The following is a 57,671-nucleotide window of genomic DNA, read 5'->3' on the forward strand; positions in this document are numbered from 1 at the left end:
ACTAAAAATTTTCAAGAAATTTATTTTATCTTGACTTCCTTTAAAAAATATTCTTGGGATATACAAATATTTCATGAATCTTATAACCCTTCTATTTAGACTCATTCTTATTATACTTACAGCTCCTGAAAAACTACCAATAATTTGAAATTCCTCAATATGTTTTAATCCAATTTTTAAAGCAGCATAACCTCCCATAGAAAATCCTGCTATCCCTATTTTCCCATTAGATATTTTTTTAGCTTCTTTATATAATTCATCCATTATATAATTTTCATATTTATGTTTTTCATCTTTATAAAAATTACTATACCAACTTTCTCCATTAAATCCTGCTGCTGGGATAATAAACATCATTGGCTTAATCAATTTTTTTTCTAATAATTCAAAATAATTTTCTAATAACATCCCTCTAGTTATCCAATCTTCTGGATAATCTCTTATTCCATGAAATAAAAATACCAAAGGTAAATTTTTTGTCTCTTGATTTTTAGGAGTAATTAAAAGATATCTCATCCTTTCATTTACATGCTTTGAGGTTATAAATTTTTCTTGAATATTGACTTTTTCATCAATCTCTTCTAACGAATATTTTTTTATTATTTTTTCATAGTCATCTAAACTTATAACTTCTTTGTAAGATTTAACTCTTTCTAATTTTCTCTTTAAGGTTTTTTCTTTTTTCTTATCCATTTTATCTAAATAAAAAAGGAGAAAAATCACTATTATAACTACTAACAGTTTAATCATAATTTTATCTCCTTTCACAATTATTTTTAATTTTTATTAGAATTCTGCATTTCCTGTTGTTCTTGGGAATGGTAATACATCACGAATATTTGTCATACCTGTAATATACATTAACATTCTTTCAAATCCCAATCCATATCCTGAGTGAGGGAAGCTTCCATATCTTCTTAAATCAAGATAGAATTTATAATCTTCTTTACTTAATCCACATTCATCCATTTTCTTTTCTAAAACTTCTAAATTGTCTTCTCTTTGTGAACCACCAATAATCTCTCCAATTCCTGGTGCTAATAAATCCATAGCTCTAACTGTTTTTCCATCTGCATTTAGTTTCATGTAAAATGCTTTTATTTCTTTTGGATAATCTACTAAGAAAACAGGTTTTCCAAAATGTTTCTCTGCTAAAAATCTCTCATGTTCACTTTGTAAATCTATTCCCCATCTAACTGGATAAGCAAATTTTTCTCCAGAAGCAAGTAAAATATCTATAGCTTCTGTATAAGTTACTCTTGCAAATTCGTTATTTAATACATTATTTAATTTATCAACTAATCCTTTTTCTATAAATTTATTAAAGAATTCTATTTCTTCAGGACAGTTGTCCATTACATATTTTATTACATATTTTACCATTGCTTCTGCTAAATCCATATTAGCTGTTAAATCTCCAAAAGCAATTTCTGGCTCTATCATCCAAAATTCAGCAGCATGTCTTGAAGTATTAGAATTCTCTGCTCTAAAAGTTGGTCCAAATGTATAAACATTTCTAAATGCTGAACAATAAGTTTCTACATTTAATTGTCCACTAACTGTTAAACTAGTAGTTTTTCCAAAGAAGTCTTTTGTTTCATCAACTGTTCCATCTTCTTTTTTAGGAAGATTATTTAAATCTAGAGTTGTTACTCTAAACATTTCTCCAGCTCCTTCACAGTCTGAAGATGTAATTATTGGAGTATGAACATATACGAAATTTTGTTCTTGGAAGAATTTATGTATAGCATAAGCTAATACTGACCTTACTCTAAAAACAGCTGAAAAAGTATTTGTTCTTGGTCTCAAATGAGCAATATCTCTTAAATATTCAAATGTTTGTCTTTTATTTTGTAACGGATAATCTAAACTTGCTTTTTGAATTACTTCTATGGAATTTGCAACAATTTCAGAAGATTGTCCTTTTCCTTCTGATTCTTTAAATATTCCTTTTACTATTATTGATGAAGATATAGATAAGTGAGATATTTCTTCAAAGTTTTCTAATTCAGCTCCATATACAACTTGAATTCCTTTGAAAAAAGACCCATCATTAACTTCTATAAACCCAAAATTCTTTTGGTCTCTTAATTTTCTAACCCATCCTGAAATTTCTACTTCTTTTCCTAATAATTCTTTTTCGCTTCTATAAAGCTCTCTAACTGTTACTTTACTCATTGCTCCCCCTAATTTAATTTTTCATTAGCATCTACTATTTTTATATTTTCTAAGTGCCCTCTTACTTGAGCTCTAAATTTTTCTAAATAAAGTTTTCTATATTTTTCTCTCTCTTCTTTTTCTTCAAATGTAAGTTCTCTTTCTTTTGAAAGCTTTGAAAAATAATTTACTTTAGTTATTATATCTTTCATTTCCATTATATTTTATTCCTCCATATACTCAATGAAATAATTATACAGTTTATTTTATATTTTGTCAAACCTAATAGAAGTATAATTATTTATACTTAAAACTATTCCTATCGAAGTCATTATAGTTAAAATTGAACTTCCTCCATAACTAAATAAAGGCATTGGAATTCCAAATACAGGAAGTAATCCTACTGCTACAAAAAGATTTATCAATACTTGACTCATTATCATACCACCAATTCCAATAGCCAAATATTTTCCAAAAAAATCTTTTGAATTTACCCCTATATCTATCATAATATTATACAATAAAAAGAAAAATAAAACAATAATACATACACCTAAAAATCCCATCTCTTCTCCTAATAATGCCATTATAAAATCTGTATGTATTTCTGGTAAATAGCTATATTTTTGAACTCCATTTCCATACCCTACTCCTAAAACTCCACCATTTCCAAAAGCTAAAAGAGATTGAGCTACTTGATAACCTATATCAATATTTCCTATGTATCCATCATTAAATAATCCATCAATATACATGGTTATTCTTCTTATTTTATATCCACCATCTCCATATTTATAGATTCCAAATAATCCTATTATTCCTAAAGTTCCAAAACCACTTACAACTTTTATTATAATTTTTTTATCTATCCCACTCATAAATAGCATGACCAAATATATAGCAAAATAATGAATAACCGTTCCCATATCATTTTGTAAAATTATAAATCCTGCAAAACTTATAAAAATTCCAAAACTTATTCCTATTAATTTTCCAATAGACTCTTTTTCCATTTTATAAAAAACATATGCTTCTATTATTACAAAGGGAACTTTTAATATTTCTGCTGGTTGAAGATTTATTGGTCCTAACCGAATCCATCCTGTTGCTCCATTAATAGTTTTTACAACACTTGGTAAAAATCTTCCACCAATAAATACAAAAATTAATAGAAAAAGTGAGACTATATATATAAATTTTATTACTTTATCCTTTTTAAAAATTTTATAATTAAATACATTAAAAAACATTAAGCTGAAAATACCAATAAATACAAAAAAAAGATATTTTCCTAATGTAAAACTATTTTCTTCATAATAAGCTACACTATATAAATTAAGAGTTGAAATAACTAACAATAAAAAAATTATTGTAAATATTGTTCTTCTTTTTCTTTTAGTTTCTATTGAAACTCTATCTTTTTTTATCTTTTTTTCAATTTGATTTTTTTCAAAATAAATACTTTTATTTTCTATTTTCACAGTTTTCACCTATTTTTTTCTTTAAATTATATCACAAAGAATATATTTTTTATAATAATTATTTAATTTTTTTTACTTTATACTATTCTATGATATAATAAAAGAAATTTAAAAAAAGGAGATGGCTTATTTATATGATAAAATTAATTGTTCTTGATGTTGATGGAACTTTAACTGATGGGAAAATATACCTTGATAATATGGGAAATGAGATGAAAGCTTTTAGTGCTAAAGATGGTCTTGCTATTTCTCAAAGTATAAAGCAAGGATTAATAGTAGCTATTATTACAGGAAGAACTTCTATCTTAGTTGAAAGAAGAGGAAAAGAATTAGGAATTACAGATATTATTCAAGGTTCCCATAATAAAATTACAGCTTTAAAAGAACTTTTAAATAAATATAATTTAACTTTAGAAGAAACTGCCTATATTGGTGATGACTTAAATGATTTAGAAGTTATGTCTCTTTGTAAATTTTCTGCTTGTCCTAAAAATTCTGCTTCTGAAATAATTAAAATTTCTCATTTTGTTTCATCTAAAAATGGTGGAGATGGAGCTGTTAGAGAAATTTTAGAAAAAATTTTAAAAGAACAAGATTTATGGAAAAATATTATAAATAATTTTTCTTCTACAGCACAATAGTTTTTGATTAATAACAATACATTCTTTTCAAAAAAAGCTTTATTTTATTATCTTTTTATAGTATAATATTTATAGAAATTTTTTATAAAGGAGTGATTTAATGATTAATCAAGAAAGGCTAATTAATACTTTTATAAATTACGTAAAAATAGACAGTGAAAGTTTAGAAGAAAAAGCTTTTGCTGAAAAAGTAGCTTCTGATTTTAAAGAAATTGGAGCAGAAATTTCTTTTGATGAAGCTTATAAAGTGGTTGGAGGAAGTGTTGGAAATCTTTACTGTAAAATAGAAGGAGATAAATCTTTAGAACCTATTTTAATGTCAGCTCATATGGATACAGTTAAACCTGGAAAAGGAATTATTCCTGTGATTGAAGGAAATATTATAAAATCTGATGGAACTACTGTATTAGGTTCTGATGACAAAGCAGGAATTACTTGTATTTTAGAAGCTATTCGTTTTGCTAAAGAAAATAATATAAATCATCCTACTATAGAAGCAGTATTCACTATTTGCGAAGAGGTTGGACTTAAAGGTTCTAAAAATTTAGACTATTCAAAAATAACTGCTAAAAAAGGAGTTGTTCTTGATAGTGGTGGAGATGCTGGAAAAATAATAACAGCTGCTCCTGGTCAATTAAAATTAACTGGAGAGTTTATAGGTAAAAGTGCTCATGCTGGAGTTGCTCCTGAAAAAGGAATAAGTGCTATTCAAATGGCTGCTTATGCTATTTCTAATATGAAACTTCTTCGTATAGATGAAGAAACTACAGCTAATATTGGTACAATAGAAGCTTCTTATGCTACTAACATTGTTCCTGAAAAAGTTAAAGTTTTAGGGGAAGCTCGTAGTAGAGATAATGACAAATTAAAAGCTCAAGGAGAACATATGATGAAATGTATCCAAGAAGCTTGTGAAAAATTTGGTGGAACTTTTGAAGGTGGATTAACTCACTCTTATTCTGGATATAAATATACAGAAGATGATAGTTTCATAAAAGAAATTAAAGAAGCTTGTGAAAAAGCTGGTCTTACTCCTGAACTTGCTGTTAGTGGTGGAGGAAGTGATGTTAATAACATGGTAGAAAAAGGTATCCAAGCTGTTAACTTGGGTTGTGGAATGGATAAAGTTCATACAACTTCTGAGCAAATCACTATTGATAATTTAGTAAATACTACAAAACTACTTATTGAATTAATTAGAAAATAATAAATTTAAAACTGCCAATTATAACAATTGGCAGTTTTTTTATTTTATTCTATTGACATTAATTTACAATTTATAACATTACACAATCTTTTTATTCCCTCTATTGTTTCTTCAATAGATATAGTTAAATGAAGAACTTCCATTAGAATAATTACAGTTGCTGCATCATTCATTGGCATATTTTGATTTATTGTAAGAATATTTCCATTTACTGAACTAATATAATTTAAAACATTTGATAAACTTCCTTGAGTATGTTCCAAAGTTATTGAAATAAGTGCTCTTCTCCCATGAGATTCATCAGAAGGTAGAAATACAAAATCTTTATATTTATAATAAGTACTCCTACTTATTCCCACTATTTTTACAGCCTCACTAATATTTTTGACTTTTCCTTGTTCTAATAATTCTCTTGCTTCTATAACTTTATCAAAATAATCTGGTAATATCTCCTTACTAACTATTAGATATTTATTCTTCATTTACTCTCATCTCCAAAACTCATTATTTTTTAGGAGTTTCTATTAACTTAAATATAAGTTTTTCTCCTTTATCAGTTGTCAATATAAGTCCCTCTTTAGAAATTTCATAAGAAACTGCTTTTTCTATTTTAGATAAAAAATCATCTTCCACTTTCATTATTTCCTGAGGTCCTGCCATCATTGTTCTTCCAATAGCTCCAAAAGTTATTTTTTTGTCTTGAATTTCATATTTACCAAAATAATTATTTACCCCTGCAAATCCAAAGAAATTGTTTTCAGCAAAATTAAGAGTTATTTGATAATCTTTTGCTTCTACTTGTTGAACTAGTGCATATTGTTTACCCACAAGATTTTCATTTTTTCCTATCATTGAATTTGTACATCCCATTAAAGATAATAAAAATAATAATCCTAAAAATATTTTTTTCATTTTTCCTCCTAAAAGTTTTTATTTTTTACTTTTACTTATTTGACTTATTTTTTTAAACTTTGGTTATTTTTCTTTAAAAAACCAATGAAAATACTTGCTATTATTATCATTATTAAACTTACAACATGAGGGGCTCTAAATCCTAAAAGCATCAAATCTTCTGCTCTGAAAAAACTTACAAATATTCTTATAACACTATAAATTATAATATATGAGCACCAAACTACTCCAACAGGATACTCTTTTTTTCTTAAGAAAAACCATATAAATATAAATCCTAAAAAATTAAGGACAAGTTCATATAACATTGCTGGATGTAATGGCAAATTTGGAAATTCTTGCCCTGCTGGACTTGAAAGAGGAAAAACTAGTCCCCAAGGTACCTTTTCCTGAAATTGAGCTTTTTCAAAAATTGATAAACTATTATATTGATTAAACCATTGATAAAAATTAGGTTTTAATGAAAATATATATTTTAATGGGGTAAAAGTAGGCACTCCATAAATTTCTCCATTCATAAGATTTCCTATTCTTCCTATTCCTTGCCCTAATAATAGTGGTCCTGCTGCAAAGTCTCCTAATTGTAGTGGATTTATTTTTTTTATATATCCATATATACAAGTTCCTATTATTCCACCTATTATTCCACCATGAATAGCCATTCCACCTTTCCATACAGCTATTATATCTTCTGGATATTGTAAATAATAATCTAAGTTAAAAAGTACATAATAAATTCTTCCACCTAATAAACCTGAAATCATAGCTACAAAAGCATAATTCTCTATAATTTCCGGGTTAAATCCTTTTTCTTTAGCTGCTCTTTTTCCTAATTCAATCCCTAATAAAAAAGATATAGCATACATAAGTCCATAATAAGTTATTTTTATTTTTCCTATTGATATAAATATTGGATTCATATTCATCACCTTTAATCAAGTAATATTTTTTTGTTTCTACTTAGTTTATCATGGAAAAAAATATTTTGCAATAAATAAAAATAGTCTTCTCCTCAAATTTAAGGAAAAGACTATTTTTTGCCTTTATCTAGCCATTAAATAAATATTTTTCATATCTTCTTTATTTAATTTCTTAAAACTTCCTATTGTTCTTTGTCCATTGTTACTACATTTTTCAGCTAATTTTATAATATCTTCATCTGATAACTCAAGTCCTAATTCTTTTAATGAAGTTGGCATTTCAATACTTCTGTAAAATTCTTCCATAGCTTCAATAGCTTTCATTACATCTGCTTCTATATTTTCAGTTCTTTTAATTCCAAAAACTTTTTCTCCAAATCTTACAAATCTTTCTGGATTTTCTTTATAAACATATCTAGCCCATGAACCCCAAACAGCAGCTAAACCAGCTCCATGAGCCACATCATAAATTCCTCCTAAGTCATGTTCCAATTGATGTGTTGCCCAATCACCAATTCCTCCACAACCTGTAAGTCCATTGTGAGCTAATGAACCACACCACATTATTTCAGCTCTAGCTTCATAATCATTTGGATTTTCTAAAGAAAGTTTAGAATATTTTATCATATTTCTTAAAAGTCCTTCTGATATTTCATCTGTAATTTCTAAATTTGGCTCTGGGGTAAAATATCTTTCCATTGTGTGCATCATAATATCTACAGCTCCACTTGAAATTTGATATTTAGGTAATGTATAAGTTAGCTCTGGATTCATTACAGCAAATTTAGGTCTTGATGAATCTGAGTTATATGACCTTTTTAATTGTTCATCTTCTTTTGTTACAACACTTCCTCCACTCATTTCACTTCCAGCAGCTGCTATTGTTAAAACAACTCCTATTGGAAGACATTTTTTTGTAACTTTTTTTCCTATATATAAATCCCATATATCTTCTATATCAGGATTTGCTACTCCATAACCTATCCCTTTAGCTGAATCTATTACGCTTCCTCCACCAACAGCTAATATAAAATCAACACCATTTTCTCTTGATAATTTTATTCCTTCATATATTAATGACAATCTTGGATTTGGTTTTACCCCTCCTAATTCTATATACTCTATTCCTGTCTCTTCTAAAGATTTTTTTACTCTATCTATCAATCCACTTTTAACAGCACTTCCACCACCATAGTGAATTAAAACTTTTTTTCCTCCAAATTCTTCAACAAATTTTCCTACATTTTTCTCTTCATCTTTACCAAAAATAACTTTAGTTGGTGTATAATAATTAAAATTCATCACTCCATACCCCTCCTTAAACTTTTTTATTATAAGAGTTACTAATAGTATATATTTTCTAAAATAATTCGTCAAGTTTTATTACTTTCCTTTTTTTCTTATATGAAAATTTTTGAATTTTATATATAATTTATTCTAATTCATTTCATAAGTGATTTACTCTAAAAAGTTTCATATATAAAATTTTTTTAATACATATTACTTGATTTTTAATTCTGTCCATTATTTAATATAAAAAAAATAAAACAGAGAGGGGCTAACAATCTGTTTTATTTTTTATAATATAAGTTTAAGGAAACAAGATGGTAAATACTTAATACTTTTAATACCTATCTTTTGATAAAATCATTATAACAATAAATTTGCTTTTTTTGAAATATTAATTTATAATACTACTATAAGAAAAACTTATAGCAAATTTTAAGGAGTTATTATGACTTTAAAAGATATGGAGTATGTTTTTTATATAGCTCAATTTAAAAATTTTTCTAAAGCAGCAGAACATCTTTTTATTAGTCAATCAGCTTTAAGTCAATCTATTAATAAATTAGAAGAAGAATTAGGACTTCAACTTTTCAGAAGAACTAGTAAAGGAGTTTCTCTTACTTATGCTGGAGAATTTTTCTTAAAAGAAAGTGAAAAAATAATATCTGAAGTTAAAATTCTAAAAGAAAAATTAGAAGGATTATCTAGTTGTAAAAAAAGAACTTTAGGTATAGGAGTTTTTCAATTTTATGGAAGATATTTTTTACCAAAAATTATTCCTGAATTTAGAAAACTTTTTCCAGATGTTCAGATAAAAATAATAGAAGATTCTCCTTATAATCTTGAAAAAATTTTACTAGAAGATGAAGTTGATTTAGTAATCTCTGCTTTTGTTGATTTTAATCCAAAACTTATTTATAAAAAAATTGTTACTGAGCATATATTATTAGCTGTTCCTAAAATTAATCCACTTACATCAAATATAAAAGATAAGTTTATAGATTTATCCTCCTTTAAAAACGAAAATTTTATTTTGCTTATGAAAGGAATAAAAGCTAGAAAAAATATTGATAAAATTTGTGAATCTTTAAACTTTAATCCAAATTGCATCTTAGAAACAAAAGATTTTGAAACAGTTAACTCCCTAGTATCAAAAAATTTAGGAGTAGGATTTGTTCCTGGGTCTGTTGAAAAATTAGATGGAGTTGTTTACTATAAAATAAAAAATTCTTATAGTCAGAGAGAATTCTTTATTGCGTATAAAAAAAATACTCAAAAACCTTATATTATTTCTGAATTTACAAAATTAACTTTATTATCTATAAATAAAGAAAATAAAAAAATTTAATTTCTATAAAGGAGTGAAATTTATGTATAAAATTTTAAAAAAAGAATGGCTTAGTGAAAAAATTTGTCTTATGAATATAGAAGCAAAAGATTTAGCTTTAGCTGCTAAACCTGGACAATTTTTAATTGTTAAAAAAGATGAATTTGGTGAAAGAATACCTCTTACTATATGTGATTATGATAGAGAAAAAGGTACTGTTACTATAGTATTTTTTGTTTTAGGAAAAAGTACAAAAGATATTGGAACTTTAGAAGAAGGAGATTTCTTCCAAGATGTAGTTGGACCATTAGGAGTAGAAAGTGAGTTTCTTCATGAAGATTTAGAAAGTTTAAAAAATAAGAAAGTTCTTTTTGTAGCTGGTGGAGTAGGAACTGCTCCTGTTTATCCTCAAGTTAAATGGTTTCATGAAAATGGACTTAAAGCTGATGTTATAATTGGAGCAAAAACTAAAAATCTTTTAATTCTTGAAAAAGAAATGAAAGCTGTAGCAGAAAATCTTTATATTACTACTGATGATGGAAGTTATGGATATCATGGTTTAGTAACTGATATTATTGATGATTTAATAAAAAATCAGGGTAAAAAATATGATTGTGTTGTTGCTATTGGTCCTATGATTATGATGAAGTTTGTTTGTTTAAAAACAAAAGAATATAATATAAAAACTACAGTAAGTCTTAATCCTCTAATGGTTGATGGAACAGGAATGTGTGGAGCTTGTCGTGTAAGAATTGGAGATAAAATAAAATTTGCTTGTGTAGATGGACCTGAATTTGATGGACATTTAGTTGATTTTGATGAAGCAATGAGAAGACAAATGATGTATAAAACAGAAGAAGGAAGAGCTTTACTTAAAGAAAATGATGGAGATACTCATTCAGCTAAAGATTGTCCAATTGATAATCATAAAGAAGAGTATACTTCTCTTGAAAATCTTCCAAAAAATAAAAGAGTTCCTGTGAGAGAACAAAATCCTTTAATTAGAGCTACAAACTTTAAAGAAGTTACTTTTGGATATACTTTAGAAGAAGCTCAAAAAGAAGCTAGTAGATGCTTGAATTGTAAAAATCCTCTTTGTATACAAGGATGTCCTGTTAACATAGATATTCCTGCTTTTATTCAAGAGATTAAAAAAGGAAATATTGATGAAGCTGGAAAAATTCTAATGAAATACACTTCTCTTCCTGCTGTTTGTGGTAGAGTTTGTCCTCAAGAAACTCAATGTGAAGGAAAATGTATTTTAGGTATAAAAGGTGAAGCTGTAGCTATTGGAAAACTTGAAAAATTTATTGGAGATTACTTATTAAAAAATAGTTTTGAAATTCAAATTCCTGAAAAAAATAACCATAAAGTAGCTGTTATTGGAAGTGGTCCAGCTGGACTTACTGTAGCTGGAGATTTAGCAAAAATGGGATATAATGTAATTATTTTTGAAGCTTTACATAAAACTGGAGGAGTTTTAACTTATGGTATCCCAGAATTTAGATTACCTAAAGATGAAGTTGTTCAAAAAGAAATAGATAATATCAAAAAATTAGGTGTTACTTTTAAAACAAATGAAATTATAGGAAAAACTAAACTTATTGATAAATTATTAGATGAAGAGGGATTTGAAGCTGTATTTATTGGAAGTGGGGCTGGACTTCCTAAATTTATGAATATTCCTGGAGAAAATTTAAATGGTGTTCTTTCAGCTAATGAATTTTTAACAAGAGTAAATCTTATGAAAGGATATCTTGATGAATATGAAACTCCTATTAAAGTAGGAAAAAAAGTTGCTGTTATTGGTGGAGGAAATGTAGCTATGGATGCTGTTAGAACAGCCAAAAGATTAGGAGCTGAAGCTCATATTGTTTATAGAAGAAGTGAAAAAGATTTTCCAGCTAGATTAGAAGAAGTGCATCATGCTAAAGAAGAGGGAATTATAATTGATGCTCTTACTCTTCCAAAAGAAATTTTAGGAAATGAAAAAGGAGAAGTCATTGGTATGAGATGTATCAAAACTACTCTTGGTGAAAAAGATTCATCTGGTAGAGCTTCTTTTATTGAATTAGAAAATTCTGATTTTATAATGGATGTTGATACTGTTATAATGGCTCTTGGAACTTCTCCTAATCCATTAATTTCATCTACTACAAAAAATCTTGATATTAATAAATGGAAATGTATTGTAGCTGATGATAATGGACAAACTAGTAGAGAAGGTGTATTTGCTGGTGGAGATGCTGTATCTGGAGCTGCTACCGTAATTCTTGCTATGGGAGCTGGAAAAAAAGCTGCCAAAGCTATTGATGAATATATAAAATCTAAAAACAATTAATTTATAATTTAAAATACAGGCCTTTTTAAAAATAAAAAGTCCTGTATTTTTTATTTTTTCCATTCTAATAAAAATTCTTTTTCTTTAAATTCATTATCTTTTATCTCTTTTAATATTTTAAAATCATTAGAAAAATAAAATTTCTTAGCTCTAATATTTTTGTCATAAACATTTAAAAACAAATTTTCTTTTTTACTTTTTATAAAATCAATTAATTTTTTTCCTATTCCTTGATTTTGGAATTCCTCTTTTACAAAAATTCCTACAATATAATTCTCTTCAACTATTCCAAGAAATCCCTTTATTTTATTATTTCCTTCAAAAATATATACTTTGCTCTTAGGAATTATTTCTTTCACTAAAAAATAATTATTTTCCCAATATTTTTTACTTATAAAATTATGCGTTTTTATATTTGTTTCTAACCAAATTTGCATAATCTCATCTAAGTCAATTTTTCTAAATTCTCTTATCATTATTTTCCTTTATATCTCAATCTATAATAAATAATTCCAAAATATTCCCATAAAGTAGAATTAAAATTTTTTAAATTTAAATAATTTGGTATATAACTTTGAATCCCTCTATTCTTAGTAATTCCATAAAAATTACAAGGAAATGGATAAAATATAATTTCACCATCTTTAAAAACTTCCATACTTCTTTTCATATGAATAGCTGAAGTTACAAGTATTCCTCTTTTATGTTCATTTTTTTTCATAAGTTTTTTAGTATAAATTGCATTTTCTTTAGTATTTCTACTTTTTTCTTCTAATATAATATCCTTTTCTGGTATTCCCAAATCAATTAATTCTTTCTTATATACAGAACTTTCACTCACTACTTTTTCTAATACTTTCCCACCTGTAATATATATTGGTTTAGGATTTTTGTTATAAAGTTTAGCTACTGTAATAATTCTTTCTACTGCTTCTTGTCCTGGTATTATTCCCATTAAAGTATTACTTCTTATTCCACCACAAAGAAGTATATAACTATCCATATCTTCAATTTTATATTCCAAATTTACATTTGTTTTTTCAAGAGAAATTATAGGTTTAGATATGAAGAAATCACAAGAAAATAAATATAAAACAGTTCCTAATAAAAAAGAAAAAATTCCTAATTTTATTTTTTTATTTTTTAAAAATAAAATTCCAAACATTATAAATCCTAAAATAAATATTAAAGGTGAAAATATTAAAAGTGATATTATTTTTACAATATAAAACATTTCTTTCTCCATAATAATTTTTTATAAATTATATTATAAATTTTTATATAAAAAATAGGTCAGAATCATCTGACCTATCAATTATTTAATTTAGTGTTTATTACACACCCCAAGTATTAGGTGATTTATTCCATTTTAAAGCTATTTCTTGTTCTTCTTCAGTTAAGTATTTTTGTTCTGTTGCTAATCCAATTAAAGTTGTAAAATCAGATATATTTGTTAATTTTACTCCAGCATTAGCAAAATTTTCTTCAGCTTTTGTAAATTGATATGAGAATATTGCTACAACTTCAACTTCAGTAGCTCCAGCTTCTTTAGCAGCTTGAACAGCTTTTATAGAACTTCCTCCAGTAGAAATTAAATCTTCTATAACAATTACTTTTTTCCCTTCAAAATCTGCCCCTTCAATTTGTCTTCCAGCTCCATGGTCTTTTTTCTCAGAACGAATATATGCCATTGGAACATTTAATCTTTCAGCTATAAAAGCAGCCCAAGGAATTCCAGCTGTTGCTGTACCAGCTATTACATCAAACTCTTTTTCTTTTAAAACTTCGATAAATCCATCAACTACAACCTTTCTTTCTTCTGGATATCCTATCATTTTTCTATTATCACAATATATTGGACTTTTTATTCCAGATACAAAAGTAAATGGTTGTCCTACATTTAATTTTACAGCTCCTACAGATAATAATGAATGTGCTACTCCTCTTGCTCTATCCATCTTTTACATCACTTCCTTACCAATTTTTTTATTAATAAATTTTTTATTATTATATACTATATTTCCTCTTACAATTGTTGTAAGAACTTCTCCACCTTTTAAGAATCCCTCATAAGGTGTCCATCCACATTTAGATACGACATCTTCTTTTTTTATTCTTTCTGTTGTTTCTAAATTAATAATTACTAAATCTGCATCATATCCAATTTCTAGTTTACCTTTATTTTTTATATTAAATATTTTCGCAGTATTTTCACTCATTATTCTTGTTAAATCAGTTAAAGTTATTCTTCCACCAGCTACACCTTTTAACATCATTTCTAAAGAATGTTCAACCCCTGGTATTCCAAAAGTTAATTTTTCTAATTTTTCTTCTAATTTATGGGGAGCATGGTCTGTTCCTATTGTATCAATAGTCCCATCTATTATCCCTTCCCATAAAGCTTCATTGTCTTCTTTTGTTTTTAACTCAGGTTTCATTCTTAGAAGAGAATTCTTTAAAACATCTTTTTCATTTAAAAATAAATGGTGTGGTGTAACCTCTCCATATATCTTTAAACCTTTTTTCTTTCCAATTCTTACCATTTCAACTTCTTCTTTTGTAGATAAATGACAAAGATATACTGGAGTTCCTGTTTTTTCAGAAAGTTCTATAGCCTTTTGTACCATCTCTCCTTCTGCATGTACTCCTACTAATTTAGAAGCTCTAAAAATATTTTCTAATATTTTTTCATCTTCAACTAACATATTTCCTGTTGAAACATTCATAAAAACTTTTGTAGCTACTACTAAATCTTTAACTTTTTCTACTTCTGTGCTATTATCTAGTTTACTTCCACCAAAATAAAATCCATAGTTCACATAACTTCTTCCAACAGCATCTTTTTTCTTTTTTAGAAGTTCCTCTTCAGTTATTGTATTTGGAATTGTATTTGGCATATCAAAAAAAGTTGTAACTCCACCTTTAGCACATGCTTTACTTCCTGTTTCAAAATCTTCTTTATGAGTAAGTCCTGGGTCTCTCATATGTACATGAGGGTCTATTATCCCTGGAATTATATAATGACCTTTTGCATCTAAAATTTCCTCTTCCTCTTTTATGATTTCATCAGAAATTTCAACAATTTTTTCATTTTCTATTAATATATCTTTAAATTTTATTTCTCCATCAATAACTACTAATCCATTTTTTATTAGCATAGATTTCCCTCTTTTAATCCTTCTTCTATCTCAGCTATTACCATTTTTGTAGCATTTACTGGGTCTTCGTTTTTAGTTATAGGTCTTCCAACTACTAAGAAATCACAACCATTTAACATAGCATCTTTTGGAGTCATTATTCTTGTTTGGTCATTAGTAGCTGACCAAGCTGGTCTTACTCCTGGACATACAGTTTTAAATTCTTTTCCTAAAGCTTCTTTTATATATTTAGCTTCCCATGGAGAACAAACTACTCCATCCATTCCAGCTTCTTTTGTAAGTCTTGCTAGATTCATAGCTAATTCTTTTATACTTACTTCAGTCATAAATGTTTCTTTTACTTCTTCTTCTGATAAACTTGTAAGAATAGTTACAGCTATTAATAAAGATTTATCATTTATTTTTTTAGCTTCTTCAACTACTTTAGACATCATTTTTTTTCCACCAGAAGCATGTACATTAAACATAAATACATTTTCTTTAGCAGCAAATACAGAAGCCATAGCTGTAGTATTAGGAATATCATGGAATTTTAAATCTAAAAATATTTTTTTCCCTTTTTCAGCTAAATACTCTACCATTTTTCCTTTAGAATTTAAAAATAATTCAAGACCAACTTTATAAAAAGAAGCTGTGTCTCCTAATTTTTCTACTAATTCAACTGCTTTATCCATTGTTGGAAAATCTAAAGCTATTATTAATCTATCTTTTGCATTTATCATTTTTATCTCTCCTTAAACTTTATTTTTAATTTTATTATTTTTTAAAAGCCATTCCTCTTATATCTTGTAAATTTTCTAAATTATTTTCTTCTACATATCTTTCTAATCCTTCTTTTACCTCAACAGGTAACATTGGATTAGGGAATATTCCTGTTCCTATTGATACCATAGTTGCTCCAGCCATAATAAATTCTATAGCATCTTCATAAGAATTTATTCCTCCCATTCCAACTATAGGAATATTTACATTTTGAGCTACTTGATATACCATTCTTACAGCTACTGGTTTTACAGCTGGTCCTGAAAGTCCTCCCATAGTATTTCCTAATATTGGTTTTCCTGTTTTTATATCTATTCTCATACCTAAAAGAGTATTTATCATAGATATAGCATCAGCTCCGTTGGCTTCTACTATTTTTGCTATTTCTACTATATTAGTTACATTTGGAGAAAGTTTTACTATTAATGGTTTTTTAGTTAAAACTTTTTTAACCTCTCTAGTTGTTCTTCCAGCCACTTCTGGATTAGCTCCAAAAGCCATTCCTCCATCTTTTACATTAGGACAAGAGATATTTAATTCAACTAAAGCTATTTCTTCTATCTCATTTACCCTTTTTGCTATTTCAACATATTGTTCTACTGTACTTCCATTTATATTAACAATTAAATTTGTTGTAACCCCCTCTTTTTTTAATTTTGGGATTATTTCTTTTTCAAATACATCTATTCCAGGATTTTCAAGTCCAACACAATTTAATATTCCACTGGGAGTTTCAGCAATTCTTGGTCCCATATTTCCTGTTCTTGGCTCTAGTGTAAGTCCTTTTAATACAATTCCACCTAATTCATTAGGATTAAAATAATCTTTATATTCTAATCCAAAACCAAAACATCCAGAAGATGTAAGAATTGGATTATCAAATTCAACTCCTAAAAAGTTAACTTTTAACTTATTACTCATTCTATTTCCCCCCTTATTTACATCCACATGGTTCTAGATTTTTTGGATTAATATCTATTATCACTCTACTATCAAAAACAGGTCCATCATGACAAACTTTTTTCATTCCTTCATTAGTTAAGATTGAACATCCTACACAAGCTTTTACTCCACAAGCCATTCTCTCTTCTAAAGAAACTTCACAATATACTCCAAATTCTTGTGCTGTTTTACCTACAAATTCTAACATTTTGTGAGGTCCACAAGTATAAACTCCATCTATTCCACCTTTTTCTAATAAAGTTCTTAATGGCATAGTTACATTTCCTTTTATTCCTAAAGAACCATCATCAGTAGTTATATATGTTTCAATTCCTTCAAGATTTATATTATTTATTATTTCTAAAGCACCTTTATTTCTTCCACCACAAATATAGATTACTTTATTTCCATTTTCTTTTAATCTTTCTATAAGAAGTTTTGTAGGAGCTATTCCCATTCCTCCACCAACAACTATAATTGTTTTATTCTCAATATCAGTTGTAAATCCATTTCCTAATGGCCCTTGAATATTTAAAGTATCTCCCTCTTTTAAGTTTGCAAATTCTTTTGTACCTAAACCTTTTACTTCATAATAAAACTCTAAAATATTTTCTGATTTATTAATGTAGTGTAAACTTATAGGTCTTCTAAGGATTGTCCCTTGCCCTTTACATTGTAACATATAAAACTGTCCAGCTTTTGCTACATTGATAGACTTCTCTCCTTTTAATTTCATTAGATAATAAGTACCAAAAACTTGCTTATTTTCTAAAACTTTGCAATCTTCTAAAAACATATTCTCCTCCTATTTTTTTATCTCTCTTCCACAATAATAACAGAATGTTTTACCATTTATTATTTCTATCTTATTATCTGTTTGTTCAAATTTTGTTATACAATTATGATTTTCACAAACTTGTTCTTTTGAATAAATTATTTCATTTTTTTCTTTTTCTTTATAGTTTATATTTAATTTGTCAAGAGCTATCCCTATCATTGCTTCTCTAATAGGCACTCCATTTTTAGCTTGTTTAAAGTATAAAGCATGTTTTGTGTCATCTAAATCTATATTTATTTCATTTACTCTTGGTAAAGGATGTAAAATTATCATATTTTCTTTACATTTTCCAATAATTGTATCTTTTGAAATAATATATACATCTTTTAATTTTTCATATAATTCAGGTTTTTCAAATCTTTCTCTTTGAATTCTAGTCATATAAAGAACATCTACTTCTTTTAAAATTTCTTTATAGTCACTGACTAATTCATATTCAATTCCTTTTTCTTCTAATTCATCTATTATCTCTTTTGTAATTTGTAACTCATCTGGTGCTACAAAATAGAATTTTTTACATTGAAATTTTGAAAGAGCTTTTGCTAATGAGTGAACTGTTCTTCCATATTTTAAATCTCCTACAAAAGCTGTAACTAATCCATCAAGAGTTCCAAATTCTTTTTTTATTGTATATAAATCTAAAAGAGTTTGACTAGGATGTTCATTAGCTCCATCTCCAGCATTTATAACTGGTATATCAGATACATCTCCAGCAAATTTTGCTGCTCCATCTCTTAAATGTCTCATTATTACAATATCAGAATATCCATTTATCATCTTTATAGTGTCTCTTAAACTTTCTCCTTTTTTTAAAGAAGTAGCATCTGGACTATCAAACCCTAAAACTTTTGCTCCTATTCTAAAACAAGCTGATGTAAAAGATAATCTTGTTCTTGTAGAAGGCTCAAAGAAAAGAGTCGCAGCTATTTTATTATGAATTAACTCTTGTTTTGGGTCTTTCTCTAATTCTTCAGCTCTTTTTAAGATTTCTAAAATTTCTTCTCTGTCAAATTCTTTCATTGAAATAAAGTTTCTCACAGCTATCCCCTTTCATAAAAAAAGGAATAAAAATTACAATTTTAGTAATTCCTATTCCTTGAAATATTAAAATAATTATAAATGGTGTATTGAAAAATAAAAAGATTTAAAAAATTTTCTTTATAAAAAAATTTTGAAAAATTTTTTATAAGTCCTTTCATTGTGTTTTCAATACCCTCCTTTTGTTTTTTCACAATTTTAGAGATTATATCACATTTTTCTTTTTTATTCAAGAATATTTTTGGACTATTACTAAAAATTTTATTATTCTTTATTTTTCATACTTTCTACATTTATTATACACTTTTTCATCTACCATAGCAACTATATATATTCCTTCATTTTGATATTCTTCTGATAAAACAGAACTATTATTATGAATATATGCTGATACATAAGTATCTGTATAAGGAATTATATATTCTACTTTTCTTAAATCTTCTGGTAATTTTTCTATTGCTTTTTCTAATAATAAATCTACATTTATATTTTCTTTTGCACTTATTCTTACTGTTTCATAAGTTGATAATTTTTCCTCTATCTCCAACAATTTTTCTTCAGTTATTTTATCTGTTTTATTAAGAGCTAATATTGTTGGCTTATCTTCACAACCAAGTTCTTTAAGAACTCCCTCTACAACAGAAATTTCTTTAAATAAATTTTCACTTGATGAGTCTACTACATGTATTAGTGTGTCTGAAAAAATTACTTCTTCTAATGTAGATTTAAAAGCTTCTACTAAGTCATGTGGAAGTTTTCTAATAAAACCAACTGTATCTATCACAGCAACTTCTTTTTTATCTTTTAATTCTACAACTCTAACTGTGGTATCTAAAGTAGCAAATAACATATTTTCAGCGAAAACATCTTCTGTTTTATTACTATTATCTTTACAATAATTTTTTACAATTAAGTTTCTAAGAGTAGATTTTCCAACATTTGTATAACCTACTAAAGAAATTTTTCCCATATTAGATTTCTCTCTTTTTTCTCTTTGAGTTCCTCTAATTTTTTTTATTTTTTCTAATTCTGTTTTCAAATTAGATATTTCATCTTTTATTTTTCTTCTATCTAACTCTAGTTTTGTTTCTCCAAGCCCTCTATTCCCTAGACCTCCACCAATTCTAGATAACTCAGTTCCAAAACCTATTAATCTTGTTCCTTTATATTTTAATTCAGCTAATTTTACTTGAATTTTTGCTTCTTTTGTTCTAGCTCTTCTTCCAAAAATTTCTAATATCAAAGATGTTCTATCAATTACTCTACATCCTATATTATCTTCTAAGTTTCTTATTTGTATTCCTGATAACTCTTCATCAAATATTATTAAATTAGCTGCCCTAATTTGTTTAGCTCTAGCAAGTTCTATTACTTTTCCACTTCCAATATAAAAACTTTTATCTATTTTACTTCCTTTTTGTAATATCATATGCACTGTTTCTATATCACAAGCACTAGCAAGTTCTTTTAACTCATCTAAACTTTCTTGACTCTCTCTTCCAACTAAAATAGCATATTCTTTATAATCTTCATCTATATTTCTAGCTCTTAATTCTTTTTCAATTTCTTGAACTTTAGCTAAATAATTATAATCTTCTACAGTAGAAAGATTTTTAGATAAATACTCTTCATGTAAAATATTATTGTCTTGAACTTTACAAAATCCCATTGAAATTCCATTTATCTTTCCATCTTTATTAATTCCAATAGCTGAAATAGCATCTAATTTTAATTCTATAAGTGCTGAAATATCTACATCTGAAAGTTTTGGATTTCCATTTGGATGAGTATGAATAATTCTTATTCCACAAAGTTTTCTCTCTTTATACTCTACTTTTGGTAAAGTAGCACTTCCACTATCCCCTATATTGATATCTAAAATTTTTCCATTTCTATCTATTGCTATACTAATCTCTTTATTTATTAAAGTACTAATTTCTACAATTTTTAAAATAATATCTTCTCTTAAAAATTTTCCTTTTTCTATTTTTTCTTCAAATAAATTTTCAAGTTCTTTTAATAAATAATCTTTAACTCCTTGGATATTTCCACCTATCATTTTATCCTCCTATATTGATTACTTATTTTTCTATTTTCTAAAAAGAACGACTAAAAAGTCGTTCTCTCTAATTAGTATTTTTTCATTAATTCTTTTACAGTCTCAACTACTTTTGATTTTTCAATTTCAATAGTTTCATTTGTTCTTCTTATTTTTAATTCAACAATTCCTTCAGAAGATTTTTTACCACAAACCACTTTAAATGGGAATCCGATTAAGTCAGCATCTTTAAATTTGAAACCAGCTCTTTCGTTTCTATCATCATAAATAGTTTCTATTCCATTTTCTTCTAATAAATTATGTAATTCTTCAGCTAAAGAAACTTGAGTTTCATCTTTCATATTAGTTGCTATTACATCTACTATAAATGGAGCAATTGCTGTTGGCCAAATAATACCATTTTCATCATTATTTTGCTCAATAGCAGCTGACATTGTTCTAGAAATTCCTATTCCATAACATCCCATTTCCATAACAACTTCTTTTCCATTTTCATCTAATACAACTGCATGCATTGGAGTAGAATATTTTTTACCTAATTTAAATATATGTCCACATTCTATTCCTCTTGCTACTCTTAAAGGTTTTCCACAGATTGAACAGATATCTCCTTCTTTAACTTTTCTTACATCAGCTACTATATCAGCTGTATAATCTCTTCCATAATTTACATTTAAATAGTGAGTATCTTTTTGATTTCCTCCAGCTGTGTGGTTAGGAATATTTATTACAGACTCATCAGCTATAACTGTTATTCCTTTTGATTTTAAATCTAATCCATATGGTCCTATGAATCCTTTAAATAATCCTAATTTTTCAATTTCTTCATCAGTTAACATAACTATATCTATTGTATCTATAAGATTTTTTACTTTAACTTCGTTAACTTCTATATCCCCTCTTATTAATACCATATAAGGTTTATCATTAACTACATCTTTATACATTATAGCTTTAACTGTTCTTTCTATTTCTACTTCTAAACTTTTTACAACATCTTCTATCTTTGCAATATTTGGAGTTGGAACTAATACTGGTTCTTTTAATTCTTCTTTAGGAAGATTTGTTATTACATTTGTAGCTTTTTCTACATTTGCCCCATAATGACAAGAATCACAGAAAATTAATTCATCTTCTCCTGAGTTTGCCATAACATGAAATTCTTTTGAACCACTACCACCAATTGCCCCTGAATCAGCATCAACTATTCTAAAATCTAATCCACATCTTGAGAATATTTTTGAATAAGCTTGTTGCATATTATCAAATTCTTTATCAAGTCCTTCTCTATCTACTGAAAAAGAATATCCATCTTTCATAAGGAATTCTCTTCCTCTCATAAGTCCAAATCTAGGTCTTCTTTCATCTCTAAATTTAGTTTGTATTTGATATAAATTTATTGGTAATGCTTTATATGAAAAGATATCACTTCTAACAATATCAGTTATTACTTCTTCATGAGTAGGTCCTAATACAAAATCTCTTTCGTGTCTATCTTTTAATCTAATCATTTCAGCACCCATTACATCCCATCTTCCTGACTCTTGCCATATTTCAGCTGGTTGTAATACAGGCATAAATAACTCTACAGCTCCTGCTTTATTCATCTCTTCTCTTACAATATTTTCTACTTTTCTAAGAGTTCTATATCCCATTGGCAAATAAGTATAAACTCCACTAGCCAATTTTTTTATCATTCCTGCTCTAAGTAATAGTTTGTGACTTACTATTTCTGCTTCTTTTGGGGTTTCTTTTAGAGTTTTTATATAATATTTACTAAATCTCATTATTCCCTCTTTCCTCCTTAAAATTTCTTCAAATTGTACTCTTCATTCTATCATACTTTTTTATTTTTTAAAAGTTTTTTAAATACTTTCTTTAAATTTATCTAAAATATCTCTTGATAAATATTCGTTATTTATTTTTCCATTATTTTTATTTAAATAATCTAAACAAATTTCTTTTACAAGTTTTATAGTTTTAACATCTTGAGTTATATCTATAAATTTTAAATCACTAAAACCAGATTGTTTTACACCAAATATTTCTCCAGCTTTTCTAAGCCTTAAATCCTCTTCAGCTATTTCAAAACCATCATTTGTTTTTTCCATTATTCTCATTCTAGCTTTAGTATTATCATTATCACTATTAGAAATTAAGAAACAATAAGATTGATACTCTCCTCTTCCAACCCTTCCTCTTAATTGATGTAATGAAGATAATCCAAATCTTTCTGCATTAATAATTGTAATAATACTTGCATTAGGCACATTTACCCCAACTTCTACTACTGTTGTAGAAAGTAAAATATCTATCTCTTTATTTTTAAATTGTTTCATTATTTCATCTTTTTCTTGATTTTTCATTTTTCCATGAAGAATTCCTATTTTTCTATTAGAAAATATATTTTCTATTTCTACTTTATATTCTTCAACAGATTTTGCTGAAATTTTGTCACTATCTTCTATTAATGGTACTATAAAATAACTTTGTCTTCCCTCTTTTAATTTTTTTTCAATAAATTCATAAACTTTTTGTAAATCACTATCATTATTTATCCATTTAGTTTTTATAGGTTTTCTTCCTGGTGGTAATTCGTCTATTATGGATACATCTAAATCTCCATATATACTTAAAGCTAAAGACCTTGGAATTGGAGTAGCACTCATTACTAATAAATTAGACAAAATTCCTTTATCTCTCAATTTTTTTCTTTGTACAACTCCAAATCTATGTTGCTCATCTATTACTATTAATCCTAAATTTTTAAATTCTACATTATCTTCAATTAAAGCATGAGTTCCTATTAAAAGTTGAGCTTCTCCATTCTTTATATCTTCAAGTAATTTTTCTTTTTTCTTTCCTTTTATACTGCCTGTTAGTAAATCTACTCTCACTCCTAAATTTTCAAATTCTTCTTTTACAGAAAGATAATGTTGTGTAGCTAATATTTCTGTTGGAGCCATTATTACACCTTGATAATTATTTTCTATTATATATAATAATAAAACCATTGCCACTATAGTTTTTCCACTTCCAACATCACCTTGTATAAGTCTATTTATATATATTCCCTCATTTAATTCTTTATATATTTCTGTAATAACTTTTTTCTGAGCCTTTGTCAGTTGAAAACCTAAATTTTCAAGATAATTTTTTACCAGATTTCTATTATCTTTTAACTTATAATTTCTTTCATGTAAATTTCCAGATACATATTTATTTTGTAAAATTCCCATTTCTAATACTAATAATTCTTCTATAGCAAATCTTCTTTTTCCCTCTTCTAATAATTTTTTATTTTCTGGAAAATGAATTTCTTTCAAAGCAGATTTTCTATCTAAAATTTTATATTTTTCTACAATTTCATTTGGAATATTTTCATAAAAATATTTTGAATAATTATTTAATATTTTTTTTAAAATTTTTCTTAAAGAATTTTGAGTAAATGCTTTTGTTGTACTATATATAGGTAATATTTCTCCCTTTGAAACTTCCTGTTGATTAGATACTTTTTTATATTCTGGATTTGTCATTTGAAAATTATATCCAGGTTTTACTTGACCTATTAGTATATACTCTTCTCCAACTTTTAAAGTTTTTGCTAGATAAGGCATTTGAAACCAAACTACATCTATAACTCCAGTTCCATCTGTAGCTCTTGCTTTAGTCATCTTTACTCTTGAAGGTATATATGGATTTGTTATAGATAAAAACTGTACTTTTAAAACTACATACTCATTTCCTCTCAATTCTTCTATTTTTTTTATATTTGTTCTATCATCATAGGCTCTAGGAAAATAATAAATCAAGTCTTTCAATGTAAAAATTCCTAAAGATAAAAGATTTTTTTTCTCTTTAGGAGTTATATTATCTAAATTTTCTATTTTTTCAAAAATTATTTCATAATTATCTTCCATAATCTTCTCCAATATTTTTTTATTTTTTATTATATCATATTATTTAATAAATAACTCTAAAAATAAGTTCTATATTTAATAATTATATTGTATAATATAAAAAAATAAGAGGTGATATAATTGAAAGAAAAAATTATTACAGAAAAAAAAGTCCCTGCTGTTGAAAAAGCTGATAAAATTTTTGAATTTTTATATATTAGAGAAAAAGCTAATCAATCTACTATATCTAAAGAATTAAATATACCAAAAGCTACTACTCATAGGTTATTATCAGTATTAACTGAATTAAATTATTTAAATTTTGAAGATCATCTATATTCTCTTGGAGAAAAATTCTCTATTTTTTCAAATAAAAATGATAAATATACTTTAATAAAAAATATATCTCATCCTTATTTAGAAGAGCTTTCTTTAAAATTTAAAGAAACTTTTAAATTAAGTGTATTAGATGATAATGTTATTAGATGTATTGCAAAGATTGTAAGTGGCGATTTAATTAAAGTTTCTGTAAATGAAAACTCTATCTATCCACTACATGCTGGAGCTGCTAGTAAAATTTTAATTTGTCAACTTAGTGAAAGTAGGTTAAATAAATTATTACCACCTACTTTACCAAAATATACTGAAAATACAATTACTGATAGAGAAGAATTAAAAAAAGAACTTTTTAAAATTAATATTAATAAGCTTTCTTTTGATAATATGGAACATTCAGAAGAAATTAAAGCTGTTGCTGTACCAATTTTAACTGAATCAAATAAAATTATTGCCGCTATTAGTTGTCCTTGTTTTTCTGATGACTTAACACAAGAAAAAACTAATTTTTTAATTTCTGAAATGAGAAAAGCTTCTTCTGAAATTTCAAAAAGATTAAAATATTTTAAATAATATTCCTATAAAATATTTTATTATAATCTAAAAATAAATTTAGAAAATAATAAGTTTTTAATTTATTATAGAAAATTAAAAACTTTATATTAATATTAAATAAAAAATATTAATTAAATTTAAATATATAAGTTAGAATTAAAAAAGCTGAAGATTTTAAAATTATCTTCAGCAATTTTTATATTAAAATTTATTTAATTTAAATATTAATTTTATCTATAGTTTTATAAAACTCCAAATTTTTTAAATGCTTCTGTAGAACTCATTCCATTTCTTATCGCTTCTACAAATTTATTTTCACCTTTTATTTTTTCTAAAGCCTCTTCTATTACTTTTTCTTCCACTTCTCTTGGAACTACTACAACTCCATCTTCATCTGCCACTATTAAATCTCTGTTATGAATTGTCACGCCTCCTATTTCTATAGTACAACGAAAATCCACAACTTGAGTTCTTACTCCAGAATCTTGAGCATAACTTCCCATACTAAATATTGGCCAATCTATTTTCTCAATTTGTCTTGTATCTCTATGGTATCCATTGATTATAGCTCCTACTCCTCCTCTGTATTTAGCAGTAGTTGTTAATAACTCTCCCCAATAAGCACATCTTTGAGTTCCACCAGTGCAAATATAAATTTCATTTTCTTCTATTTGATCTAGTGCTTCTGTTAATCTTCCAAAAGGTTTTTCTTGAGGACCAAAAACATCAATCATTAATACTGTCATTGCATAACCAACTATTTTTTGCCCTTTTTTCATAGCTTTTATTTGTGGTGGTAAAATTTGATGATAATATCCATAAGAATCTAAAATATCTCCTATAACAGAAGTATTTAATTTTTCTTTTATTATTTCTAATAATTCATTTTTATTTAATTTCATCATAATTACTCCCTCTATTCTAATCTTTTACTATTTTTTCTGTTTTCTCATTGCTGAATAAGCAGATAATATTGATAATAATAAAAATACTATAGTTATTGGTCTCGTCCATAAAAATGAATATGACCCTTCATACATAAGAACAGCTTTTCTTAAATTTGTTTCTAACATAGGTCCTAAAATTACTGATAATACTATAGGGGAACTAGGCATTTTTATTTTTCCCATAATATATCCTATTATTCCAAAAGCAAAAGTTACTCCTACATCAAATACACTATTATTCATTGAATAAGAACCTATTGATGATAACATTAATATACTAGGAATCATCATTATCTTTGGAATTTCAACTATTCTACTATAAAATTTTATTCCTGCTAATCCTATAACTAATAATAAAATATTTCCTAAAATCATAGAACTAAATAATCCATACACAATTTCAGGATTTTGTTCAAATAATAATGGCCCTGGTGTCAATCCTTGAATTATTAAAGCTCCTAAAAGCACAGCTGCTACTGCATCTCCAGGTACTCCAAGAGTTAATAATGGAACTAAAGCTCCACCTGTTACTCCATTATTTCCTGATTCTGGGGCACAAATTCCCTTTAAATTTCCATTTCCAAATTCTTCATTTTTATTGCTTCTTTTTACTTCATTATAACATACAAAAGCTGCAATATCTGCTCCTGCTCCAGGAATAGCTCCTATAAAAGTTCCTATTATCCCTGATTTTAAAATTGTAGGTGCACATTTCTTAATTTCAGATAAACTCATATATGATCTATCCATCTTAATATTTGTTTTTATTTCTTTTTCATTTATTAGAGCTTCTATTTGATTAAAAACTTCTGATACTGCAAATAATCCTATTAAAACTGGAATAACAGAAAATCCATTCAATAAATCTACTATTCCAAAAGTAAATCTTGGATAACTTGTAATATAATCCATTCCAGCTGTAGAAATTAATAATCCTACAACTCCTGCAGTTATTCCTTTTAAAAAGTTTTCAGCTGATATACTAGCTATTATAGTTAATCCAAATAAGGCTAAAGCAAAATATTCTGGAGCTGAAAATCTTAAAGCAAATTTTGCTAAAACTGGTGAAATCGTAACAAGAGCAACACAACTTATTAATCCTCCACAAGCTGAAGCTATTGTCGAAGCACTCAAAGCTTTAGCTGGATGTCCTTGTTTTACCAATGGATATCCATCAAAACATGTTGCTGCTGAAGCTGGAGTTCCAGGAGTATTTAAAAGTATTGCAGATATAGAGCCTCCATAAATAGCTCCTACATATATACCTACTAACATTATAAGTCCTGTAACTGCATCCATTCCAAAAGTAAATGGTAATAATATAGCAACTCCCATTGTAGCTGTAAGACCTGGTAAAGCTCCTATTATGATTCCTCCACCTACACCTAAAACTAAATATATAAAGTTTCCTATTTGTAAAGCTGTTCCTAATCCTGTTAATAAATTTCCTAACATAATTTTCCTCCTATATTAATATTCCCACTGGTAAAGATACTTTAAACGCATATGTGAATAAAAGATATAGACCTAACGGAAAAATTATTGAATAAACTATCTTTAAAATTAATGAATTCTTTTTTAAAATAGAAATTACTACAAAAGAAAATAAAATTGTTGATGTCAAATAACCAAGTCTTCCTATTAGAAAGATATAAACAGCAAAAACTCCAATAGTTAATAAAGTTGACTTTGGGCTTTGTTCTATTTTTTCTTTTGTTTCTCCTTTTTTATCTTCTATTACCTTAAAAATAAAAATTAAAGCACTTAATATAAATAATATAATTGAAATAACTTTTGGAAAAAAATCAGGTCCTAAACCACTATCACCTATATAACTCATATCAAAATTGCTAGCAGAATAGTATACTATTGCACTAACAATACATAACAAAATAGAAAATATTTTTTCTAACAAAACTTCCTCCTTTTTATTTAAAAAAGGGATTAATGAAAATCCCTTTTTTGACATACATTAATTTCTTAGTTTAAATTATCTATAATTTCTTTTATTACTTTTGTATCATCTTCTATGAATTTTTCGAAATCTTTAGGTCCTAGATATTTTACGCCAAAGTTTGCATTATTCATAAAGTTATTAAAGTCTTCTGATTTTGTAACTTTTTCTATTGCATTATTTAATGTATCAACTATTTCTGGATCTGTTCCTTTTGGCACAGCTATTCCTCTCCAAGTTCCAGAAACTATATCATATCCTAATTCACCTAATGTTGGTATTTCAGGTAAAGTAGCAGATCTTTCTGTAGCCATTAATCCTAATGCTCTAAATTGCCCAGATTTTATTTGTCCAATTGCTTCTCCAGGTCCCATTAAAGTAAAATCAGCATGATTTCCTAATAAAGCTGGAACAACTTCTCCTGCTCCATTATAAGGAATATGATTAAATTTAACTCCTACCTTATTTTCTATTGCTAAAGCATAGAAATTAGGTTTAGCTGTACTTGCAAATTTAACTTTTTCTGGTCTTGCTTTTGCATCATCTAAAATATCTTGGAAAGTTTTATATTTAGAATCTTTTCCAACTAAAACTACTGCTGGGTCCATATTAACTAATGATACTAAGTCAAAATTTTTATATGTTATTGGTGATAACTTCATTAATGGTAAAGATACAATTTCTCTTGTTATCATTGTGATTGTATAACCATCTTTTTTAGATGTAGAACCTGCAGTCATTCCTACTGCCCCTGCTCCACCTGTTCTGTTTACAATTATAACTGGTTGCCCTAATTCTCTTTCTAATAGACTTCCTAATTTTCTTGCTACTGCATCAGTTCCTCCACCTGCTGCAAATGGAACAATTAAGTTGATATTTTTAGTTGGATAATCTTTTCCAAAAGTAAAAATACCTAAAATCATAAATAATAGTGCTACCAATTTTTTCTTCATAACAAATCCTCCTTGTTTTTTCTAAAACATTTTGTTTTTTTTTAGAGATATAAGTTTTTTTTACAATCTCTAAATCACTAATTAATATATTTATACATTATTTTTTATTTTTTATCAATTCTTTTTTTTAAAAAAAATTTCGTATATGAAATTTTTTTACCATTCTCTTAATTCTTTTACTTTTGTAATTTATATTTTTGTACTTTCTTTTTTTATTTAAAATTCCATATATGGAATCTTTTTGCTTTTTTTTACTTTTCTTTTTTCTATTTTATAGATAATATATGATTAAATTATATTTTAGGAGGTTTCTATGGAAAATATTATATTAAAAGTAATTTCTCTTATTTTTATAATCTTTTTTGGATATTTTTTAAAAAAACTTTCTTTTTTTAAAAAAGATGATTATAAATTAATTTCCAAAATAGCAATAAATATAACATTGCCTGCTGCTACTATAATTAGTTTTCAAAGTTTTACTAAAGATAACTCTCTTATTATTTTTATTTTTTTAGGAATTTTTTGTAATCTTTTACTCTTACAAATAGGTTCTTTTATTTCCAAAAATAAAAATAATAAAATAAGGGCTTTATATATGATATCTAGTTCTGGATATAATATGGGTTCTTTTACAATTCCTTTTTTATCTAATATTTTAGGCCCTCTTGGAGTTATTGGTGCTTGTATGTTTGATACTGGTAATGCTCCTTTTTGTATAGGAGGAGCTTATGCTATAACTAATTTACATCTAAAAAACTCTTCAAATCAGAATTTAAAAGAAATTTTAATGAGATTAATTTTTTCACCAGCTTTTTTAATTTATATTATATTAGTTTTTTTATCTTTTAACGATATTAAAATTCCAACTTCTTTTATAAATTTTATAACTCCAATTGGAAGCTCTAATACTTTTTTATCAATGTTAATGATTGGAATGATGTTTGAAATAGAATTTAAAAAAGAATATTTTATTCAATCTCTAAGTATTTTATTTACAAGATATATATTTGCTTCCATTATAGCTTTTATATTTTATAATTTCTTACCTTTCTCATTAGAGATTAGAAAAATAATTACAATTATAATGTTTGCTCCTATCTCAGGACTTAGTCCTATATTTATCGATAAATGTAATGGCAATGTTGGTTTGGCTGGATTTATTAGTTCTATTTCTATTATTATTAGTGTAATTATAATGATTTCTCTACTATTTATTATTTAATTTTATAATTATAATTTTCTAAACAATAAAAAAGACTATAATAATTTAAATTATTATAGTCTTTTCTTGATTATTTATAATTATATTATTATCTAACTAGCCAACCACCATCTACAGCTAATATATGTCCATTTACATAATCTGATGCTCTACTTGCTAAAAATACTACTGTTCCCATTAAATCAAATGGTTCTGCCCATCTATCTGCTGGTATTCTACTTAATATCTCTGCATTTCTTTTTTCATCGGCTCTTATAGGAGCTGTATTAGCTGTTTTTATGTATCCTGGAGCTATTGCATTAACTTGAATATTTTTACAAGCTAGTTCATTAGCAAAAGCTTTTGTTATTCCCGCTACTCCATGTTTACTTGCTGTATACGGTGGAACAAATTTTCCTCCTTGGAATGATAACATTGAAGCTATATTAATTATTTTTCCACTTCCTTGCTCTACCATAACTTTAGCTACATCTTGACTCATATAATACACAGCATTTAAATTTATATTTATTACTGCTTCCCAATCTTCATCTTTATATTCTAATAATGGAGCTCTTCTTATTGTTCCAGCATTATTTACTAGTATATCTATTTTTCCATAAACTTTCATACATTCTTCTACTGATGCTGTTACTTGTTTTCTATCTGTTAAATCAGCTTGATAAAAGTGAATCTTTCTTCCTTCTGCTTCTACTAATTTTCTTGTTTCTTCCCACTCTTTATCATAAGTAACTACAAATAAATCTGCTCCAGCTTTCGCAAAAGCCACTACATATCCTTGACCTAGTCCAGTATTTCCTCCTGTCACTATTGCAACTTTTCCTTTCAAAGAAAAGAAATCCATTGAGAATTCGTTTAACATAATTTCCTCCTAAATAATACTATCTTAAATCTTTCATCTCTATATGATCCATATCTGTAAAAGTTTGATTTTCTCCAACCATTCCCCAGATAAATGTATAACTTGCTGTTCCTACTCCACTATGAATTGACCATGAAGGTGAAATTACAGCTTCTTCTTTTTTCATAACTATATGTCTTGTTTCTGTTGGTTCTCCCATTAAATGAAATATTCTTGTGTCTTCTTCCATATCAAAATAAAAATAAACTTCCATTCTTCTATCATGTGTATGACATGGCATACTATTCCATACAGAACCATCTTCTAACATAGTCATTCCTATAACTAATTGACATGATTGACAAACATCTGGATGTATATATTGGTTTATTGTTCTTTTATTCGATGTTTCAATACTTCCTAATTTTACTTTTCTAGCATCCTCTAATCCTATTTTTACTGTTGGATATTTATGATGAGCTGGAGCTGAGTTTAAATAAAATTTAGCTGGTTTTTCTGGATTTAGAGATTTAAATGTCACTTTTTCTATTCCCATTCCTACATAAATAGCATCTTTATTATTTAAAGTATATTCTTCTCCATCTAATGTAACTACACCTGCTTCTCCAACATTTATAATTCCCATCTCTCTTCTCTCTAAAAAGAAATTAGAACCTAATTCTTTACTTCCTTCTAATTTTATTTCTTCTGTTGTTGGACAAACTCCCCCAACAATTATTCTATCATAATGCGAATAAACTAATTTTATATTATTTGTTGTAAATAAATCTTGTATTAAATATTCTTCTCTAAGTCTTGTTGTGTCATATGACTTAGCATCTTTATTACTTGATGCATAACGAATTTCCATATAATCCTCCTAATTTAATCTTGACTATATAATATTATTTTATCATATATATACTATTTTATCAAACCTAAAAGTTGTGGTAAGAATAATGAGAATGAAGGTACAAAAGTTACTATAAATAAAATAACTATCGTTACCGCATAAAATGGTAATAACCACTTAAATACTTCTTCTATTGTAACTCCTCCAACTTTACAACCTGTAAACAATATTGGTCCTACTGGTGGAGTAATTGTTCCTATACATAAGTTGAATACTAACATTATTCCAAAATGAACTGGTGTCATTCCAAAACTTTGAACTATTGGTAAAAATATTGGTGTAAATATCAATACTGCTGGAGTTGGATCCATAAAAGTACCGACTATCAATAATAATATATTCATTATTATCAAAATAATTATTTTACTATCTGTTATTCCCAAAAGAATTTCAGCTATTTTTTGTGGAATATGAGCAAAAGCCATTACCCAAGACATTATAGAAGATACTCCTATCATAAAAATAACTATAGCTGTCATCTGAGCTGAACTTAAAAATATTTTTGGTAAATCACTCATTTTCATTTCTTTATAAATAAAAGATAAAAATAGTGAATATACAACAGCAATAGCTGAGCCTTCTGTAGCTGTAAATATTCCTTTTAATATTCCGCCTATTACTATTACTATTAATAATAAACTTGGAATAGCATCTAATACTGTTTTTATTATTATTTTTTTATTTACATCAGTTTCAGATTTATAATTTAATTTTTTTGCCATAATAGCTGCTACTATCATTACACCTATTCCCCAAAGTATTCCTGGTATATAACCTGCTATAAATAAAGCTGATACTGATACACTTCCAGCAACTGTTGAATATACAATTAGAGTGTTACTTGGTGGTATTAACATTCCTGTTGGAGCAGAAGATATATTTACTGCTGCACTAAATTTTCTATCATATCCTTCTTTTTCTTCTATTGGAGAAATTGTTCCTCCGACTGCTGCTGCAGCTGCAACTCCTGAACCACTAATAGCTCCAAATAGCATATTAGCTACAACATTGGCTTGTGCTAAAGGTCCATAAAATTTTCTTCCAAATAATTTAGCACAATTTATAAGTCTTATAGCTATTCCACCTGTATTCATTATATTTCCTGCTAGTATAAAAAAGGGAATAGCCAATAATGAGAAAGAATTTGTTCCTATAAATACTCTTTGAGCAGATGTTATCATAGCTCCATCAAAAGGTAAAATTAATAGCATAGCCATGGTAGAAGATAAACCTATACTAATACTAATAGGAACCCCTAAAGCTAAAAATATTGCTAATGATATAAATATTATTAATCCTACTTGTACTGCTAAATCCATATATTTCTCCTTTTAATCTTTTTTAGCAATTTTTGTTATATTCAAAATTGCATAAAATATTATAAATATCCCACTTATTGGAATAGCAGAATAAACAACACCCATTGGTATTTGTAATGCTGCATCTAATTGTCCCATTTGTCTTAGAGAACTAAAATATCCTCCATAAATCATAACAGTTATAACAAAAATTGTTATAATTATTTCTTGAATAATATCTATTATTTTTCTAATTGGTGGAGAAGCAAGATCTCTAACAAAAGATATTTGCATATGTTCTCTTTTTCCAAATACATAAGCTGAACCATACATTACTAACCATACAAAAAGATATTGAGATGTTTGCTCTGTTACTATACTCGGATTGTTAAAAAAGTATCTTGTTATAACTTGCCATGTTACTAGAAGAGTCATTACACCCATTATTACTATACAAAATTTTTCAATAATCTTGTCTAAAATATTTTTTATTTTTTCCATAAGTCTACTCCTTATAAGAACTTAATTATTGTGCTAATGCTCTTACGTCTGAGTATATTTTTTTAGTCATTTCTGATCTATTTGCTACTTCTTCTTGTAAAGGTTTAACTCTTTCTTGGAATGGTTTTATATCTACTTCTATAAATTTAGCTCCATTTTCTACTGCTACTTTTTTAGCTACTTCTACGTTTTCATTCCATACTTCAAATTCATTTTCAATAGTTTGTTTCATTAAATCATCAAATATTTTTCTATTTTCTGGAGACATTCCATTATATAATTTTTCATTGATAATGATTAAATCTGGAACCATTAAATGATTAGTATAAGAGAAATATGGTGCTATTTCATAATGTTTTAAATCAACATAAGTAACTTCATTGTTTTCTCCACCTTCAATAACTCCTTGTTGAACTGCTGTATAAACTTCTCCTTGTCCCATAGGAGTTCCTATTCCTCCCATATAGTCTACCATTTTTTTCATTGTATCAGATTGCATTACTCTAAATTTATATCCTTTTAAATCTTCTGGTTTTGTCATTGGTTTATCTGTGTATAAACATCTTCCTCCAGCTGTAAAAGCTCCGATTACTTCAAAACCACTTGATTTTACTGATTCAAATAATGGATCTAATACATCTGATAAAAATACTTTCTTTTGATGTTCTAAACTATCATATAAATATGGTAATCCTATTACAGCAAAATCAGAATTGAAACTTTCAACTACTGGATTTCCTACTACAGACATTTGAATGACTCCATTTTGTACTAACTCTGCTGTTGCTCTTTGATCTCCTAATAATTCATTAGGTGAAATTTCTAATTTGTATGCTCCTTTCGTTTGCTCCTCTAATTGTTTACTAAACTCTTCTAAAGCTTTATATTGTGGATGATTTTCAGATTGGTTAAAAGCAACTTTCAAAACTTGAGTTTTTACTACTTCTTCTTTACCTGCTACCTTTTCTTTATCTCCAGAACAACCCATTAACATCCCCATAGTTAATAAACTTCCAATAAATAATACTTTTTTCATATTAATCCTCCCTATTTTTTATTAGTCCGTATTTAAGAACTAGTTCGTATTTAAGTATATTTATTATATACTATATTTTTTAAATAGTGTCAAGGATTTTTTTATATTTTTTGTATTTTTTATAAAATTATTTTCGAAATAAATACATATTATATATATTTTATATTTTTAAGTAGCTTTTTTTTTATTTTTCTGGTATTATTTTAATTAGAAAAATTTTAGAAAGTAGGAAAAAATATGGAAAATATTCATAAGCCAACTGAAAGAGTAATAAATATTTTAAACATAATTGCTAAAAATTCAGGAAAATTAACATTTTCAAATATTTCAAAATTATTAGTCATACCTAAAAGTACTCTTTCTCCTATATTAAAAACTCTCACAGAACTAGAAGTAATTATTTTAGACCCCAGTTCTCAAACATACTCTATTGGTTTATCAAGTTTCCAAATAGGTCAAGCTTATTTAGAAAATAAAAGTGGTTTAAATATTATAAAATCACATATGAGAATTATTTCTGAAAAATGTAACGAAACTTGTCAATTGGGAATTAATCATAATCATGAAGTTCTTTATCTAACAAAAGTAGAATCATCTCATCCGATAAAGCTTCTTTCTTCTATTGGACACAATTTACCTTTATATTGTACTGCTTTAGGAAGAGTTTTTTTAATGGATTATTCTGAGTCAGCTATTAGAAATTTATACTTAAAAGGTTTAGAAAAATTTACTCAAAATACTGTTGACAATATAGACGACTTAATCAATATTATTAATATATCTAAAAAAAATCAATTTGCATCTGAATTTGGCGAGGTCACTTCTGATGCTTGTTGTATTGCGGTTCCTATCTATATCAATAATAATATTAGAGGAGCAATTGGAGTTAGTTTATCTACTATAAGAGCTACTGAAGAACATATTACTAATATAAAACTTTTATTAAAAGAACATTCTTCTTTAATAACTAAAGAATTTGAAGAATTAAATATAAAAAGTATTGTATAATTTTAATTATTTTTTTATTTGTATTCTAGTATTATTATGATATAATTATACTATCTTAAATATAAATTCCAAGTTTATTGGCGAATCGAGGAGAAAAAATGAAATTAGATAATGTAATTAAAAATAAAAATGAAAATAGTCGTCAATATGCCTATAGAGTAATAAAAGAAAATATTATGGTTTTAAATATTGAACCTGGTGAATGTATTAGCGAAATTGAGTTAGGAAACCTTCTAAATATTAGTAGGACTCCTATAAGGGAAGCTCTTGTTAGATTAACTGAAGAAAAATTAATTGATGTTTTTCCACAAAAAGGTTCTTTTGTCTCTAAAATAGATTTGAAGTTAGTAGAAGAAGCTTTATTTTTAAGAGATTTATGTGAAAAAAAACTTTTAACTATGGCTTGCGAGGATAAAATTCCAGAGCCATTATTAAAATCATTAGAAAAAAATCTAGCTTATCAAAAAATCATCATTGATTTCGATGAAAATTTACATAAATTTTTTGATCTTGATAATGAATTCCATTCTATTATATTTGAATACTATGGTAAATCTAATGTTTGGAAAAGTATAAAGAGATTGGCAACACATTTTGATAGATTAAGACTTATTGATGCTTTACAGATTTCAAATGCTACAAAAACTTTTGAACAACACCAAGAAATAGTAAATATCATTAAGTACAAAAAAACAGATATTATTGACCCTTTTGTTTCAGAGCATTTATCTAAATTTAAACATGTTATTTCTACATATTTGAAAAAATATCCCCATTATTTTTTAAAATAAAAAATAGCAGATTAATTAAAGTAAAATCTGCTATTTTTGTATTTTTTATTTTACATTTGGTCCTTTTATTAATAAAATATTTAACTTTTCTCCCAATATATTAAATTCTTTATTTGCTGGAATAAATATTTGTACATTTTTTTCTAATTTTATTTCCTGTAAATCATCTTCTATTTTTCCTATTCCTGAAATAACATATAAGCATGTATAAGTTTCATTTTTTTCTATTTTTATTTTATTATTTATCATTAATCTCATTAAAGAAAAACATGAAGTATCTTTATAAGTTATTATTTCATTAACTTTTCTACCATCTTCAAAAGAAATTTCCGTTTCTTTCATTTGAAAATTATTTCTTATCTCTTTTTCAGAATAATCAATAAAATCAAAACATTCAAACATTCTTTCAAATCCTAATCCTTGATGACACATTTTATCATCTATTACAAATCCAGAAGGAGTTGTTTTTTCAACTCTAATTGTATAATCAGTTGGTTCTTGAACTTCTAAAATAAGGCATCCTGCTCCAATTGCATGTGGAACCCCTCCCTTTACTAAATACGTTTCTCCTTTTTTTACTTCAATTTTATTTAAACAATTTAACATTGCATTTAAATCTTGTTCTATAAAGTATTCTTTAAATTTTTCTTTTGATATTCCTTCCTTAAAACCTAAATAAATATAACTTTTCTCTTCTCTTGTATCTAATATATGCCATGATTCTGTTTTTCCAAATTTACTATTAAATAATTCTTTTGCTTTTTGATTATTTGGATGAACTTGAATAGTTAATCTTTCTTCACTATCAATCAATTTTACTAGAACTCCTAAATTTACTCCCCATTTTTGTATATGTTTTTCTCCCAAAACTTTAGGATTTTCTTTGATAAAGTCTACAAATAATTTATTCTCATTTTTTAAATATGATAATCCTTCTACTATATCTTCTCTTCCAGAATTTCTAGCTATTGTTGTAGAAAACATCCATTCTTCTGGATAATGACTATCACTTGAATTTTCTTTTTTATGTAAAATATCTAATAACTTCCCGCCTGTGTAAGTTCTCCAAGCTCTTTCTCCTGTTAATTCTTTTATTTGCATAATTTTCTCCTTTATTTTAATCTTATATTTCATTTATCATTGACTTTAATATTTCTTCATCATCTGGAATTTCTCCTTCTTCAACTAATTCTCCTATTAAATTACATAAAATTCTTCTAAAATATTTATGTTTTGTAATAGATAATATACTTCTCGAATCTGTTAACATTCCAATAAATCTCCTTAAAAGTTCAAAATTAGCTAAAGTATTTATTTGCTCTTCTATCTCTTTTTTTGATCTAAAAAACGCCATTCAGATCCAAATTGCATTTTTCAAGTACCGTTCATCTGATTGAAAATTTCCTATCATAGATGCTAAAACTTCATTTTCTTTTAGATTTATACAATAAAGAATTGTTTTTGGTAATTCATTATTTTTACCCAATTCATTTAATAAAGTAGATAATTCTCTAGCATAATTATAATCTCCTATAGAATCCATTCCAATATCTGTTCCAAGTTTATTACACATTCTAGTGTTATTATTTCTCATTGCCTCAATATGAATTTGTATTCCTAAATTATATTTTTTATATCCTCTATCTAACTCAAATAATAATATAATTTTTTATATTTTTATTTTCCAAGAAAGAATTTCCTTTCTCTGTATAAATCTCTTCAATTTCATCATTAGATACTAGTAAAAAAACGGTTCTTCCATCTTAAATCCATTATTAAACATCTATTTTATACAAAAAAATATATCCTTTCTTTTAAAGTTTCTATTAATTTTTTTTAATATCAATTTTTTTATTAGTAATTTTTCTATCCATTCAATATAATCATTTCTTCTATTGTAAATGCTTTATCTGATCTAAAAATTAGGAAAATTTTTATTTTATAGTCTTTATCATAAGATAAAATTTTACAATATTCTAAAGTATCTACAAGCTCATCTATTGTACACAATACTTTTATATTCATTTTTTTATTAAATTTCTGGTTGAATATTCTTCTTTTTTAACAACATATTTATTTTTTTCAATAACTGAAACATTTTTTTCATTTAAAATATCATCTCTCTGCAATTCTAAATGACAACGATAATATAAAGTGTTTCCATAACAATATTCCATTGTTCTAACAAAAGCTAAAAATTTTCATAATCATTTATATTATCGGTTATATATTTTTTATTGACTCTCATAACCCTCCATTTTATATGATCATTTAACCAAATCTCTGTAATATTTTTATACTTTTTATTCTCTACTATGTCTCCTGTACTCAAACATTTGTAATAATCAAAAATAGGTATATTTTTAGCATATTTTTAATAAAGTTTTTTTACTTAATATCATTTTTTAATAAAAATTCTTCTGTTATAAACATATTTTTTATTTCATCAAATTATAGAAAAGGGTATTCTTAAAGAATACCCTTTATCTCATTATTTATATTTTTCTAAAGTATCCCAAATTCCTAAAAGATACATAACACCTAAAGCTCTATCATATAAACCATATCCTGGTCTACAATTTTTTTCTTCACCCCATAAATGTCTTCCATGATCTGGTCTAATATATCCTTTAAAATTAATATCATGATACGCTTTCACTACTTCAACTATGTCTACATTACCATCACATGCTCTATGAGAACTCTCTATAAAATCACCATTTTCAAATACTTTTACATTTCTTATATGAGCAAAATGAATTCTATCACCAAATCTTTTTATAAGTTTAGGTATATCATTTTTTAAATTTGGACCTAAAGAACCACTACATAATGTTAAACCATTATATGGACTATCTACTAATTTTAAAACTTTTTCTATATGTTCTTCATCTCTTACTATTCTAGGAAGTCCAAATATTGGCCAAGGTGGATCATCAGGATGAACTGCCATTTTCACTCCCACCTCTTCACATACAGGAATTATTCTTTCTAAAAAATACTTAAAATTCTCTGTTAATTTCTCTTCTGTAACATCTTTATACTCTTCAAATAGTTCATTTAATCTAGAAAGTCTTTCTGGTTCCCATCCAGGCATTGTTTTATTTCCTGCTCCCTCTAAAATTCTTCTAGTTACTTCTTGAGGTGTAACATCTGATACTAAATTTTTTTGATAAAAAAGTGCATTTGAACCATCTGGTAATTTTTTATATAAGTCTGTTCTTGTCCAATCGAATACTGGCATAAAATTATAACATATAACTTTCACTCCAACTTTAGCCAATTTTTTTATAGTATCTATATATATATCTATATATTTGTCTCTTGTTGGCTTACCAATTTTTATATCATCATGAACATTTACACTTTCTACTACATCTGCATTAAAACCTTTTGACTTTATATAATCTGTAACCTCTTTTATTCTTTCAAATTCCCATTCTTCTCCAGCCACTTTATCATGTAATGACCAGACAATTGAAGTTACCCCTGGAATTTGCTTAATATGATCTAATGTTATTTCATCATTATTTTGACCATACCATCTCCATGACATTTGCATATTAAATACCCCTCTTTTTCTATTCTTATCCTGCTACTCCATAAACTAAATTTGGTAAATATAATACTGCTCCTGGGAAAAATATCATAAATACTACAACTAATAATACAGCTATATAAAATGGCCATCCATATTTAACTGTTTCTTCTACTGAACATTCCATTATATCTGAAACTGTATATAATGCTGTTCCTACTGGTGGAGTCATTACTCCAAATGTTACACAAGTCATCATTATCATTCCAAAAACTACTGGATCTACTCCTACATTTTGCATAACTGGTAATAATATTGGTGTTAAAATCAATGCAATTACAGTAGTTTCCATAAACATTCCACAAGCCAGTAAAAATAAAACAACTAAAACTAATAAAATTGTAGAATTTGAAGAAATTCCAGCTAATGATTCTGCCAATCTTATAGTAATATTATCATAAACTACTCCATATCCAAAAGTTCCAGAAAATGCTAATATAATTGTTATTACTGTAATATCTTTTACACTATCTTTTACTGTTTGCATAAAAGTTTTCATATTTAATTCTTTATATATAAATATCCCTACAAATAAAGCATAAGCAACAGCAAATGACCCAGATTCTGTTGGACTCATTACTCCAAATCTTATTAAAGCAATTAATAAAATTGGAAATATCAAAGCCCATATACTTACAATAAAAGTTTTTAAAATTTCACTAAGGCTAGCTCTTTTTTCTCTCTCAGGTTTATATCCAAATTTACGAGCTGATATAGAACAAGCTATCATTAAAAGAATCATCATTAAAATTCCTGGTACCCAACCAGCCATAAATAATCTTCCTATAGATACTTCTCCTACTGTACCATATATTATTAATCCCATACTAGGTGGAATTGTAGCAACTATTAAACCTGATAAACCATTTATAGCTGCACTCCAACCTCTAGCATATCCTAATCTTGTCATCTCAGGTCCTAGTATTCTCGATTCCATAGCTGCATCAGCTACTGCAGAACCAGAAACTCCTCCCATAAGAGTACTCAATACACATGATACTTGACCTAAATTTCCCCACATATGTCCTGTACAGACATCAGCTAACTTCATAAGTCTATTTGTTATCCCACTACTATTCATTAAATTTCCAGCAAATATAAATAATGGAATAGCTAACATTGTAAAAGATTGACTTGTTGAAATCGATTTTTGTACTAACACAGACATTGGAAGATCCCTAACTAAGAAAAATGTTAATCCTGATAGTCCTATTGAAAATGCAACAGGCATTCCTAAAAATAAAAATACTAAAAACACTGGTATTGCAAATTCCATTAATTATTTTCACCCCACTTATCGCTAGAAATTTTTATACTTTCTTTTAATCTAATAGCTGTAGATATTATCATTAATACTGCTCCTACAGGAACAGAAGCCGTAACCCAAGCATAACTTATTCCTAAAGTTGTAATTGTTCTTTTAGCACCCGTTATTGCCATTACATATCCATATTTTACCAATATTAGTAAAAAACAGATTATTATACATTTAAATATAATATCTAAATATTTTTGAAATAATTTAGGAAAATATTTAGTTAATACCTCAATTCCTATTAACTTAGTATTTCTTATCGCTAAATCACTTCCTAAAAATATCATCCAAGCAAAAGCAACTAAAGCAGCATCTTGAGCCCAGTTTATAGGATATCCTACTGTTCTAAAAATTGCTGAACTAAAAACTAAGAAAAATATTCCTATAAGTAATATACTAGCTATTAAACTTTCTAATTTACAAAATTTATTGTATAACTTTAACAACTTATCTTGCCTCCTAAAATTCTAATTTTTTCCTATTTCTTCATATATTTTTTTACGTAAATCTGTGTATTTTAATGCATCATAAGCCTTTTCTACAGATTTTTTAAATGCTTCTTTGTCTACTTTTACAATTTTCATTCCATTATCTACTAAAGTTTTTTCCATCTCAGCTTGCATAGATTCTATTTTTTTACCATTATTATAAGCAGTTTCATTTGCTGTTTCTAATAATATTGTTTTATACTCTTCTGGTAATTTACTAAACCATCCTTCTCCTGTTACTAAACAATTTAATAAATTAATATGCTCTGTTTTATTAACAACTTTACAAACTTCATAAATATGTGAACTTACTGCTGATGTATACTGAACTTCACAACCATCTATAGATTTTGTTTGAATACCATTATAAACTTCACTCCATGCAATATTATAAGGTGTCACTCCCATGGCTTTCATACTTTCTACATAAGGAGCTGCTCCTGGAGTTCTAACTACAATCCCTTTTAAATCAGCTGGTACTTTTGCTTCTTTATGTCCCATAAAAGAACGTGCTCCATCATAATAATTAAATGTTAAGACTCTCAAATTATGTTCTGTTAATTCATTTAACCATCCTTTAAATGTTTCTGTTTCCATTACTTTTAACGCTTCATCATAATTATCTACAAAATATGCCATATTAAATATTCCTATTTCTGGAACATAGTCTGACATACGTCCTGCATCAGTCAATACTGCTACATTTATTCCTTGTACTGCTTGATCTATTATATCTTCTTCTACTCCTAATGAACTAGATGGATAAACTGTTATTTTTAATCCTCCGCTTGTTTTCTCATCAACTTCTTTTGCTAATTCTTGTAATCCTTGAACTATAACTGAAGATTCTGCTTGAGTAGTAGAAATTTTTAGCTCATAAACTTTCTTTTCTTCAGCTTTTGAACCAGCCTCCTTATTTCCACCACATGCTACTAATCCTCCTAATAACATACAAAATAATGCCCCTTTAATCATTCTCCCTTTCATATTTCTCCTCCTAATTTTTATATATATTTTTTTAGTGTATTAATTACTGCATTTTTTCCATTCAACATTTCTACAAAATATTTTTCAACTTTATCTGCTATTCCTATTTTTTCTAAATCAACTCCAAAAATAATTTTATTTTTTAAAATTTCTTTTAATTGTCCTTGATATGAAGTTATATTTCCATATTCTATACCCCTCATTTTCTCTTTCAGCATTTCTAACATTGGATCTGAACTAATACTTCTTTCATTTCCTTCATCATCTATTCCCATTAGGTATCTAAACCATCCTGCATATACTAAAGGAATGTATTTTATATTTTCTATTTTTAATTCATCATTCGCTAAATATGCTTTTAAAGTTTCTCCAAATCTTATACCTACTTTTTGAGAAGTATCTGTTGCTATTCTTTCTGGTTGATCTGGAATAAATGGATTAGCAAATCTTTCATTTATAACCTCATCTATAAATTTTTTAGGATCTAAAATTTTTGGATCATCTACAACTTTCAATGCTTCATCATAACCTATTTTTTTTATCAATTTGTTTAATAAAGGATCTGATACAGCTTCATAAATAGTTTTTTTATTTAATAAACACCCAAATATAGCTAATGTTGTGTGTAATGGATTTAAGCAAGTAGTTACTTTCATTCTTTCTGTTTTTTCTACTATTTCTCTATTCGTTATATAAACTCCTGCTTCTGCCTCTTCCAATAATGGTCTTCCATTTGGAAACTTATCCTCTACAACAAAATATTCTGCTGTCTCTGAATTTACAAAAGCTGAAGTATATGTATTCTTATTAGTAACTATTATATCCATATTTTCAAACCCTAATTTCTCTAAATACTCTTTTACAACTTGGGCTGGTCTAGGAGTAATTTTATCTATCATTGATATAGGATAACTTACTTTTTTTTCATCTGTTAAATAGTCCAGAAATTCTTTTTCAAGATATCCATTATTTACCCAAAAAGTAGCTATATTTAAAACAGCTTCTCTAATTTTATCTCCATTTCCAGAACAATTATCCATACTAACTAGAGCTATTGGTTCTCTATTATTTTTAAATCTTTTATATAACAAATAAGTTATTATACTCATAATATGTTTTGATTTTTCAGGTAAATTTTGTATATCTTCTTTGACTATATCAAAAAATTCCCCATTTGGATCTTTTAAATTATAACCTTTTTCTGTAATTGTAAAACTTATTATTTGTAAACTTGGAGAAGTTACGATTTTCACCAAGTCATCTCTATTCTCTTTAACCTTCAAAGATTCAATAACGCTTCCTATAATTTCTGGTAAAAATTTTCCATCTTTAGATAGTACAACTGAAACAGATAAATTATCAAAAGGTCTATATACCTTATCAATTATTTCCTCATCAAAACTCTCAGCTACTATTATCCCTGTATTTTCTTTTCCATTATTTAATAAATTTTCTTGCATTTTAGCTACATAAGCTCTAAAAATATTTCCCCCTCCAAAATGTAACCACTTTGGTGTTTTTAGAGTATTTTCTCTTATTTTTTTTATATCATATAAAGGTATTTTTATATTATTAGAAGCCATTGTTTCTAATTCATTTAGAGATAACTTCATTTTATCCTCCTTTTTTTATTTTATACTTGTATACTAGAATTATATAATAACAAAATTATATTGTCAATACTTTTTTATTTTTTTCTTAAAAAAAAACAAAACAAAATAAAACAATACATTTTATATATAAAATTTATTTAAATACTAAATTTTTATATATGAAACTTTTTTTATTTTTTATTCTTTCTCTAAATCTTTATAAAAAATAAATTTATTTTTTTTGTTCCATTATTTTTTTCTTATATGAAACTTTTTTTTTATTTTATTATTGTTTTTTTATAAATTATAAGTTATAAATTTATTATAAAATAAAATGTCTAGAGGTGAGGTAATTGTTAAAAAAGCATGAAACTATTGAAAAAATTATAAATACTGGTATAGTAGCCGTTGTAAGAAGTGAAAGTATTGAAGAAGGAATAAGAATTTCTAAAGCTTGTGTTCAAGGGGGAATTCCTGCTATTGAAGTTACATACACTGTTCCTGGAGCTACAGAAGTTATCAAAGCTCTAAAAAATGAATTTTCTCCTTCTGAATTAATAGTTGGAGCTGGAACTGTATTAGATGCTACTACAGCAAGAATAGCTATTTTAGCTGGAGCTGAATATATTGTTTCTCCTGGATTTGATTTAGAAACTGCTAAATTATGTAATTTATATCAAATTCCATATATGCCTGGTTGTATGACTATAACTGAAATGACAAAAGCTATGGAATATGGTTGTGATATTATCAAGTTATTCCCTGGAAGTGCTTTTGGTCCTTCATTTGTAAAAGCTGTTAAAGCTCCATTACCTCAAGTTAATATTATGCCTACAGGAGGAGTTAGTCTTGATAATATAGAAGAATGGTTCAAAAATGGTGTCGTAGCTGTAGGTGCTGGAGGAAAATTAGCTTCTGGAACTAGTGAATCTATAATAGAAACTGCTAAAGCATTTGTTAATAAAATAAAAGAAATTAGAAATAAATAATTAATGGAGGAGATTATGTTTAATTTTTCTGAAAAAAAATTTGATGTTATTTCTTGTGGAGAGATAATAATGAGATTATCTCCTGCAATTGGAAAAATTCTAATTCAAGATGGTCCTTTAGATAGAAATCTTGGTGGAGCTGAACTTAATGTAGTTACGGGGATATCTACTCTTGGAGGAAAAACAAGTTTCCTTTCTAAAATACCTGACCATGATTTAGGGATGTATGCTAAAAGATGTATAGATTTAAGTGGGATAAATTCTGAATATTTAGTGTATGATTCATCCAAAAATAAAAGATTAGCTCTTTATTATTACGAGTATGGGGCTTCTCCTAGAAAACCTAGTGTAGTTTATGATAGAAATGATTCATCATTTCAATTTTTGCATTCTAATGAAATAAATTCAGAAGTGTATTCTTCTACAAAAGTTTTTCATACTAGTGGTATTTCTCTAGGACTTTGTGAAAACTCTAAAACTTTAGTTAAAGACCTTATTAAGAATTTTAAAAAAGGTGGAGCATTAATTTCTTTTGATGTAAATTTTAGAAGAAATCTTTGGGGAGATGAAGAAAATGCAAGAAAGGAAATAGTAACTATTTTACCTGAAATAGATATTCTTTTCGCTTCTGAAGAGACATTAAGAAAAATGTTTAAACAAACAGGAACAATGGAAGAAATTATGAAAAATTTTGCTAAAGATAATAATATTTCTCTTCTAATTTCAACACAAAGAACTGTAAATTCACCAAAATCTCATAATTTTACATCTATAATTTATAGTGCTATTGAAGATAAATTTTACTCAGAAAAATCTTATGATAATATTGAAATCGTAGATAGAATCGGAAGTGGTGACGCTTATGTAGCTGGAGCTCTTTATGGTTTAACTACTTTTGATTGTCCTTTAAAAGCATTAAAGTACGGAAATGCTTTAGGAAGTTTAAAAAATACTCTTTTAGGAGATGTGGTAGCTTTTTCTAAAAATACAGTTGATTCTATTATAAAAGACCACGAAGAAGGTTCTAGTTCAGAAATGAACAGATAATTTCTCCAACTCATTATTAAACCATAAAAAACAGGAGTCTAAATTTAGACTCCTGTTTCCCTTTTATATTAATAATTTTTTAACGCTTCTAAAAAATCTTGTTTCATCTCTTCTCTAAGTTCGATGGGTTCTAATATTATTGCTTCTTTTGAAAATTGTCTAAAATAAAGTTTAGCATTTTCATTAGAAGCCTCAAATACATAGATATCTCCCTCTTTTTCTACAAATCTTGGTCTATAATTTGTTAATCCTTTTAAAAGTTTTTGTCCCTCTTCCGACAATCTAACTTTTATAAAATTTCCATTTCCTAAAAATGGGTCAAATTTTTTTCTAACATTTTCTATATACTTTTTATCTTTTCCTTTTATTTTTTCTTCCAATATAGAAATAACTTCTAAATCCTTTAATTTATAATTATAATATTTCTTTTCTGTATCACAATAACAGAAAAGATAATTTTCATCTCCTTGTTCATCTCTTTTTATAAAATAAGGTTCAACAGTTGTTAATTTAGAACCATATTTCAATTTTAATTTTTTCTTTTCTTTTATAGCTTCTAATATTTTTTTTACTGTTTCTTGAAAAACAAAAAGTTCTCTTATATATTTAAACTTAGAACAATATTTTTCAAATAATTCTCTAAAAAATTCAGCTTCTACATCAACACCATTATCTTTTAAAACATCATAATAAATCTCTCTATTAGCTACATTTAAATCAAATTGAATTATTTTTTTTAGAGGTCTACCTTGACTTTCTAATTCTTTTTCTACATCTATTTCTTTTTTATATTTTAATTGTTCTAAAATATAATTACATAACTTATTGTTATTTATTCCAAATTCCTCTATATCATTTTTCATCATACGCCAAATATCTTCTGGTACAGTAACTCTTATTTTTTTCACAATAAGTCCTCCATATAATCTATTTTCTCTTAAAATCTATTATATCATAAATAAATAAAAAATAAATAAAAAAAACTGTCAAAAGACAGTTAATTTTCATTTGGAGGCGACGACCAGATTCGAACTGGTGGTGGAGATTTTGCAGACCTCTGCCTTACCACTTGGCGACATCGCCTTTTATTTATGGTGGCCAGAGGCGGAATCGAACCACCGACACGGGGATTTTCAGTCCCCTGCTCTACCGACTGAGCTATCTGGCCATAAAATGGCGGGAGTGACGAGACTCGAACTCGCGACCCCTAACGTGACAGGCTAGTGCTCTAACCAACTGAGCTACACCCCCATTTTAATGGTGGTCACAATAGGACTTGAACCTATGACCCCCTGCTTGTAAGGCAGGTGCTCTCCCAACTGAGCTATGCGACCCACATGTATAAGTATACTAGATTTTATATATTTTTGCAAGTTTTTTTTTATTTTTTTTATTTTTTCTCTGTTTTTTCTTTATTTTCAATATTTAAATAAAAAAAAGAGGAAAATAAATTTTTTTATAGTATAATTATAATGTACTAATACTACTTATAAAATGAAAGGAGAATATTATGAATAGAGCTAGTGGTATTCTTCTTCATATTTCATCTCTCCCTAACAAATATGGGATTGGAAGTTTTGGAGAAGAAGTTATTAAATTTTGTGACTTTTTAAAAGATATGGGAATAAAATATTGGCAAACTTTACCTTTTGGCACAACAGATAGTTTTGGTTCTCCATACAAAAGTTTTTCTGCTTTTGCTGGAAATCCATTATTTATTAATCTTCCAACACTATATAAAAAAGGATTAATTACAGAAGAAGAACTTAGAGAAAATGAATATAGTGACCTTTATGTAGTAAACTTTGAATGGTTAAATGAAACAAGAATGAAAACTCTAAAAAAAGCATATTCAAGAATAGATGAAAATTATAAAAAAGAAATCTTAAAATTTTCTAAGTTACATAAAAATTGGTTATATGATTTTTCTCTTTATATGGCAATTAGAGAAAAAAATAATAATAAAGATTGGTATCAATGGGGAGATAAAAAATTAAAATTTCATGATAAAGATGCTATAAAAAAATTTAGGGAAGAAAATCTTTCTGAAGTTTTATTTTATGAATTTTTACAATATGAGTTTTATACTCAATGGGAAAAAATAAAAAAAATAATAAATGAAAAAGGTATAAAAATAATAGGAGATGTTCCTATATATGTATCTTATGAAAGCTCAGATGTTTGGGGAAATTCTCATCTCTTTGACCTCATAGAAGATGGTAGTCCTAGATTTATTTCAGGAGTTCCACCTGATTATTTTTCAGAAGATGGGCAAAAATGGGGAAATCCACTATATAATTGGAAATCAATAAAAAAAGGTAGATATAGTTGGTGGATAAAAAGATTGGAACACTCTCTTTCTATATTTGATATAATTAGAATTGACCACTTTAGAGGTTTCTCAGCTTATTGGTCTATACCTGCTGAAAGTGAAACTGCAAAAGATGGAAGTTGGATAGATGGACCAGGAATAGATTTTTTCAATGCTATTTTAAAAAAGATAGATAAAAATTGTATAATAGCAGAAGATTTAGGAGATATAGATGAAAAAACTAGAAATCTTTTAAAAGAAACTGATTTCCCTGGAATGAGAGTAATACAATTTGGCTTTTCTGGAGATAACAGTATTCATCTCCCTCATAATTATGATAAAAATGTAATTGCTTATTCAGGCACTCATGATAATAATACAATTTTAGGTTGGCTATGGGAAGCAACACCTGAAGAAAGAAATTTAGTCTTGAATTATTGTGATTTCAAAGGTGGAGATAATTGGAAATTTGGTGGATTTCATAGTGAATCTTGTAGAGCCGTTATTAAAACTTTATGGAGAAGTTCTGCCAATATAGTTATTTTACCTATACAAGATTTATGCGGATTTGGGGCTGATACTAGAATGAATAAACCTGGTAGAGCCCAAGGAAATTGGTTTTATAGAATTACAGAAGAACAACTAAATAGTATTGATAAAGAGTTTATAAAAAATCTTAATAAAATATTTTATAGATAACTCTATTGAGAACTTTTGATTATTAAAAGGAACTATTGAAAATTATTATATTTTACACAATAGTTCCTTTTATTTATATTCTTTTATTATTTTTGATATTCATTTATAGAAATTTTAAAAAACTTTTCAAATTTTTCCTTTAAAAATATTTCTCCATCTTTAACTCCCTCTTCATAAACATCCATTAACTTATCGGGATTTTTTTCAAATCTATCAATTTTTAAAGGCATCTTAGGAGCTATTACAATAGCTTTTCCCTCTTTTTCATATTTTTCAATCTTTTGTTGATTTTCTTTATATATCACATGATGACGTTCCATAAGTGAGGTAAGTTTTGGAAACTCTCTCAATCTTAATTTTATTAATGGAAGACATTTTAATTTAGGTTTATTATATTTTCTATCTCTTGTTAAAACTACAATAACTTTATCACATCCATCTTCAAATGCTTTATCAATTGGTATAGGAGTAGTAAGTCCTCCATCTAAATACAATTCTCCTTTATATTCCACAGGATGCGAAATCAAAGGTATTGATGAAGAAGCCTTAAGAACTTCTGCCCCATTTTTTAAATCTTCCTTTCCAAAAAATTCTTCTTTACCTGTATTTATGTTAGTTACTCCAGCTTTAAATTCACATTTATTTTCAAAAAAACTATCATAATCAAATTTATCTAGTTCATTAGGTACTATTTCATATAAAAATTCCATTCCAAATAAAGAACCTGTAGTTATCAAATTATAAAAACTTAAATATCTTTTATCTTGGATATAATTTTTATTTATTCTCATATTTCTACCATATTGTCTTGAAATATAAGAAACACCATGAGAAGCTCCTGCTGAAACTCCTATTACATAATCACTCATAAATTTATATTTTAAAAAACTATCAAGAACTCCTGTAGTATAGCATCCACGAAGTCCTCCACCTTCTAATACAATCCCTATTTTCATTTACTCACCTTTTATCTTTCCGAATAAATATCCTTAAATACTATTAAATCATAAATATCTTTTGGGATATATGGACTAGATAATTTTTTTATAACTTTTTTCCAAATTCTATTTAAATCTTCTTGAGATATTTTTCTGAAAAATTCAATAATTTTTTCTTTGTATAAAATATTATCAGTATTATTTCTTAATCCTTTTTGTAGTTCTAATAAAAATTTTTCAAAATTTTCAAAAGGTTTTTCTTTTAATAAAAAATATTCTCCTAAAAATTCTCTACTAAAACTTTTTTCTAAATATATTATTTTCCTTATAACACTAGCTATATATTCCTCTGATATTTTTTGGGTAAAAACTCCTTTTTTATCAAGTAACGGTATAAATACATCTTCAAAATGATATTCTTGTATAGATTTATTGAAAAATAAAAGATTACTCAAAATTCTATTTTTAGAAATATCCTTTTTTAAAAAATTTAAATCTACCTGATAAGTAGTTCCAAAATGTAAAAATAATGAACCTACAAAATCTTTAGAATGGCAAAAATTTATTATTTTTCCATTAAAAATTTTATTTTCACTCAACTTATTTATAAATTCTTTTGCTTCCCTTAATATTATATATAAATCATCTCTTAAAAACAACTTTTCTAGTATTCTTTCATTTAATAATATTTGTCTTCTTCTCATAAGAGGAATCTTTTTCAAAACTCTATTTAAATTAGTTTGTTTTATAAGTTCATGAAAAAAATCTTGATTTAATTCAAAGTTTAATTGAAATTTTTCAGTTACCAAAACTGTTCTATTATCTTTAATAATTTTCAATCTTTTTAGTTCTTTCATGATGAAAGTAATATAATCTTCTTCAAATTCTTTTAAAACTTTTATCTCTTTTTCTGATAACTTACAATTTTTTAAAATTTTGTCATATTCTATAAAATCTTCTATTCCAATTATTCCCTCTCTTTTTATCCCTACAGAATTCCAAGTACATACATAAGGACAAATACTATATTTTTTATAACTCATTATAGCTACAAATTGAGATATGCCTCCACCAAGAGAATGCCCTGTAATACTTATATTTTCAAAAGGAATATTATCTTTTAAAAGATTTTCAAATACTTCCAATCCTTCCCAAAATTGTAAAGGCTTTTTTCCTAATCCAATAACTAAATCTGTATCTATAAAATCTTTATAAGCTTCTTCAAAAGGATAAGTTTCACTTCCCCTATAGGATATAACATATTTATCTTCCTTTTGAAAAATTACAGCAAAAAATCCTGAACCAGATTTTCTATTTCGAGTTCTGTCATCAACTTTATAAATTTTCCATTCATTTATTTCTTTATCAAAAAAACTTTTATTCTTTCCTTTTATATCACTTCTTACAATATTTAAACTAGAAGAAAGAGAAAATGTTTCTATTTCCTCTAATAAATCTTTTATGTATTTTCCTTGAGATTTTTCTGTAAAATTATAATAGGAAAGAATACTTAGAAATAGATATTCTCTTGATGTCTCCAATTTTATCACCTACTTTATATCTCTAGTATACCCATATCCTTCCAATATCTCTTCTTCTTTTGCTCTCATTATCTTTTTATCTTCTTCCTCTATATGGTCATATCCCATCAAATGTAAAAGTCCATGAGTTAATACATAATAAAACTCTCTTTTAAAAGAGTGACCATAATCTTTTCTCTGCTCTTCCACCCTTTCTAAAGAAATTATTATATCCCCTAAACTATCATATAACCCATTATCTGCTTCTTCATTATCATGATATGCAAAAGATATTACATCTGTAGGAATATCCTTCCCTCTAAAATCTCTATTAACCTGTTGAATTTCTTCATTTCCTGTTAATAATATTGATACATAAACCTCTTTATCACTTTCATACTCTTTATTTAAAATTTCTATTACATACTTTTCTACATCTTCATATACAATTTCATTTTCAAATCCTTCAATATCCATTCCTAAATCTAAATTTATTTTCATTATTTTTCCTCCAATTTTTCTTCAATTTCTCTCTCTTTTTCTTGATCAGGATATTTTATTCTTACATGATGTATTCCCATAATTGTTTTTGTAAAAACTTTTATTATAGTATCTATTTCTCTAAAAGTTAAATCAGCATCAACTAATTGTCCATCATCTATCTTATTAAAAACTATTTTCCTTATCATCTCTTCTATATTATTGTATGTTTTATTTTCAATACTTCTTACAGCTGCTTCTATTGAATCAGCCAACATAATTATAGCTGATTCTTTTGTTTTAGGTTTAGGACCAGAATATCTAAAATCATCCTCTCTTACATTTTCATCTAAATTTTTTGCTTTATTATAAAAATAGGCTAAAAAAGTTGTTCCATGGTGTTCTAGCATTATATCTCTTATCTCTTTTGGAATTTGGTATTTTTTAGCTAATTCAAATCCATCTTTAGGATGAGCAAGAATTACTAAAGCACTTAAAAATGGAGAAATTTTATCATGAGGATTTTCTCCCCCCTCTTGATTCTCTACATAAAATTTAGGTCTTTTCATTTTTCCTATATCATGATAATAACTTGCTACCCTTGTAAATATTGGGTCAGCTCCTATAGCTTCTGCTGCAGCCTCTGATACAGCAGCAACCATCATTGAATGATAAAAAGTTCCTGGGGTTTTTACTGATAAATTTTTCAAAAGTGGATTTGATAAATCACCTAATTCTAATAATTTAAAAGATGATAATATATTAAATGTTCTCTCTAAATAAGGAACTAAAGCCAAAGTCAATACTCCAGAAAATACTCCAGATAAAATAATTTTAGCTGAATCTAATATAAGTTCTTGGGATACTCCTATGGTTAAAAAGGAGATTGAAAAATAAATTACTACTTTAACTATTGATAGCTGTATTCCTAAATTTATAAATTGTACTCTGGTTTTAGCACTTTGTAAAAATCTTGTTGCAAATAATATTGTAAGTAATGTAACAGTTGTATAAACTAAATCATAATTTATCATTGGTAACATAAAAATTAATAATCCAATTCCTAAATAAAAAGCATACACTGAATTTACAAGTATTTGTAAAAGAAAGAATCCTGATTCAAAAGGAATTAAATATAAATAATCTCTTTCACTAAATCTAAATGTTAAAAATAAAAGAGAACATATTAAAAAAGTAGCTCTATATATATTTTTATTAAGAAGTTCTTTTTTAAATTTACTTATTAATGTATTATAAAATATAGTAGAAATCGCTGTTAAATATAATAAATTTACAATAGTTCTAGCTATATTCTCTATAGGAGAATGAATTCCTATTGCATTCAACATTTTTAATTTTTCTGGTGTTAATATATCACCTTTTTTTAATATTAAATCCCCTGCTTTAATCACTACATATTGTTCTTTAATACTTGCTACTTTTTCTCTTATTCCTTCTTTTGTCCCTTTTTCATCATAAATATAATTTGGAACAACAAATTTATCTAATATTTTTAAATCTAAATTATTTAATTTATCTCCATAATATTTCTCTTTATCTTCAGAATCAGATAAAATAGAAAGTAAAGTTTCTCCTTCTTTTATTCCTTGATAATATATTTTATTCAAGACAAGTTCTAATTTCTTTTTCTGAATTTCAATATCTTTTATTGATTCCTTTTTTATTTCATTAACTAAATTTTCAGAGATATTTATCTTATATTTTTGATTAAAATTTTCAAAATTAAAATCTTTATTTTTACTTTTTTTAATTATTATTATTTCATCATAAAAATCTTTTATTCCTTGAATATAATTTTTACTTATTTCAGGAATATAAATATATTTTTTTTCTGAACTATCAATAATTTTTTTTATAATTTCATCTCTTTTGAAATTATCTTTATATCTTATACTTTTAGGAGCATATATATTTTCTTTAATAATTGCTCCATTTATATAATTTTTTTCTTCTAAAACTTGTCCAAACTGTGCACTAGCTACAACTAATACTAAAAATATCAGAAGATACAATACTCTATCTTTCATTTGTTCCACACTAGTGTACTCTCTAATTTCATCCCTATTTTCTTTTTCTAAATCAAACCGAAGACGAAATCCTAAAAAATTTATTTTTTTCATTTCTTTCCTCCATTTATTTAAGGATATCAACAATATCTATTCTTGATATATTTTTTGTAGGAATACTTTCTAAAAAGTATTTTCCATAAAATTTAGTTATTACTCTATTGTCTAAAATAACAATAATTCCTCTATCTTCTTTACTCCTTATAAGTCTTCCTATTCCTTGTTTAAATTTTATAATTGATTCTGGAATCTGATATTCCAAAAATGAATTTTTTCCTTGTTGTTCAAAAGTTTCAATTATAGCTTCTGTAACAGGGTCACTTGGTACTTTAAAAGGTAATTTTACAATTATTACAGAACTCAACTGATCACCTTTTACATCTACTCCCTCCCAAAAAGAGTCTGTTCCAAAAAGTACTGGAGCTTCACTTTTCTTAAAAATATCAACTAATTTAGTTCTTGGAAACATTCCTTGAATAAATAAATTTATTCCATTCTCTTCTAAATCATCTTTCATTGAATAATAAACATAATTTAGCATCTTATAAGAAGTAAACAGTACAAATGTTCTTCCTTTATTTTTTAATATAAAACTTTTTAAAACTTCTTGAATAGAGTCTACAAAATCTCTATCATTTGGGTCTGGTAATCCTCTAGGTATGTATACCTTCATTTGTTTATCATAATCAAAAGGTGATTTTATTATTTTTTCATAAGTTTCTTCATGGAGTCCAATAGAATTCTTGAAATATTCAAAATTCTTCGCTACTGATAATGTTGCTGAAGTAAAAATTATTTGTTTTAAATTTTCATAAAGTGTTTCTGATAATTCATTATCAACTTTTAAAGGAGTAGCAACTAGCTTTGAATTATTTTTTTTCTCATTTACTTCTATCCAGTAGATAAAACTTTCATCTTCAAACCTATTTATAAACTGAAAATTTTCAAAGAATGTTTCTACTCTTTCTATATATTTTATAAACTCATTTATTTTTCCACTTGAATCTTCTATCTCATTTAATCTATCTTTCAATCTTTTAGTAGTTCTTAAATATTTTAAAAATGTTAAAGTAAAATTTTGCTTAAATTCTTCCATAAGTTTTATAAAGTTATTCATTGCAATATCATCTTTTTTTATTCTTATTGCAATATTTCCACTTTGTCCTTTTGAGAAGATTTCTATTATTCTTTCAAAATATTTTACTCCATATTGAAATAACTCTATATGCTCATTAATAAAATTTTTCCTTATTATCTCTTCAATTTCATTACTGTATTCTGAAAAATTAGATTTAATAATTGAAATAATTTCTTCTATCTGTCCTGTTATTTTTATATTTTTTGTGTTTTCATCAAATAATTTTATTTCATTTATTTCGTTTTCATCTCTTAATTTACTAACATTCAATATTTTATTCATTGCCTTTACAAATGAATATCTTGATATTTCATAGGAAAAATAATCTCTTGCTACTTTTTCTATATTATGTGCTTCATCAAAAACTACCATTCCATATTCAGGTAATATAGAAAAATCATTATTGAATCCAATTTCTTTTTTTATTGCTAAATCAGAGAAAAATATATGGTGATTCGCTATTAATATATCAGCTCTCTTTTTCTCATCTCTTGCCTTAAAGAAAAAACACTCATCTCTATGAGGACAACCAGAAAAACACAAATCAGTTTCACTTTGAAATAATTCCCAAATACTATAATCTGGTTCTATATTTAGTTCTGATTTATCTCCTGTTTTTGTTCCTCTTCCCCAAATCAGAAGCTCTTTAATTTGATTTTTTTGTTCTTGAGAAATATCTTTCATCTCTTTTAATTTTTTTTCTATATTATAATATTTTCTATTACATAAATAATTTCCTCTTCCTTTTACAAGAGTATATTTAAATTTTTTCTCCATTATCTTTTGTAACATAGGAATATCTTTTTTTAATAACTGTTCTTGAAGATTAATAGTATTTGTACTTATTATAACTCTTTTTTCATTTGTAATAGCCCATTCTATACTAGGAATTAAATAAGCTAAGGTTTTTCCTGTTCCTGTTCCTGCTTCTACTATAATCTTTTTTTCTTCATTAATTCCTTCTTGAATATGTTTTGCCATAGAAAGTTGTTCTTCTCTATATTCAAATTCTTTAAAATTTTGAGCTATAATTCCTTTTTCTTCAAAATACGGGATTATATCTATTTTTTTCAACTCTTCACTATCAGGTTCTATAACAACATAAATATCATCAACATTATTATTGACAATATAAAATCCTCCATTCATTCTGTTGGC

General features: G+C 26.4%; 51 protein-coding genes, 4 tRNA genes and 2 pseudogenes (2 of these 57 only partly in view). 11 read left to right on the forward strand and 46 right to left on the reverse strand.

Annotation, left to right across the window (positions count from 1 at the left end; all coding sequences use genetic code 11):
- The 4 genes in view from HF862_RS02705 to HF862_RS02720 are tightly spaced (at most 48 nt apart) and all read right to left on the reverse strand, a layout consistent with a single transcriptional unit that may run on beyond the window.
- Nucleotides 1–750: the 5' portion of an alpha/beta hydrolase family protein gene (locus HF862_RS02705; RefSeq protein ID WP_170186389.1), read on the reverse strand. It extends 291 nt beyond the left edge of the window; 750 of the gene's 1,041 nt are visible here — the first part of the coding sequence; it begins with the start codon at nt 748–750; the stop codon falls past the left edge of the window.
- Nucleotides 751–786: 36 nt separating this feature from the next.
- Nucleotides 787–2,178 (reverse strand): asparagine--tRNA ligase, encoded by a 1,392-nt coding sequence (gene asnS, locus HF862_RS02710; RefSeq protein ID WP_170186390.1) that lies wholly within the window; start codon nt 2,176–2,178, stop codon nt 787–789.
- Between the two features lie 8 nt (nt 2,179–2,186).
- Nucleotides 2,187–2,375, reverse strand: a complete 189-nt coding sequence (locus HF862_RS02715; protein WP_170186391.1) for a DUF896 domain-containing protein — start codon at nt 2,373–2,375, stop codon at nt 2,187–2,189.
- A 48-nt stretch (nt 2,376–2,423) separates the two neighbouring features.
- Entirely contained in the window at nt 2,424–3,638 is a 1,215-nt protein-coding gene (locus tag HF862_RS02720; RefSeq protein WP_304205349.1) for an FtsW/RodA/SpoVE family cell cycle protein, read from the reverse strand.
- 134 nt (nt 3,639–3,772) lie between these two features.
- Here HF862_RS02720 and HF862_RS02725 point away from each other — a divergent pair, with 134 nt between their 5' ends.
- A complete protein-coding gene (locus tag HF862_RS02725) occupies nt 3,773–4,279 on the forward strand; it encodes an HAD family hydrolase (RefSeq protein ID WP_170186392.1) in 507 nt (168 codons plus the stop codon).
- A 100-nt stretch (nt 4,280–4,379) separates the two neighbouring features.
- Nucleotides 4,380–5,486: a M20/M25/M40 family metallo-hydrolase gene (locus HF862_RS02730; RefSeq protein WP_170186393.1), complete on the forward strand. Its 1,107-nt coding sequence runs from the start codon at nt 4,380–4,382 to the stop codon at nt 5,484–5,486.
- Between the two features lie 44 nt (nt 5,487–5,530).
- Here HF862_RS02730 and HF862_RS02735 read toward each other — a convergent pair whose 3' ends face one another.
- The 4 genes from HF862_RS02735 to HF862_RS02750 form a co-directional block, all read right to left on the reverse strand.
- The gene (locus HF862_RS02735; protein ID WP_170186394.1) at nt 5,531–5,968 is read right to left on the reverse strand and encodes an ACT domain-containing protein; all 438 of its coding nucleotides are present in this window, start codon (nt 5,966–5,968) and stop codon (nt 5,531–5,533) included.
- A gap of 22 nt (nt 5,969–5,990) precedes the next feature.
- Complete coding sequence (locus HF862_RS02740; RefSeq protein WP_170186395.1) at nt 5,991–6,398, reverse strand: META domain-containing protein; 408 nt, start codon at nt 6,396–6,398, stop codon at nt 5,991–5,993.
- Between the two features lie 44 nt (nt 6,399–6,442).
- Nucleotides 6,443–7,318, reverse strand: coding sequence for a prolipoprotein diacylglyceryl transferase (gene lgt / locus HF862_RS02745; RefSeq protein ID WP_170186396.1), 876 nt, complete (start codon nt 7,316–7,318; stop codon nt 6,443–6,445).
- A gap of 123 nt (nt 7,319–7,441) precedes the next feature.
- Nucleotides 7,442–8,620 (reverse strand): iron-containing alcohol dehydrogenase, encoded by a 1,179-nt coding sequence (locus HF862_RS02750; protein ID WP_206038991.1) that lies wholly within the window; start codon nt 8,618–8,620, stop codon nt 7,442–7,444.
- Nucleotides 8,621–9,053: 433 nt separating this feature from the next.
- On the opposite strand from HF862_RS02750, the gene HF862_RS02755 reads away from it, so the two are divergent.
- On the forward strand, nt 9,054–9,953 hold the full coding sequence (locus tag HF862_RS02755) for a LysR family transcriptional regulator (protein ID WP_170186398.1): 900 nt from the start codon (nt 9,054–9,056) through the stop codon (nt 9,951–9,953).
- Nucleotides 9,954–9,975: 22 nt separating this feature from the next.
- Nucleotides 9,976–12,273, forward strand: a complete 2,298-nt coding sequence (locus HF862_RS02760; RefSeq protein WP_170186399.1) for a bifunctional dihydroorotate dehydrogenase B NAD binding subunit/NADPH-dependent glutamate synthase — start codon at nt 9,976–9,978, stop codon at nt 12,271–12,273.
- A gap of 50 nt (nt 12,274–12,323) precedes the next feature.
- On the opposite strand, the gene HF862_RS02765 is transcribed toward HF862_RS02760, so the two are convergent.
- From HF862_RS02765 to recG, 11 genes are all read right to left on the reverse strand, one after another.
- Complete coding sequence (locus HF862_RS02765) at nt 12,324–12,749, reverse strand: GNAT family N-acetyltransferase (RefSeq protein ID WP_170186400.1); 426 nt, start codon at nt 12,747–12,749, stop codon at nt 12,324–12,326.
- Nucleotides 12,749–13,507: a YdcF family protein gene (locus tag HF862_RS02770; protein ID WP_170186401.1), complete on the reverse strand. Its 759-nt coding sequence runs from the start codon at nt 13,505–13,507 to the stop codon at nt 12,749–12,751. Before HF862_RS02770 ends, HF862_RS02765 begins: the two co-directional genes overlap by 1 nt.
- A 100-nt stretch (nt 13,508–13,607) precedes the next feature.
- A complete protein-coding gene (pyrE, locus tag HF862_RS02775; protein WP_170186402.1) occupies nt 13,608–14,231 on the reverse strand; it encodes an orotate phosphoribosyltransferase in 624 nt (207 codons plus the stop codon).
- A 3-nt stretch (nt 14,232–14,234) separates the two neighbouring features.
- Nucleotides 14,235–15,431 (reverse strand): dihydroorotase family protein, encoded by a 1,197-nt coding sequence (locus HF862_RS02780; RefSeq protein WP_170186403.1) that lies wholly within the window; start codon nt 15,429–15,431, stop codon nt 14,235–14,237.
- Nucleotides 15,425–16,150 (reverse strand): orotidine-5'-phosphate decarboxylase, encoded by a 726-nt coding sequence (gene pyrF / locus HF862_RS02785; RefSeq protein ID WP_304205375.1) that lies wholly within the window; start codon nt 16,148–16,150, stop codon nt 15,425–15,427. The genes HF862_RS02780 and pyrF overlap by 7 nt, the downstream gene beginning before the upstream one ends.
- A gap of 37 nt (nt 16,151–16,187) precedes the next feature.
- A complete protein-coding gene (locus HF862_RS02790; protein WP_170186405.1) occupies nt 16,188–17,114 on the reverse strand; it encodes a dihydroorotate dehydrogenase in 927 nt (308 codons plus the stop codon).
- 13 nt (nt 17,115–17,127) lie between these two features.
- Nucleotides 17,128–17,931: a dihydroorotate dehydrogenase electron transfer subunit gene (locus HF862_RS02795; protein ID WP_170186406.1), complete on the reverse strand. Its 804-nt coding sequence runs from the start codon at nt 17,929–17,931 to the stop codon at nt 17,128–17,130.
- A gap of 9 nt (nt 17,932–17,940) precedes the next feature.
- Nucleotides 17,941–19,011, reverse strand: a complete 1,071-nt coding sequence (gene pyrB, locus HF862_RS02800; RefSeq protein WP_170186407.1) for an aspartate carbamoyltransferase — start codon at nt 19,009–19,011, stop codon at nt 17,941–17,943.
- Nucleotides 19,012–19,282: 271 nt separating this feature from the next.
- On the reverse strand, nt 19,283–21,070 hold the full coding sequence (gene hflX, locus HF862_RS02805) for a GTPase HflX (RefSeq protein ID WP_170186408.1): 1,788 nt from the start codon (nt 21,068–21,070) through the stop codon (nt 19,283–19,285).
- A 71-nt stretch (nt 21,071–21,141) separates the two neighbouring features.
- Complete coding sequence (locus HF862_RS02810; protein ID WP_170186409.1) at nt 21,142–22,857, reverse strand: proline--tRNA ligase; 1,716 nt, start codon at nt 22,855–22,857, stop codon at nt 21,142–21,144.
- A 78-nt stretch (nt 22,858–22,935) separates the two neighbouring features.
- Nucleotides 22,936–24,990 carry an ATP-dependent DNA helicase RecG gene (gene recG / locus HF862_RS02815; RefSeq protein WP_170186410.1) on the reverse strand — a complete coding sequence of 685 codons (2,055 nt, stop codon included), beginning with the start codon at nt 24,988–24,990 and terminating at the stop codon, nt 22,936–22,938.
- 120 nt (nt 24,991–25,110) lie between these two features.
- On the opposite strand from recG, the gene HF862_RS02820 reads away from it, so the two are divergent.
- On the forward strand, nt 25,111–25,878 hold the full coding sequence (locus tag HF862_RS02820; RefSeq protein WP_206038983.1) for an IclR family transcriptional regulator: 768 nt from the start codon (nt 25,111–25,113) through the stop codon (nt 25,876–25,878).
- A gap of 224 nt (nt 25,879–26,102) precedes the next feature.
- On the opposite strand, the gene HF862_RS02825 is transcribed toward HF862_RS02820, so the two are convergent.
- The 4 genes from HF862_RS02825 to HF862_RS02840 all read right to left on the reverse strand — a co-directional run bounded on the left by HF862_RS02825 (nt 26,103) and on the right by HF862_RS02840 (nt 29,714).
- A complete protein-coding gene (locus tag HF862_RS02825; RefSeq protein ID WP_240934761.1) occupies nt 26,103–26,765 on the reverse strand; it encodes an RraA family protein in 663 nt (220 codons plus the stop codon).
- Nucleotides 26,766–26,792: 27 nt separating this feature from the next.
- Complete coding sequence (locus tag HF862_RS02830; RefSeq protein WP_170186411.1) at nt 26,793–28,262, reverse strand: tripartite tricarboxylate transporter permease; 1,470 nt, start codon at nt 28,260–28,262, stop codon at nt 26,793–26,795.
- A 10-nt stretch (nt 28,263–28,272) separates the two neighbouring features.
- Nucleotides 28,273–28,722, reverse strand: coding sequence for a tripartite tricarboxylate transporter TctB family protein (locus tag HF862_RS02835; protein WP_170186412.1), 450 nt, complete (start codon nt 28,720–28,722; stop codon nt 28,273–28,275).
- A 65-nt stretch (nt 28,723–28,787) separates the two neighbouring features.
- The gene (locus tag HF862_RS02840) at nt 28,788–29,714 is read right to left on the reverse strand and encodes a tripartite tricarboxylate transporter substrate binding protein (protein WP_170186413.1); all 927 of its coding nucleotides are present in this window, start codon (nt 29,712–29,714) and stop codon (nt 28,788–28,790) included.
- A gap of 313 nt (nt 29,715–30,027) precedes the next feature.
- On the opposite strand from HF862_RS02840, the gene HF862_RS02845 reads away from it, so the two are divergent.
- On the forward strand, nt 30,028–30,936 hold the full coding sequence (locus tag HF862_RS02845; RefSeq protein WP_170186414.1) for an AEC family transporter: 909 nt from the start codon (nt 30,028–30,030) through the stop codon (nt 30,934–30,936).
- 88 nt (nt 30,937–31,024) lie between these two features.
- Here HF862_RS02845 and kduD read toward each other — a convergent pair whose 3' ends face one another.
- The 5 genes from kduD to HF862_RS02870 are packed head-to-tail and all read right to left on the reverse strand — an operon-like array spanning nt 31,025 to nt 35,525.
- Complete coding sequence (gene kduD / locus HF862_RS02850) at nt 31,025–31,798, reverse strand: 2-dehydro-3-deoxy-D-gluconate 5-dehydrogenase KduD (protein ID WP_170186415.1); 774 nt, start codon at nt 31,796–31,798, stop codon at nt 31,025–31,027.
- Between the two features lie 19 nt (nt 31,799–31,817).
- The gene (gene kduI, locus HF862_RS02855; RefSeq protein ID WP_170186416.1) at nt 31,818–32,648 is read right to left on the reverse strand and encodes a 5-dehydro-4-deoxy-D-glucuronate isomerase; all 831 of its coding nucleotides are present in this window, start codon (nt 32,646–32,648) and stop codon (nt 31,818–31,820) included.
- A 53-nt stretch (nt 32,649–32,701) separates the two neighbouring features.
- Nucleotides 32,702–34,009 (reverse strand): TRAP transporter large permease, encoded by a 1,308-nt coding sequence (locus tag HF862_RS02860; protein ID WP_170186417.1) that lies wholly within the window; start codon nt 34,007–34,009, stop codon nt 32,702–32,704.
- Nucleotides 34,010–34,021: 12 nt separating this feature from the next.
- The gene (locus tag HF862_RS02865) at nt 34,022–34,489 is read right to left on the reverse strand and encodes a TRAP transporter small permease (RefSeq protein WP_170186418.1); all 468 of its coding nucleotides are present in this window, start codon (nt 34,487–34,489) and stop codon (nt 34,022–34,024) included.
- A 25-nt stretch (nt 34,490–34,514) separates the two neighbouring features.
- Complete coding sequence (locus HF862_RS02870; RefSeq protein WP_170186419.1) at nt 34,515–35,525, reverse strand: TRAP transporter substrate-binding protein; 1,011 nt, start codon at nt 35,523–35,525, stop codon at nt 34,515–34,517.
- Nucleotides 35,526–35,762: 237 nt separating this feature from the next.
- Between HF862_RS02870 and HF862_RS02875 the strand changes: the two genes are divergently transcribed.
- Both HF862_RS02875 and HF862_RS02880 read left to right on the forward strand, forming a co-directional pair.
- A complete protein-coding gene (locus HF862_RS02875) occupies nt 35,763–36,533 on the forward strand; it encodes an IclR family transcriptional regulator (RefSeq protein ID WP_170186420.1) in 771 nt (256 codons plus the stop codon).
- A gap of 98 nt (nt 36,534–36,631) precedes the next feature.
- Nucleotides 36,632–37,324, forward strand: coding sequence for a GntR family transcriptional regulator (locus HF862_RS02880; RefSeq protein WP_170186421.1), 693 nt, complete (start codon nt 36,632–36,634; stop codon nt 37,322–37,324).
- 45 nt (nt 37,325–37,369) lie between these two features.
- Here the strand turns inward: HF862_RS02880 and HF862_RS02885 are convergent, their stop codons facing one another.
- The 8 genes and pseudogenes from HF862_RS02885 to HF862_RS02935 all read right to left on the reverse strand — a co-directional run bounded on the left by HF862_RS02885 (nt 37,370) and on the right by HF862_RS02935 (nt 45,325).
- Nucleotides 37,370–38,425: a type I phosphomannose isomerase catalytic subunit gene (locus HF862_RS02885; RefSeq protein ID WP_170186422.1), complete on the reverse strand. Its 1,056-nt coding sequence runs from the start codon at nt 38,423–38,425 to the stop codon at nt 37,370–37,372.
- Between the two features lie 22 nt (nt 38,426–38,447).
- Nucleotides 38,448–38,990 (reverse strand): annotated as a pseudogene (locus HF862_RS10000) (glucuronate isomerase).
- 200 nt (nt 38,991–39,190) lie between these two features.
- Nucleotides 39,191–39,656: pseudogene (locus tag HF862_RS10160) on the reverse strand (glucuronate isomerase).
- A gap of 159 nt (nt 39,657–39,815) precedes the next feature.
- On the reverse strand, nt 39,816–40,886 hold the full coding sequence (gene uxuA / locus HF862_RS02915) for a mannonate dehydratase (protein WP_170186427.1): 1,071 nt from the start codon (nt 40,884–40,886) through the stop codon (nt 39,816–39,818).
- Between the two features lie 25 nt (nt 40,887–40,911).
- On the reverse strand, nt 40,912–42,198 hold the full coding sequence (locus HF862_RS02920; protein ID WP_170186428.1) for a TRAP transporter large permease: 1,287 nt from the start codon (nt 42,196–42,198) through the stop codon (nt 40,912–40,914).
- Entirely contained in the window at nt 42,198–42,683 is a 486-nt protein-coding gene (locus HF862_RS02925; protein WP_027127757.1) for a TRAP transporter small permease, read from the reverse strand. Before HF862_RS02925 ends, HF862_RS02920 begins: the two co-directional genes overlap by 1 nt.
- 21 nt (nt 42,684–42,704) lie before the next feature.
- Nucleotides 42,705–43,712, reverse strand: coding sequence for a C4-dicarboxylate TRAP transporter substrate-binding protein (locus HF862_RS02930; protein WP_170186429.1), 1,008 nt, complete (start codon nt 43,710–43,712; stop codon nt 42,705–42,707).
- Nucleotides 43,713–43,729: 17 nt separating this feature from the next.
- Nucleotides 43,730–45,325 carry a mannitol dehydrogenase family protein gene (locus HF862_RS02935; protein WP_170186430.1) on the reverse strand — a complete coding sequence of 532 codons (1,596 nt, stop codon included), beginning with the start codon at nt 45,323–45,325 and terminating at the stop codon, nt 43,730–43,732.
- 332 nt (nt 45,326–45,657) lie between these two features.
- Here HF862_RS02935 and HF862_RS02940 point away from each other — a divergent pair, with 332 nt between their 5' ends.
- Both HF862_RS02940 and HF862_RS02945 read left to right on the forward strand, forming a co-directional pair.
- Nucleotides 45,658–46,293 carry a bifunctional 2-keto-4-hydroxyglutarate aldolase/2-keto-3-deoxy-6-phosphogluconate aldolase gene (locus tag HF862_RS02940; RefSeq protein ID WP_170186431.1) on the forward strand — a complete coding sequence of 212 codons (636 nt, stop codon included), beginning with the start codon at nt 45,658–45,660 and terminating at the stop codon, nt 46,291–46,293.
- Between the two features lie 15 nt (nt 46,294–46,308).
- On the forward strand, nt 46,309–47,340 hold the full coding sequence (locus HF862_RS02945; RefSeq protein ID WP_240934762.1) for a sugar kinase: 1,032 nt from the start codon (nt 46,309–46,311) through the stop codon (nt 47,338–47,340).
- Between the two features lie 68 nt (nt 47,341–47,408).
- Here the strand turns inward: HF862_RS02945 and HF862_RS02950 are convergent, their stop codons facing one another.
- From HF862_RS02950 to HF862_RS02970, 5 genes are all read right to left on the reverse strand, one after another.
- The gene (locus HF862_RS02950; protein WP_027127752.1) at nt 47,409–48,248 is read right to left on the reverse strand and encodes a WYL domain-containing protein; all 840 of its coding nucleotides are present in this window, start codon (nt 48,246–48,248) and stop codon (nt 47,409–47,411) included.
- Nucleotides 48,249–48,349: 101 nt separating this feature from the next.
- Nucleotides 48,350–48,423, reverse strand: a tRNA-Cys gene (locus HF862_RS02955).
- 9 nt (nt 48,424–48,432) lie between these two features.
- A tRNA-Phe gene (locus HF862_RS02960) sits at nt 48,433–48,508 on the reverse strand.
- Between the two features lie 6 nt (nt 48,509–48,514).
- Nucleotides 48,515–48,591 (reverse strand) — tRNA-Asp (locus HF862_RS02965).
- 7 nt (nt 48,592–48,598) lie between these two features.
- Nucleotides 48,599–48,674, reverse strand: a tRNA-Val gene (locus tag HF862_RS02970).
- Between the two features lie 176 nt (nt 48,675–48,850).
- On the opposite strand from HF862_RS02970, the gene malQ reads away from it, so the two are divergent.
- Complete coding sequence (gene malQ, locus HF862_RS02975; protein ID WP_170186433.1) at nt 48,851–50,350, forward strand: 4-alpha-glucanotransferase; 1,500 nt, start codon at nt 48,851–48,853, stop codon at nt 50,348–50,350.
- An 86-nt stretch (nt 50,351–50,436) separates the two neighbouring features.
- Here malQ and HF862_RS02980 read toward each other — a convergent pair whose 3' ends face one another.
- The 5 genes in view from HF862_RS02980 to HF862_RS03000 are tightly spaced (at most 13 nt apart) and all read right to left on the reverse strand, a layout consistent with a single transcriptional unit that may run on beyond the window.
- A complete protein-coding gene (locus HF862_RS02980) occupies nt 50,437–51,306 on the reverse strand; it encodes a patatin family protein (RefSeq protein WP_170186434.1) in 870 nt (289 codons plus the stop codon).
- Between the two features lie 11 nt (nt 51,307–51,317).
- Complete coding sequence (locus tag HF862_RS02985) at nt 51,318–52,838, reverse strand: hypothetical protein (RefSeq protein WP_170186435.1); 1,521 nt, start codon at nt 52,836–52,838, stop codon at nt 51,318–51,320.
- A complete protein-coding gene (gene ybeY / locus HF862_RS02990) occupies nt 52,839–53,309 on the reverse strand; it encodes an rRNA maturation RNase YbeY (protein ID WP_170186436.1) in 471 nt (156 codons plus the stop codon).
- A complete protein-coding gene (locus tag HF862_RS02995) occupies nt 53,309–55,429 on the reverse strand; it encodes an HD family phosphohydrolase (RefSeq protein ID WP_170186437.1) in 2,121 nt (706 codons plus the stop codon). Before HF862_RS02995 ends, ybeY begins: the two co-directional genes overlap by 1 nt.
- 13 nt (nt 55,430–55,442) lie before the next feature.
- A protein-coding gene (locus HF862_RS03000; RefSeq protein WP_170186438.1) for a helicase C-terminal domain-containing protein crosses the window boundary here: on the reverse strand, nt 55,443–57,671 show its 3' portion. The gene runs 264 nt beyond the window's last position; only the last 2,229 of its 2,493 coding nucleotides appear in the window; the start codon falls outside the window, past its right edge; its stop codon occupies nt 55,443–55,445.

It is taken from the genome of Fusobacterium sp. FSA-380-WT-3A (genome assembly GCF_012843705.1).
Lineage (GTDB): Bacteria > Fusobacteriota > Fusobacteriia > Fusobacteriales > Fusobacteriaceae > Fusobacterium_B.

Coding starts and splice junctions, on each gene's coding strand:
- HF862_RS02760 (WP_170186399.1), top strand. CDS start 9,976: ATGTATAAAATTTTAAAAAAAGAATGGCTTAGTGAAAAAATTTGTCTT.
- kduD (WP_170186415.1), bottom strand. CDS start 31,798: ATGTTAAACGAATTCTCAATGGATTTCTTTTCTTTGAAAGGAAAAGTT.
- HF862_RS02945 (WP_240934762.1), top strand. CDS start 46,309: ATGTTTAATTTTTCTGAAAAAAAATTTGATGTTATTTCTTGTGGAGAG.
- HF862_RS02870 (WP_170186419.1), bottom strand. CDS start 35,525: ATGAAAAAAGTATTATTTATTGGAAGTTTATTAACTATGGGGATGTTA.
- HF862_RS02930 (WP_170186429.1), bottom strand. CDS start 43,712: ATGAAAGGGAGAATGATTAAAGGGGCATTATTTTGTATGTTATTAGGA.
- HF862_RS02725 (WP_170186392.1), top strand. CDS start 3,773: ATGATAAAATTAATTGTTCTTGATGTTGATGGAACTTTAACTGATGGG.
- ybeY (WP_170186436.1), bottom strand. CDS start 53,309: ATGAAAATAAATTTAGATTTAGGAATGGATATTGAAGGATTTGAAAAT.
- asnS (WP_170186390.1), bottom strand. CDS start 2,178: ATGAGTAAAGTAACAGTTAGAGAGCTTTATAGAAGCGAAAAAGAATTA.
- HF862_RS02880 (WP_170186421.1), top strand. CDS start 36,632: ATGAAATTAGATAATGTAATTAAAAATAAAAATGAAAATAGTCGTCAA.
- HF862_RS02735 (WP_170186394.1), bottom strand. CDS start 5,968: ATGAAGAATAAATATCTAATAGTTAGTAAGGAGATATTACCAGATTAT.
- HF862_RS02885 (WP_170186422.1), bottom strand. CDS start 38,425: ATGCAAATAAAAGAATTAACAGGAGAAAGAGCTTGGAGAACTTACACA.
- HF862_RS02840 (WP_170186413.1), bottom strand. CDS start 29,714: ATGAAGAAAAAATTGGTAGCACTATTATTTATGATTTTAGGTATTTTT.
- HF862_RS02980 (WP_170186434.1), bottom strand. CDS start 51,306: ATGAAAATAGGGATTGTATTAGAAGGTGGAGGACTTCGTGGATGCTAT.
- HF862_RS02825 (WP_240934761.1), bottom strand. CDS start 26,765: ATGATGAAATTAAATAAAAATGAATTATTAGAAATAATAAAAGAAAAA.
- HF862_RS02765 (WP_170186400.1), bottom strand. CDS start 12,749: ATGATAAGAGAATTTAGAAAAATTGACTTAGATGAGATTATGCAAATT.
- HF862_RS02740 (WP_170186395.1), bottom strand. CDS start 6,398: ATGAAAAAAATATTTTTAGGATTATTATTTTTATTATCTTTAATGGGA.
- HF862_RS02865 (WP_170186418.1), bottom strand. CDS start 34,489: ATGGAAAAAATAAAAAATATTTTAGACAAGATTATTGAAAAATTTTGT.
- HF862_RS02730 (WP_170186393.1), top strand. CDS start 4,380: ATGATTAATCAAGAAAGGCTAATTAATACTTTTATAAATTACGTAAAA.
- kduI (WP_170186416.1), bottom strand. CDS start 32,648: ATGGAAATTCGTTATGCATCAAGTAATAAAGATGCTAAGTCATATGAC.
- HF862_RS02750 (WP_206038991.1), bottom strand. CDS start 8,620: ATGAATTTTAATTATTATACACCAACTAAAGTTATTTTTGGTAAAGAT.
- pyrE (WP_170186402.1), bottom strand. CDS start 14,231: ATGGATAGAGCAAGAGGAGTAGCACATTCATTATTATCTGTAGGAGCT.
- HF862_RS02860 (WP_170186417.1), bottom strand. CDS start 34,009: ATGGATTTAGCAGTACAAGTAGGATTAATAATATTTATATCATTAGCA.
- HF862_RS02830 (WP_170186411.1), bottom strand. CDS start 28,262: ATGTTAGGAAATTTATTAACAGGATTAGGAACAGCTTTACAAATAGGA.
- recG (WP_170186410.1), bottom strand. CDS start 24,990: ATGGAAGATAATTATGAAATAATTTTTGAAAAAATAGAAAATTTAGAT.
- HF862_RS02795 (WP_170186406.1), bottom strand. CDS start 17,931: ATGTTTTTAGAAGATTGCAAAGTTTTAGAAAATAAGCAAGTTTTTGGT.
- HF862_RS02715 (WP_170186391.1), bottom strand. CDS start 2,375: ATGGAAATGAAAGATATAATAACTAAAGTAAATTATTTTTCAAAGCTT.
- malQ (WP_170186433.1), top strand. CDS start 48,851: ATGAATAGAGCTAGTGGTATTCTTCTTCATATTTCATCTCTCCCTAAC.
- HF862_RS02755 (WP_170186398.1), top strand. CDS start 9,054: ATGACTTTAAAAGATATGGAGTATGTTTTTTATATAGCTCAATTTAAA.
- HF862_RS02780 (WP_170186403.1), bottom strand. CDS start 15,431: ATGCTAATAAAAAATGGATTAGTAGTTATTGATGGAGAAATAAAATTT.
- HF862_RS02845 (WP_170186414.1), top strand. CDS start 30,028: ATGGAAAATATTATATTAAAAGTAATTTCTCTTATTTTTATAATCTTT.
- HF862_RS02875 (WP_170186420.1), top strand. CDS start 35,763: ATGGAAAATATTCATAAGCCAACTGAAAGAGTAATAAATATTTTAAAC.
- hflX (WP_170186408.1), bottom strand. CDS start 21,070: ATGATAGGTGGAAATATCCAAGGAGTTAAAGATTATTTATTAAAAGAA.
- HF862_RS02920 (WP_170186428.1), bottom strand. CDS start 42,198: ATGGAATTTGCAATACCAGTGTTTTTAGTATTTTTATTTTTAGGAATG.
- HF862_RS02790 (WP_170186405.1), bottom strand. CDS start 17,114: ATGAGTAATAAGTTAAAAGTTAACTTTTTAGGAGTTGAATTTGATAAT.
- lgt (WP_170186396.1), bottom strand. CDS start 7,318: ATGAATCCAATATTTATATCAATAGGAAAAATAAAAATAACTTATTAT.
- HF862_RS02770 (WP_170186401.1), bottom strand. CDS start 13,507: ATGTTTTATATTGTAAAAATAATATCACTTTTAATATTTTCACCTTTA.
- HF862_RS02810 (WP_170186409.1), bottom strand. CDS start 22,857: ATGAGATTTAGTAAATATTATATAAAAACTCTAAAAGAAACCCCAAAA.
- HF862_RS02935 (WP_170186430.1), bottom strand. CDS start 45,325: ATGAAGTTATCTCTAAATGAATTAGAAACAATGGCTTCTAATAATATA.
- uxuA (WP_170186427.1), bottom strand. CDS start 40,886: ATGCAAATGTCATGGAGATGGTATGGTCAAAATAATGATGAAATAACA.
- HF862_RS02995 (WP_170186437.1), bottom strand. CDS start 55,429: ATGAAAAAAATAAATTTTTTAGGATTTCGTCTTCGGTTTGATTTAGAA.